Consider the following 55,993-nt stretch of genomic DNA (forward strand, 5'->3'; position numbering starts at 1 on the left):
TCAGCAAGCACATCAGCTTCTGAGTCAGCATCAACAAGTGCGTCAGAGTCAGCAAGTACATCAGCATCTGAGTCAGCCTCAACAAGTGCGTCAGAATCAGCAAGTACATCCGCTTCTGAATCGGCATCAACAAGTGCGTCAGAGTCAGCAAGTACATCAGCATCTGAGTCAGCGTCAACAAGCGCGTCAGAGTCAGCAAGTACATCAGCATCTGAGTCAGCATCAACAAGTGCATCAGAATCAGCAAGTACATCCGCTTCTGAGTCCGCATCAACAAGTGCATCAGAATCAGCAAGCACATCTGCATCTGAATCGGCATCAACAAGTGCGTCAGAATCAGCAAGTACATCAGCATCTGAGTCAGCATCAACAAGTGCATCAGAATCAGCAAGTACATCAGCTTCTGAATCAGCATCAACAAGTGCCTCAGAGTCAGCAAGTACATCAGCTTCAGAGTCAGCGTCAACAAGTGCATCAGAATCAGCAAGTACATCAGCTTCTGAGTCAGCATCAACAAGTGCATCAGAATCAGCAAGTACATCAGCATCTGAATCAGCATCAACGTCTGCGTCAGAATCAGCAAGCACAAGTGCTTCAGAGTCAGCAAGCACCTCAGCATCAGAATCAGCATCAACAAGTGCATCTGAGTCAGCCTCAACGTCTGCTTCTGAATCGGCCTCAACAAGTGCATCAGAGTCAGCAAGTACATCAGCATCAGAATCAGCATCAACAAGCGCTTCTGAATCAGCCTCAACGTCTGCCTCAGAGTCAGCAAGCACAAGTGCGTCAGAATCAGCAAGCACATCGGCTTCTGAGTCAGCATCAACAAGCGCCTCTGAATCAGCGTCAACAAGCGCCTCAGAGTCAGCAAGCACAAGCGCATCAACATCAGCGTCTGAATCAGCAAGCACATCTGTTGTTACAAGTAAGGGAATGCCAGAGAGCTTATCACTTGATAGTTTAGATATCGATAGTGTGATTACATCGGATTCAATTAGCACATCAGTATCGCAATCACTATCATTATCAGTAAGCGTAAGCCAGTCAGTGATTCATTCGACTAGTCAAGCTCCTCAAACTGATACCACTAAGACACGTAAGCAACTTCCAAATACTGGAACAGCAACTTCGGCTACAAATCTGCTCCTAGGAGCTGTAGCAGGTCTAACAGGATTAGGATTAGTAGCTAAACGTCGTAAGCGTGATGATGAAGAATAAGCTTTCTAACTAATCAGTAATTTGATTATTCTGATCAAAAAATCTGAAAGTTCAGATTGAAGACAAAGGAGTCTGGGATAATAGTCCGTATCTCCTAAAAAAAGCAACGGTTTTTGCCGTTGCTTTTTTACATGTTTACGATAGTTTTGGTATAGTGGAGTGAACCTAGAATAGTACGCTACGAATTCTAAAACATTTTTAGAAATTATGGTAGATTGAATCTAGAGTAGTACGCTACAACTGCTAAAAATATTTTTAGAGATTTATTTGACTTTCCTAACCTCTCTATTCATATCTTATTTCAATCCACTATATTTAACTTAAATCAACATTTTTAAATTAAAACTGACAAGTAGCTATATAAAAATTAGAGTATTATGAATAGAATAAATCTTTTCTACTTTTGTTTCCAGACATCCTAGACTCTGATAAACTTTTTTAAACTATGTGTTTATTCAAAATTTAAACAAGATAATCTTTAGATTTCCTTTTTCTTCCTTTTAGTCTTATAGTCTTTATTTTATTGAATGTCTATCTTGATTTTTTGAGTATCCTAAAAGGTTATGCTATACTAGAAATATGTTAGATTTGGAGAAATATGGTGTGACCATGTGGGAAGAGGACAAGATTCTCTCTTTCCGTCAAAAATTATTAGCCTGGTATGACAAAAACAAGCGGGATTTACCTTGGAGACGAAGCAAGAATCCTTATCATATCTGGGTATCTGAAATTATGTTGCAGCAGACTCGAGTTGATACCGTCATTCCCTATTATGAACGTTTTTTAGACTGGTTTCCGACCGTAGAAAGCTTAGCAAATGCTCCTGAGGAGCGCTTATTAAAAGCCTGGGAAGGACTTGGCTATTATTCTCGTGTCCGCAATATGCAAACAGCCGCTCAACAGATTATAAATGAATTTGAAGGCAAGTTCCCGTCTACTTATGAAGGTATTTCAAGCTTGAAAGGGATAGGTCCTTATACAGCTGGTGCAATCTCTAGTATTGCCTTTAACCTTCCACAGCCTGCAGTAGACGGCAATGTCATGCGCGTTTTGGCACGTTTATTTGAAGTCAATCATGATATTGGAAATCCTAGCAATCGAAAAATATTTCAAGCTATGATGGAGGTTTTGATAGATCCTGATCGTCCAGGTGATTTCAATCAGGCTTTGATGGATTTAGGTTCAGATATTGAGGCTCCTGTTAATCCAAGACCTGAGGAGAGTCCTGTTAAGGAGTTCAGTGCTGCTTACCAACATGGGACCATGGATCGCTATCCAATTAAGGCTCCAAAGAAAAAGCCAATCCCTATTTATCTAAAGGCTCTTGTAGTGCAAAATAGTCAGGGTCAGTTTCTATTAGAAAAGAATGAAAGTGAGAAGTTACTTGCTGGATTTTGGCATTTTCCCTTGATTGAAGTTGATGAATTCTCAGACCAGACTCAGGACTTGGACCTTTTTAGTCAAGTAGCGGAGCCGATTCTAGAACTGGGACCATCTCCACAGGAGAGTTTTGAACAGGACTATGATTTAAAAGTTGAGTGGCAAGATCTACGTTTTGAAGAGGTCAAGCACATTTTTAGCCATCGTAAATGGCATATCCAGATAATTGCAGGCCGAGTTGCTGAGACACAGGAATATACAGATAGAGAAGTCCTTTGGTTAAGTCCAGAAGAATTTAGCAATTATCCCCTAGCTAAACCTCAGCAAAAGATTTGGCAAGCCTACTTGAAAAGAAGCCACTAGCATCGGTCTTTCGTGTCTTCTTTACATTTTTTTGGTATAATGAGATAAGGAAAAAGGTGACTAAATGAAAAAAATACTAATTGTAGATGATGAAAAACCCATCTCAGATATTATAAAATTTAATATGACCAAGGAAGGTTATGAAGTTGTAACTGCTTTTAATGGTCGTGAAGCACTTGAACAATTTGAAGCTGAGCAACCAGATATTATTATCTTGGATTTGATGCTTCCAGAGATTGATGGACTTGAGGTCGCAAAAACTATTCGTAAGACAAGTAGTGTTCCTATTATCATGCTTTCAGCTAAAGACAGCGAGTTTGATAAGGTTATTGGGCTTGAACTTGGAGCAGATGACTATGTGACCAAGCCATTTTCAAATCGTGAACTACAGGCCCGTGTTAAAGCTCTTCTCCGTCGTACAGATCTTGTCTCAGTTGATAACCAAGAACCTGAAACGAAATTACAAAGTCTGCAGATTGGTGATTTGGAGATTTTACCAGATGCCTACGTGGCTAAGAAATATGGTGAAGAGTTAGACCTAACCCACCGTGAATTCGAACTCTTGCATCATTTAGCTTCTCATCTTGGTCAAGTTATTACCCGAGAACATCTTCTTGAAACTGTTTGGGGATATGACTATTTTGGAGATGTCCGTACAGTTGATGTAACCATTAGACGTTTGCGCGAGAAGATTGAAGATACACCAAGTAGACCTGAATACATCCTAACTCGTCGTGGAGTAGGATATTATATGAGAAATAATGATTGAAGTAATTAGACAAACAATTTTGACGAGCGACTTTATCTTTATCCTCATCTTAATTGGCTTTATTCTGTTAGTGTCTTTTCTCTTGCTTGAGAGTCGTCGTGATAATATTCGTTTGAGGCAGATCAATCAGAAAATAAAAGATTTGATTGATGGTGATTATTCTCAGGTTTTGGATATGCAAGGAAGCTCAGAGATAACTAATATCACTAACAATCTTAATGATTTGTCTGAAGTCATTCGTCTGACTCAAGAAAATCTGGAACAAGAGAGTAAAAGGTTGCATAGTATTCTGTCCTACATGACAGACGGAGTGCTTGCAACCAACCGTCGTGGGCAAATCATCATGATCAATGATATGGCCAAGAGACAACTTGGAGTTGAAAGGGATGATGCTCTTAATCAAAATATCTTAGAGTTACTCAAGATTGAAGAAGAGTATGAGCTGAGAGAACTTATTACTCAGAGTCCTGAGCTGATGATTTATTCGCAGAATCTTAATGGTGAATATATCAGTTTGCGTGTGCGCTTTGCCTTGATTCGGAGAGAGTCTGGCTTTATCTCTGGTCTAGTAGCTGTCTTACATGATACGACTGAACAAGAGAAAGAAGAGCGTGAGAGAAGGCTTTTTGTTTCGAACGTTAGTCATGAATTGCGTACACCTTTGACAAGTGTAAAATCCTACCTTGAAGCCTTGGATGAGGGAGCCCTAACAGAACCAGTTGCTCCAGATTTTATCAAGGTTTCTTTGGATGAAACCAACCGCATGATGCGGATGGTGACGGATCTCTTGCACCTTTCACGGATTGACAATGAGTCCAGTCACTTGGATGTTGAGTTGATTAACTTTACTGCCTTTATCACTTTTATACTCAATCGTTTTGATAAGATGAGAAGTCAAGATGAGGAGAAGAAGTACGAGTTGGTGAGAGATTATCCGATTAACTCTGTTTGGATTGAAATTGATACGGATAAGATGACTCAGGTGATTGATAATATCCTAAATAACGCCATCAAATATTCACCAGATGGTGGAAAAATCACTGTAAGTATGAAAACTACAGATGATCAGATGATTTTATCTATCTCCGACCAAGGTTTAGGGATTCCAAAGCAAGATTTGCCGAAGATTTTTGACCGTTTCTATCGAGTTGACAGAGCAAGAAGTCGTGCTCAGGGTGGAACAGGATTAGGATTGGCTATCGCCAAGGAAATCATCAAGCAACATAAGGGCTTTATCTGGGCCAAGAGTGAATATGGCAAGGGCTCTACTTTTACCATCGTACTTCCATACGATAAAGATGCCGTGAAAGAAGAGATTTGGGAGGATGAAGTAGAAGACTAGAATGAGTGATATCGGTTTTAAATACAGTATTTTAGCATCGGGTTCCAGTGGAAATTCTTTCTACTTGGAAACACCAAAAAAGAAAATTTTAGTAGATGCGGGACTATCTGGCAAAAAAATTACAAGCCTTTTGAGTGAAATCAATCGTAAACCAGAGGATTTGGATGCTATCTTGATAACGCATGAGCATTCAGACCATATCCACGGTGTAGGCGTCCTTGCTCGCAAGTACGGCATGGATCTTTATGCCAATGAGAAAACTTGGCAGGCTATGGAAAATAGTAAGTATCTCGGTAAGGTTGACTCGTCGCAAAAGCATATTTTTGAGATGGGAAAAACCAAAACCTTTGGCGATATCGATATTGAGAGCTTTGGTGTGAGTCATGATGCAGTTGCGCCCCAGTTTTATCGTTTTATGAAGGACGATAAGAGCTTTGTCATGCTGACGGATACAGGCTATGTTAGTGACCGTATGGCTGGCATTGTCGAGAATGCCGATGGCTACTTGATTGAGTCTAATCATGATGTTGAAATCCTGCGAGCAGGATCTTACGCATGGCGACTCAAACAACGGATCCTGTCTGACCTTGGCCACCTCTCAAATGAGGATGGAGCAGATGCTATGATTCGGACACTAGGTAATCGTACCAAGAAGATTTACCTAGGCCATTTGTCTAAGGAAAATAATATCAAGGAGCTAGCCCACATGACTATGGTCAATCAGTTAGCTCAAGCAGACCTAGGAGTAGGAGTAGATTTTCAGGTTTACGACACTTCACCAGACACCGCAACACCACTGACTGATATATAAAAAAGAAGGCATTGACCTTCTTTTTTATATCTCTTTTACAATCCTGCAAATTCTTTGATTTCTTGTGCTGACATTGAAGAGTCACAACGGACATTGATTTGTCCATCTGCAATGTGAACAAACCCTGGTACAGTTGGGATTTCGTAGCGTGAGCGGAAGTCTTGTAAAGCTTCAAGTTGACTTGGTTCTTCGCTATTGATGAAGTAGATGTGCGCTTTGGTTTCAGCCACCACACCAGCCAATGTACCAGCAAATTTACGGCAGTAAGGGCAAGTTTTGCGACCGATAAAGAAGGTTGCAGTTTCTTTCTTATCAAGAGCTTCTTGCGCACGCGCTACAGTTGTAACTTCAAGATCTTTGATGTTTTCTAAAAATTGTTCCATGAGATTACCTCGCTTTCATTGATATGTCTAGTATGCCATAAAGTTTCTAAAATTGCTTAGATTTGATACGAAAAAAAGATGAGATTGGTTGGTCTCATCTTTTATAGGATTTTATTTTACAAAGGCATTGATTTCAGCTTCGATGTTAGCAATCTTAGCTTGTGAATCTTCGTTACTTTCACCAACAACTGCAATGTAGAACTTGATTTTTGGTTCAGTACCTGAAGGGCGAACTGCAATCCATGATCCATCTGCAAGTGTGTATTTCAACACATCACTTGGAGGAGTAGTTAAAGCTGTAACTGTTCCATCAGCGGCAGTAGATGTTTGTGCTTTAAAGTCTTCAACGACAGTGATAGTTGTTGCATTCCATTCTTTTGGTGCATTGTTGCGGAATTTAGCCATAATTGCTTTGATTTGCTCAGCACCGTCAACACCAGAGAGGGTAACAGAGATTGTCTTTTCAGCATAGTAGCCGTACTCTTTGTAGATTTCTTCGATACCATCAGCAAGTGTCAAACCACGAGAGCGGTAGTAGGCAGCAAGTTCAGCAACGACAAGAACTGCTTGGATTGCATCTTTATCGCGAACGAATGGTTTAATCAAGTAACCGAAGCTTTCTTCAAACCCCATCATGTAAGTGTGATTGTGTTTTTCTTCGAATTCTTGGATTTTTTCAGCGATAAATTTGAAACCAGTCAAAACGTTGAACATGGTTGCGCCGTAGCTTTCAGCAATCTTAGTTACCAAGTCAGTTGATACGATAGATTTGCAAAGAGCTGCGTTTTCTGGAAGTGTCCCAGCATTTTTGTGGGCTTCCAAGATGTACTTAGCCATGATAGCACCGATTTGGTTACCAGAAAGGTTAAGGTAGCTACCGTCTTTTTGAAGGACTTCAACACCGACACGGTCAGCATCAGGGTCGGTTGCAACAAGAACATCAGCGCCTACTTGGCGACCAAGCTCTTCAGCAAGTGCAAAGGCTGCTTGGCTTTCTGGGTTTGGAGATTTAACAGTTGAGAAGTCTGGGTCTGGAGTTGCTTGAGCTTCAACGACTTGTACTGAGTCAAATCCTGCTTGAGCTAGAGCACGACGAGCCAACATTTCACCAGTACCATGAAGTGGTGTGTAGACAATCTTCATGTCTTTACCATATTCTTCAATCAAGGCAGGGTTGATGTTAACGTCTTTTACTTCTTTGAGGTACTCAGTGTCAATAGCGTCTCCAATAACTTCAATCAAACCAGATGCTTTTTCAGCTTCTACATCAGCAACTTCAACAGCAAATGGATTTTCGATCGCACGGATGTAAGTTGTCAAAGCGTCCGCATCGTGTGGAGGCATTTGTCCACCATCTTCACCATAAACCTTATAACCGTTAAATGGTGCAGGGTTGTGGCTGGCAGTAATCATGATACCTGCAAAGCAGTTGAGGTAACGAACGGCAAACGAAAGCTCTGGAGTTGGACGGAGACTTTCAAAAACATAAGATTTAATACCGTGTTTAGCAAGAACTGCTGCAGATTCAAAGGCAAATTCTGGAGAGAAGTGACGGCTATCATAAGCGATGGCAACACCACGTTCCTTTTCATTTCCACCTTTTGATTCAATCAAACGAGCCAAACCTTCAGTTGCTTGACGGACTACAAAAATGTTAATACGGTTGGTACCGGCACCAATCAATCCACGCATACCTGCAGTACCAAACTCAAGATTTGTATAGAATGCGTCTTCCTTAGTTTTTTCGTCCATATTTTCCAAATCATGACGAAGATAGTCTGGAAGTTTTGCGAAATCAACCCATTTCTGGTAATTTTCTTGGTAAGACATAGGAAATCTCCTTTAATATATAATCTAATCGCATACATTATACCACGATTTGAAGTTTTAGTAAAACGTTAGCATAAGTTTCTGAAAAAGTTATGAAATATACCTAAACCACAAGTCTTGAACGGCTTAGAGAAACATGCTATACTAACTGTATGATTATTTTACAAGCTAATAAAATTGAACGTTCTTTTGCAGGAGAGGTTCTTTTTGATAATATAAACCTACAAGTAGATGAAAGAGACCGTATTGCCCTCGTTGGGAAAAATGGTGCTGGAAAGTCTACTTTGCTCAAGATATTGGTTGGAGAAGAGGAGCCAACCACGGGTGAAATCAATAAGAAAAAAGATATTTCTCTCTCATATCTAGCACAGGATAGCCGTTTTGAGTCTGAGAATACTATTTACGATGAAATGCTACATGTATTTGATGACTTGCGTCGTACTGAAAGACAACTTCGCCAGATGGAGTTGGAGATGGGGGAAAAGACTGGAGCAGAACTTGATAAACTCATGTCAGACTATGATCGCCTATCAGAAAATTTTCGTCAGGCTGGAGGATTTACATACGAAGCTGATATCCGTGCTATCTTAAATGGTTTCAAGTTTGACGAGTCTATGTGGCAGATGAAAATAGCAGAGTTATCTGGTGGTCAAAATACTCGTCTAGCGCTAGCCAAAATGCTCCTTGAAAAGCCTAATCTCTTGGTCTTGGACGAGCCGACTAACCACCTAGATATTGAAACGATTGCCTGGTTAGAAAACTATCTAGTTAATTATAGCGGTGCTTTAATTATCGTCAGCCACGACCGTTATTTCCTCGATAAGGTTGCGACCATAACACTCGACTTAACCAAACATTCTTTGGACAGATATGTAGGAAACTACTCAAGCTTTGTTGAGCAGAAGGAGCAGAAGCTCGCAACTGAAGCTAAAAACTACGAAAAGCAGCAGAAGGAAATTGCTGCCTTAGAAGACTTTGTTAACCGAAATCTTGTTCGAGCATCAACAACCAAACGTGCTCAATCTCGACGCAAGCAACTGGAGAAAATGGAGCGTTTGGACAAGCCTGAAGCTGGTAAGAAATCAGCTAATATGACCTTTCATTCTGATAGAGTATCTGGTAATGTCGTTTTGACAGTTGAAAATGCTGCTATTGGCTATGATGGTGAAATCTTATCAGAACCCATCAACCTTGATCTTCGTAAGATGAACGCTATTGCCATTGTTGGTCCTAACGGTATTGGTAAGTCAACCTTTATTAAATCCATTGTGGACCAAATTCCCTTTATCAAGGGTGAGAAGCGCTTTGGTGCTAATGTTGAGGTTGGTTACTATGACCAGACTCAGAGCAAACTGACACCGAGCAATACAGTCTTAGACGAACTCTGGAATGATTTTAAATTGACACCTGAACTTGAAATCCGTAATCGCCTAGGTGCCTTCCTTTTTTCTGGTGACGATGTTAAGAAATCAGTTGGCATGCTTTCAGGTGGAGAGAAAGCTCGCTTGCTCCTGGCTAAACTTTCCATGGAAAACAATAACTTCTTGATCCTCGACGAGCCGACCAACCACTTGGACATTGATAGCAAGGAAGTTCTGGAAAATGCATTGATCGACTTTGATGGAACTCTTCTCTTTGTCAGCCATGACCGTTATTTCATCAACCGTGTTGCCACTCATGTGCTGGAATTATCTGAGAATGGATCAACACTTTATCTTGGTGATTATGACTATTATGTTGATAAAAAAGCAGAGCTAGCAGCTAGCCAAGCAGAAGAAGCGGCAGCTGTTGACCAAGAAAAAGAAGTTTCACCAGTTAATGACTACCAAGCTCAAAAGGAAAGTCAAAAAGAACTGCGTAAATTGATGAGACAAATTGAGAACTTGGAGACAGAAATAGAAGAATTGGAAACGCAAGCCCAAGCTATCTCTGAACAAATGCATACAACCAATGATGCAGATGAACTCATGCAATTACAAGCAGAACTTGATGAGATCACCCAGCGTCAAGAAGAAGCTATGTTAGAGTGGGAAGAATTATCAGAGCAGGTGTAAAGATGGAACATCTTGGAAAAGTCTTTCGTGAATTTCGAATCAGTAAAAATTACTCTCTAAAAGAAGCTGCAGGAGAGGCCTGTTCGACCTCCCAATTATCTCGCTTTGAATTGGGAGAGTCTGATCTGGCTGCTTCACGTTTCTTTGAAATATTAGATAATATTCACGTGACGATTGAAAATTTTATGGATAAGGCCAGAAATTTTCAACATCATGAGCATGTCAGCTTGATGGCTCAGATTATTCCACTTTACTACTCAAATGATATTGCAGGTTTTCAAAAACTTCAAGAAGAACAACTTGAAAAAGCTAAGAGTTCAACAAATCCCCTCTATTTTGAGCTGAACTGGATTTTGTTACAAGGTCTGATTTGTCAAAGAGATGCTAGCTTCACTATGAAGCAAGGTGATCTGGATAAGGTGGCAGATTATCTTTTCCAAACGGAAGAATGGACCATGTATGAGTTGATTCTTTTCGGTAACCTCTATAGTTTTTACGATGTGGACTATGTCACTCGACTTGGTAGAGAAGTGATGGAGAGGGAAGAATTTTACCAAGAGATTGGTCGCCATCGAAAACTGGTCTTGATTTTAGCCCTTAATTGTTACCAGCATTGTTTAGAGCATCTTTCTTTTGAAAATGCAAGCTATTTTGAGACTTATACAGAGAAGATTATTGGTAAAGGGATCAAACTATATGAGCGTAATATTTTCCATTATCTAAAAGGCTTTTCCTTGTACCAAAAAGGACAGTGTAAAGAAGGCTGTAAGCAGATGAAAGAGGCCATGAGTATTTTTGACCTACTAGGTCTTCCAGAGCAGGTAGCTTACTATCAGGAACACTACGAGAAATTTGTCAAAGATTAATTTTCCCAAATATGGGAAAAATGAGAAACTCCTCCAAGTTTTGATACAATAGTTTCAAAATTTGAGAGGAGTTTTTATGAATCGATATGCAGTACAGTTGATTAGTCGCGGAGCTATTAACAAATTAGGAAATATGCTCTATGATTATGGAAATAGTGTTTGGTTGGCATCGATGGGAACGATTGGGCAAACCGTTCTAGGGATTTATCAGATCTCTGAACTCGTTACATCCATACTAGTTAATCCCTTTGGAGGCGTGATTTCAGACCGTTTTTCCCGTCGCAAGATTTTGATGACAACAGACTTGGTTTGTGGGATTCTCTGTCTAGTTATTTCTTTTATAAGAAATGATAGCTTGATGATTGGCGCTTTGATTTTTGCTAATATTGTTCAGGCAGTTGCCTTTGCATTTTCTCGCACTGCCAATAAAGCTATCATAACGGAAGTTGTAGCAAAGGACGAGATAGTGACCTATAACTCTCGCTTGGAGTTAGTTTTACAGGTTGTAGGAGTCAGTTCTCCGGTGCTTTCTTTCCTTGTTTTACAATTTGCAAGTCTCCATCTGACGCTCTTATTAGATGCACTGACTTTTTTCATTGCTTTTGCCCTAGTTGCTTTACTTCCAAAAGAAGAACCAAAGGTTCAAGAGCAGAAACATTTTACTGGGAAAGATATTTTTGCGGATATCAAAGATGGTTTGCACTATATCTGGCATCAAAAAGAAATTTTCTTTCTCTTGTTAGTGGCTTCCAGTGTGAATTTCTTTTTTGCAGCTTTTGAGTTTTTGCTCCCTTTTTCAAATAAACTTTATGGTGTAGAAGGAGCCTATGCAACTATCTTAACCATGGGTGCAATTGGCTCAATCATCGGAGCATTGATTGCAAATAAATTTAAATCCAGTATGAATACACTTTTGTTCTTATTGATCCTCACAGGAGTGGGAGTTTTCATGATGGGCTTGCCACTGCCAAATTTTCTAACTTTTTCAGGAAACCTTGTTTGTGAACTATTTATGACGATTTTTAATATTCACTTCTTTACGCAGGTACAGACCAAGGTTGACGGAGACTATCTGGGGAGGGTATTGAGTACCATTTTTACACTGGCAATTCTCTTTATGCCGATTGCGAAAGGTGTGATGACATTTTTACCAAGTGTGCACTTAGCTTCCTTTTTGATTATCGGACTTGGAGTTATTTTTCTTTCGTTGGTATCGATAGTCTATATTAAAAGACAGAAGAAGGATTCGAGTGAGCAAAATCAAAATTGAAGATAAAATTAAGTAAATCTGCCCATTATAAAACGTATCGTATCAGTTCATTGAAGTCTTGATATTATACGTTTTTTTAATTTTAAAGACTTTTTAACTATTTTCTACGATTTGTTAAACTTATCAAGGTAAAAAAATGCTACAAGACAGTAGACATCCTGAAGTTTCTATCTTATTTTTAATACTAATTGAGTTATAAAAGGGCATGCTCAAATAACACCTCATCTGTATACAATAAAATGGACTAGGTAATCATTTTAGGGAATTGACCGATTACAATAGTATATATCCGTGAATGCCATCTGCTTCAGTCTTTTTTCTGTTAATGTAGTATAATAAAAGGTGTAGGGATTCTATTTTTTAAAAGGATTTTTCTAAGAACGAAACTCCAATTAGAAAGAGGAGAAGCATGAAGCAATCACTTGAATTTTTAAGAGAAAAAATCACCGATAAGATGCCCTTAGAGGATATGGTAGCTATCTTTGAAGACTTGTGTCGTGAGCCTATTGATGATGAGATGATTTTATTTGAATCAGGGACGTTTACAAGTATATCTGATAATCCCTTGTTTCAACTATCGTTGGTAAGGCAAGCTCCAAATGAAGATGAAGAGTTTTATCAAGTTCACCTTGATATTTTCTATGAAGCTAGTCAAGACAATCAAATCTTTAGTGAATCAACCTGGGATGAAGATTTAGAGGAAAATATTTTTGACTACATTAGAGCTTCAGAGGTGTTTGCCTATGCTAAAGAGCAGGAATACAAAGCGGTCAAGATTTATCTGGAAGAAACTTAAGAAGGGGAGTTAAATGTTTCATTTTTTTAGAAAGAAAAAAGCTAAGGTCCTTTCTATGAATTTCCACGGAAATTCTATCGATGTTCCAGAAACAAGCTTGCATTTTCCTTTATCATTAAAGGATATAGAAACTGTTTTTGGAAAACCTGACCGATTATTCAAAAAAGAAGGGCAGGTTATCAAATATATTTATGATGAACTTGGTTTCGTATTTGTGCATTCCTTTGAAGTTAAACAACACTTAAAGAGTTGTGACGTCTATATTGATAAGGAGCATTTAATTACTTCGCTTTATTTATATTTTGGAGAGAAGGTTAGCCCCATGTGGAACGAGGAAGAATTACCTCTCAATCCTTGCAAGACCCTGATAACTTGTAATGGAAAAAGCCCTTATTTTATTTCTGATAGACAGAGAGTAGGGGATTTTAACTTGATTTTATGGACTCCTTACGGAACTAATTTTAATGGAATTCCAGAGACCATTACAGATACACTATCAATTTCCTACTTCCCAGAGGTCAAACATGAACGGGAAAGCTACAAGTTAAAAGAAACTGACGAAGAACTGCTACATTTTGACAATATAAATTTTAAACTAACTATTATCCAAGTTTTGATGTACGATTTACGAGTACTGAAACCCTACTTTGACATCCATGATTTTGCGGAAGAATTTAGTGAACTGGAAATCGATACAGAAAGTATGGAGATTATTCAGCCAGCCCTTGATTATATGATAGATCTTCCTATACCTAAGAAATATGCCGAACAAGTCCAAGAAATCTACATGGATGGCGGAAATGAAATTTATCTGAATCTGATACCTCAGTGGGATGGAGAAGATGATGGTTTCGATCTAAATGAAGTTAGTCTTAAAGAACTGCAACAGTTTCCAAATCTGAAGCAAGCGACTATCATAAGCAGTAATTTTGAACATGTCAAAGAAATGTTCGACAAGCAAGGGGTTCAAGTGAAGGTATTATAATTGTTGCATTTATCTTAATAAATCATAAATGGATGGGATAAGTTCTTTAAGGAAAAGGGCTAAAAAAGGAAAGAAATCTGGTGTTGGAAAATGAACATTCTTGATCTTAATTCTAATCAGAAAGAGACGATATTGTTAATTCACCCTATGTTATCTTCTGCTCAAGGGATGAAGTCCCTCATTGCAGATCAGATGGGGCAAGGGTTTAGATATATTATTCCGGATTTGTCGGCGCATGGGCAATCAGCTTCGCTCATCTACGAATCGGCTCTTAAGGAAAGCCAGATGATTTATAATTATCTAAAGGCTCATCATATAAAAGACTTGAGTTTAGCCTTTGGAGCGTCCTTAGGTGGAGTTGTGTTGCTGCAATTATTGAATCATAAGGATATCAGGTTTGGGAAACTTGTTTTTGAAGGAGTTAGTTTATGGATAAATGCGCCCTTGCTTGATGTATTTACTAGGTATTTATTGTTAATAAAGCATAGAAAAGCTCTGCAAAATAGAGATCTTGCTGTTCGTAAGATGGTTGCACTTTATGGAGAAAAAGGAGAGATGATGGCGGATTCTTTCATTGCTATGGATGAAGAAAGCATCAAACATATTTCCCATGATTGTGCCTTCGTAGCTTTGCCTAACCTTACGCCAGAGGAACAACAAAGCTGTGTTTTCTTTTATGGTTCAAAAGAATTCGACTTGATAGCTGCTAAAAAAGTTCTTCCAAAAAAGTATCCTCACGCCACATTTCACATTTGGCAAGGATATGACCACTGTTGCAAGATCACTGAAAATTCGGCAGTTTACTGTAAATTATTAAAAGAAATGATTGTAAAGAAAAATACCAGTTTTAATGAGGTAACACATGACAAGCAAAAAATCTGATCTTGAACATTATAGAAATATGTTAAAACAACCTTGGGGAAAGATACAATATGAAATAACCTTTGCCCAACTCGTTCATTTGGAAGGTAAGAAAATTCTTGATTTTGGATCTGGATTTGGCTTGGTCAGTGAATTTCTTTCTCGCAAGAATCAAGTTATTTCTGTTGAACCTAATGAGGAAATGCTCTATGCCAACTCTTCCACATCCTATGAAAAATTGTGGGGAAGTATTGACCAACTCGCTCGTTTTACGGATAAATCCTTTGATCTTGTCCTTTGCCATAATGTTTTAGAATATATAGATCCTAATGATCGAAAAGACTATCTTCTGGAGTTCAAAAGAATTTTAAAAGATGATGGCTTAATTTCAATTATCAAGCATAATCAAGTTGGAAAAGTTCTACAAAGTGTTGTTTTTGCTAATGAGATCAATCAAGCATTTAGCTTACTCAATGGTGAAAATTTTGAGAGTCCATCTTTTGCAAGTGGTTCTACTTATACGATAGAGGAATTATTAGCTTTGTCTGGTCTTAAATTAGAAAACTATTTGGGGATCCGAACATTTTACAGTCTACAACCAAATGAATTTAAGAGTAAAGAAAACTGGTTAGAAGAAATGACAAAGATTGAACTTGCAGTATGTGATTTAAAACCCTATAAAGATATTAGTTTTTTACAACATTTGTGGCTAAAAAAATAATAGAAGCATAGATTTTGTTTTAAAGTAAAATAAAAACTGATGTATATGAAGAAAGAGTGAACGAGATGATTTCTTCAGTTCGTAACTTGATAAAATTTTTACCACAAATCTATTTTTCCAATTTTGAAAGAAAAATTCTTAGACAGTTCAGGATTGTATCTATTTTAGTTTACTACTTTCAATTTTTGTTTTTAGAAATTTCATTATATAATAAAGTATATCAAAAAAGATATATTGATAGCCTAAAGATGTAAATAGATATTGAGGGGAAAATGAATGCAAAAAATAATGTTGATTATCAATCCAACATCTGGTGGAGAAAAGGCTTTAGATTATAAGGAAAAGTTAGAAAATAAGGCTAAAAAATACTTCGAGCAAGTCGATACCAGAATTACACAAAAAGCGCAAGATGCAACACATTTTGCTGAAGAAGCCTCAAAAGAAAAATATGAGGCAGTTCTCGTATTCGGTGGAGATGGGACAGTCAATGAAGTGATCTCAGGTATCGCTGAAAGAGACTGTATTCCTAAACTAGCGATTATTCCAGGAGGAACTGGAAATCTTATTACAAAGTTATTAGAAATCAATCAAGATATAAATGGTGCTATTGACGAGCTTGATTTTAATTCTACAAATAAGATTGATATCGGAAAATCCAATGGCCACTATTTCGGCTACATTTTTAGTATTGGTTCACTACCAGAAGCCATTCATAACGTTGGAATTGAAGATAAAACAAAGTTTGGTATGCTAGCCTATGCGGTTAATACTGTAAAGTCTGTCGTGACAGATCAAGCATTTAACATTCAAGTCGAAACAGAAAATGGAAATTACATTGGCTCAGCAAGTCACGTTTTAGTTCTCCTCACCAATTATTTTGCTGACAAAAAAATTTTTGAAGAAGATAAGAACGGATATGTCAACGTTCTGATTCTTAAAGATGCATCTATTCTTACTAAATTGTCAGTTATCCCTGATTTATTAAAAGGGGATGTCGTCGTAAATGATAATATCGAGTATATGAAAGCTCGTCATATAAAAATCTCTTCAGATGTTGAGTTGGAAACGGATGTTGATGGAGATAAATCTGATAATCTACCAGTGGAAATTAAGGTACTAGGGCAGCATATCGAAGTCTATTCACAACCGAAAGCATAATCTTATTTACCTTTAACAACAATTTTTTTAAACAAAGGAAAGCCTATGAAATTTAAAAGATTAGCGACTATTGGTCTTTGCTCAACACTCCTTTTGACCTTAGTGGCTTGTAGTCAAGTTCAAAAATCGAGTGATGGAACTACTGATACTTCAATCACTCAAGCACAGTCTAATCAGGTTTCTTGGAAAGCTACTTATAGCAATATGAACAGTAAGCCCAGTGAAGAAGAAGTTCGAAAAGTCTTGGCTGCATATTTGGATGAAGACAGTGTGGATGCATTTTTCAATCTTGTCAATGACTACAATGAAACTGTTGGTTCAGTTGGTTTAACTGGAGATTTTTCTACATTTACCAAAAACGAGTATGACGTAGAAAAGATTAGCAATCTTTGGACACCGAAAAAAGGTGATTTTGTAGGTACCAACTGTCGTATCAACAGTTATTGTTTATTGAGAAATTCCATCGAAATTCCTAAGTTAGAGAAAGATGATTCCCTCTTATTTGTCGATAATGATGCTATTGATAAGGGAAAAGTCTTTGGTGCAGAAGACAAGGATGCCTTTGATATTCTATTCTCAAGAGTCAAGACCGAAGCAATAACTGATGTCAAGGTTCATGCTGCAAAGATGGAGCAGTTCCTTTCTCAATTTAAGTTTAGTGAAAATGCAAGAATGCTATCCGTAGTCGTCCATGATGATCTGGATGGGCAATCCCTCTTTATCGGCCATGTCGGCATACTTGTGCCAAGCGAGGACGGTTATCTCTTTGTCGAAAAGATAACCTTTGAGGAGCCTTATCAAGCTATCAAATTTGCAACCAAGGAAGATTGTTACAAATATCTAGATACAAAATACGAAAACTATACAGGTGAAGGTCTAGCGAAGCCCTTTATTATGGATAATGATAAGTGGGTTCAACTCTAAAAGGATGATTTGCTTAAAGAGTGGGATAAGAAGTTACCAATCGAATGATAGCTAAATTGATATGATTAGAGGACAGCAAGCATGGATGAACATACATTAAGAGTTGTAAAAATTGATAAGGAAGCTATTTTTGAGTTGATCTACGAAACTTTTATAGCGCAAGAGCAAGAACTGCTGGACCTGTCTCCAGTAAATGTTATCAATGATTTTGCTATGGATTGGGAAAAGGGAGAGTTTATCTTTGCAGCACATCTTCAGGAAAATAGTCTGGGAGAATTGAATCCTCTTCCTAATGATATTGATATCCAAGATTTGCTGAAAAAACTACCTGTTACAATAGATTCCGTTCTTGGCAAAGAAGTGATTTATAGAGACTTTTCATTCGACCAATTAAAAAAATAGTATAATAGTAGTGAATAAAATAGTCATAAGGAGACACAATGGATATTAAAGATTTTACAGAAAAAGAACAAGAAATGATTAAAAAGGGACTAACTTTCTCTAAGCTGACCGATAAGGAAACTGCCGATAAAATTATCGCTTTAATTCCTCAAGATATGATTAAACGAATTCCATTTTTTGTTAGAAAACATGCCATTACACGTACTGTTAAGAGAATCTCGCTCGAGTATCCAGAGTTGTATGCTGTAGCTGAACAAGAAGGCCAACTTCCTGAAAAGGAAGGTCAAGAATTGCGACAAATTCTTACAGATATTTTCCAAGAGAAAATGAACAAGCATAAGATTAAGTAGTTTTTAATTAATTACTAAATCTTATACTTGTTCGTATTGAAATGATAGTATTTTATTCCCACATACTGTGTTGGGCTCTGACACCATAGCTATCTAGGGAGCCATCTCTATTAAACTTGGCTTCAATCCGGTATCTTTTCCAGAGGTCGTAATCTGCTGTTTGAATGGTTAGGATAAAGTTGGCATCGGTATCAGAGACATTATAATCAGCAGGATTGACTTCAAAGATATCGATTAATTTTCGTGTTTGAAAATCTTGGAGTTTGAGATTGGCTAGCTTGACATGATTGATGGAAATTTTTTCTAGTTGTTTGCTATCCTTAGGTGTTCTGTAATAGGTGACGACGCAGTTTTTGAGTTGATCAGTATCTCTTCCTATAGGAGTAAGGCTCATAAAGCCATAGGACTGATCATCACGCTTGACTTCGAGAAGCTGATCGTAGTAAAAGTGGTCGTTTTTGGGATTGGTGATGGAAGTCTCTGGACTTTTATCTTCGAAGCTAAAGCCTTTGTCCAAAAGCTCGGAAGCCTTGGTCTCACCGATAATGACAGTAGTATCTTGAATGGTTACTGGAACAGGTTGAGCTGGAAGGCCACTCATCATCATGCAAAACATAAAAACATAACTCGTTAAAAAAGCTGTCCCAATAACAGCGTTTGTTGATGCATAGGCATGACTGTTATGAAAGTTTTTTCTTATAGCTAGTACAACAAATTTTCCAAGACTTTTTAAAATCATACTAACAAGTACGATGAAAAATTGTTTTTTCAAACATTCATAAACTGCTTGCGGGAAGCTATTATCATGATAGTAGAAGCCAGCCAATACGAGTAGATTTACGATTAAATAGATCAGCAAGAACCAATGAATCTCTTTAAGGGCATTAGCATCAGTGATTTCTTCATAGTCAACGTGAATTCTTCCTTGAACAGCATGGCCAAGTTTATAAATCCATTTGGGAATGTCTTTGCCTTTTTTAACCGCAACTACAAGTCTAATATAGAGATAGATGGTAAAGGATAAGGATAGAAAGAAAAGAGCATAAAAACCTAAAATAATAGTAGTGAACATGACTACTTCCCCCGTTTTTCAATTGCTAGAGACCAATTTTGTTAGCTCCATTATAGCATTTTCTAGGGAAATAGAGCTAGAAACATCCGTATGATACTAACAGATTCAAAGGAGAAAAATCATGGGAATGATTGCCAATTATCAATATTTACCAGACGATAAATTAAAACAAATAAAGCTACTTTCTAATGAGGAAGATGACTTGCTGGACCTAGCGGAAGATTATGCAGAAGAATATGAAATTTTTCTGGATATCGATAAAATGTGGGATGCCTTGGTCTTTGTCTTGACAGGATTTAGTAGTTCAGAATTTTTGGACGACAATCCCTTGAGAGAAGCGGTTTTAGGGGTGACTCCTCTAGAGGATGTATCTGAATATATCGCCTATACTGAAAAAAACAAGATATCCAAGATTGTAGAAGCTTTAGAAAGTTTTGACATGGATAGGGCTATGACTGACTTTAGTATGGAAGCCTGTAAGAAAGCGGATTTGTATCCTGATATTTGGGATTATCTTGAGGAAGAGGAAGAAATCAAGGATGACATTTTAGCCTGCTTTGTCAAAATGAAAGACTTTTACAAGGAAATCTTAAACCACAAGGGAAATGTCCTAGTCACTATTTGTTAAGATTTTATGTCATCCATTAGAAAGGTAGTTCCATGAATCCATTTCTAGAAAAATATATTACATTAAAAAAGCAATACCTGGACCAAGATGGAAAGCCTTCAAGTGTTACGGCTCTCTATGATTTGGCTGATGAATTAGCTAAGTCTGATGATTTAGAAGCGAAGAAAGTCTTAGTTGACCTCTATGAGCAATTGGGTCTCTACACTAGCGCCTATAGCTTATTTACTGAAATCTTAGACAAACCTGATCGAAAACAGATAAAGAAACTGAGCCGTTTACAAGAAATGAGTCAGAGTCATGGCGATCGTTTTGCCCTTCCTCGTCCCCTAAGAAAAGAAGAGAAGAAGCAGAGGCAGGACCTGTTAAAAGACTTACCCCATTTTCTTTATCATCCAGATCCCTTAGCTACAGGTTCATTTGTTGAAGGAGAAGCCAAGGTTTGTCCATCTTGTGGGAAAGAAAGCAATGTTTATTATGCCCTTATACCTTATAGTATCGAGGATATAGAATACCTTTGCCCAATGTGCATTGCAAACGGTCAAGCGGCTAAGAAATTCGATGCGGAATTTATCCAAGATGCCGAGTGGCAGGGTGAATTGGATCCAGAAAAGAATCAGCTGCTTTTTTGTCAGACCCCAGGCTACTTTAGTTGGCAGGGAGAATATTGGCTTTCTTGTTGCCAAGATTATTGTGCTTACTTGGGTACAGTTGGAACTAGAGAATTGAAGGCCATGGGAATCGCTGAGCAAGTCTTGGCAGACTATGAAGCGCGTGAAGAATATCAAGAGGTAGAAGACTACTTGGTCAAAGACGGACCTATCTGTGGTTACCTTTTCAGATGTCTCCATTGTCAAAAATACCAGATCTGGGTTGATGCAGATTAAATCGGATTGTGATTCACTATGAAAATTAAAGAGAAGACTATGGAAGAACTAGAAGTATTCGAAGCTGCCTCCAAAGATTTATTAGATACTATGCAGGGATTTAAAGACAATCTATCTGCTCAATTTCCCCTATTAGATAGTGATAACTGGCAGTATGATAAGGGATCGATAAAAGTTTGTAGGGCTGATGAGTCAGGATTCAAAAAAAGATGTAGGGTCGGAATCAGCTACAACTTGAAAGTCTCCCTATTAAACGAAGATGCCGAGCAAATCTGGTTACTGTTCAAAGACTGGTTCAATGCTAGCAGATTGGGTCAAGTTGAAAGAAATCCTAATAATGAGAATTTGGGAAGATATGCCTTTTCAGCAAGTTCCCCTCTAGGTGATCAGGTAGATTGTTCGATTTATTTGCCCAATGAGTGGAATATCCCTCAGATTAGCTTTTCGGGCTATCTAACAGCTCGCTATAGGGCTTGTGATCTTGATAAATCGCAAGAATAAGACGGAGGTTTTTAGAAATGAGAAAGATTGATTGGGACAAGATAAAGACTCGCTTAGATGCCTTGCTGGTTATTGATGAGTATCTGACCGATCCGAGTGAAGATTGGCTCAGACTCGTGATTAAGACTGAGGAAGACTATGGACTCCGCTACCTTATTGACAATGGCTCTGGTGATTCTTTGGATGTGATTTTGACTGATAAAATGATCCTTATAAAAGGCTTTGATCATGAGAGTAGTTTAAACCAGTTTGCTGCTGACGAGTGGGATCAAGACGTCATTGATGGTTTTTATGAAGGACTGGATGAAAAGGATCTCTTACTTTATTCAGAAGACCAAAAAGATGAAACAACCTTCTTTATCTGGTATGACGGTCATGCGCATCAATACACTTACCAAGATCAGGATGGCGGAGAATGGTTGCTCTCTTACCTTTTTGATAGCTTTGAGAGATTTCATGAGTTTGTGACAGACTATTATGAAATTACAGTTGATAAAGATTTACTTGAGAAACTCTACATGGAAGGACAACTTTCAGACCTAGAATTAAACCAATTAATCCAGAAAAATTAAGAGGTTTATCATGAGAGTAAACTATAAAAATACCCCTGAAAACTATCGAGCTATGGTGGAAATAATCATCCCACCCTTGCTTAATTTACTCAAAAGTTTAACCTTGTTAGAAGAGGAAATTTTTGAGCGTAACAGAGCACTGGATAAGGAAAAAGAAGGACTTGGCATCCCAGCAAATCAGCTTCATCCCAAGTGGAATGAACTTATGGATGACTATTTTCAGAGACAAATGCAGCTTCTAACTGGACGAGTGACTCAAAAATGCTTGGAAGGAGGAGTTCGAAATTCTTATGGATCCCCAAGTGAGTATAACTATGTTCAAACGAATGATTTTTCTGTAGATTTTATCATGACAAAAGCTGAAGAAGCAAGAGTCATCACCCATTATCAAGAAGCTTTAGAAATGAAGCATCAGTTTGTACTTAGATTGGTAGATGGAAATTGGCTACTTGATGAGAAATTCTACGGTTTTGATGATGAGGAAACTTGGTATCTCGACTCACTTTGACCAAGATAGCTTTGCTTCCCAACTGATATGAAATAAAGGAGAAGTCCTATGAATTTTTTAAAAAATCTATTTACTAGTAAGAAAGAAAAATCAGAGAAGAAAAAACAACTGATCTTGTCCATGCCCCTCTTCAAAGGCAATCAAGCCTATTCTTTAGACCAAGTTATTCAGGAATTGAAATCTCATTGGGGGCTTCAAGTTTCCGAAATTTCTGGGGATGATTCTAGTGCAACCTTTGAGATTGATGGTGCTCTCGTTGCGCTGGCTTTAATGGATTTGCCTATCCCAAGTCAAGAATTTGAAGAATTGTATGCCTATTCTTACCTCTGGCAGGATGTTGAGAAGGAAACACAGGAGCACACACAACACGCCATTGTTTCTATTTTGTCTGACAATCTTTCGCCAGTAGAAACTTATTCCTTATTAACTAAAGTCAATGCCTCTATCCTAAAAACTAGTCAATCAGCTATTGGTATTTATCAGGGGTCTGCCACCTTGCTCTTATCCAAAGATCTTTATCTAGACCTGGCTGACCTTTTGAAAGAAGAAATGCTTCCCCTTCAACTTTGGATTTATATGGGCATTATCAACCAGGGAGATAAAACTAGTATTTACACTTATGGTTTGAAAGAGTTTGGAAAAACTGAGATTGAAATTATCGAGTCTTCTATGAATAGCGATGACTTATATTATTTCCTCTTGTCTATTCTTCAGTATGTTTTAGGCAGTGATGTCACCTTAAAGGACGGTGAAACCATTGGCTTTTCAGAAGATCAAAAAATAAAAATCACTGAGTCAAAAGCAGTCTTTTTGGAAGGAAATTCCTTGAAATTAGATGTTTAAACCATGATTTATATTTGAATATCCTTCTTAGATTGGGGATTTTATGAAGCGTGATATAAAAAAGTATTATCTCTACCGATTTCTGGCCTATAGATTTGAAAAACTCTCTTGTAAGAATCCAAGTCTCAAGGAAATAAAACCAGAGAAGAGAGAAAAAATCGTTCTAGAGGCTACTCGAACTAGTCAAAAGATTATTCTAGTCTTAGGAATTCTTTATGTTTTTCTAAATTCTGCTTTGTTCATTTACCTTAAGACCAGTGATTTCCAAAATCCTTTGTTTATGATGTATACTGACTATATCGACTATTTGGGTCAGCTGATAAACGGAGAATGGGGCGGTAGTTGGCGTCAAAAGAAAGCTAGTTTTTTGATGATCGCTATACTGGCTTTACCGATTGTACTGATAGAAGGTGGCCCCTTCTTCTTGCTGGTTTTATTAGTTGGGAATTGGACATTAAAGAGAAAGATAAGATTTGAGAGAGAACATAAAGGAGTAGAGAGCCATGGCTAGAACGGCGATAATAGGTACTTTAATAGTTTTTGCAATCTTTAATCTGCTACTTGGTCTGGGGTTTTATCTCTTTCTAAAAAAGAGGAAAGAGAATGGGCAGTCATTGTACGAAACGCCTGTAAACCAACAAACTCGAACAGAAAAACTGGGTCTAGGTGAGATTTTAGTCTACCTGTCCCTGATTGCAATCGCCGGGATCTTTGCTTTTCAGACCTTAAATAGAGGTGGTGTTGGGAATTCTATTTTAGCCAAAATGATCCTTCTACCTGCTCTAATGGCCCTTTTCAATGCAAGAAAAAGGACTGGAAAGTCTTTACTTGCCCTCCTTATAACCTTTATGGTCTTTCTGGTAGGAGTCATGTTTAATCTCACGATTGGTTTGCCACCTCAAGCACCAATTTTGCAAATTAATGAAAGTAAAATCATTTTAGCAGAAACTAAAGCCAGTGAGCTGATGAATGCTGGATTTGACATCTATATAAGACAGGGCGATGGTGCTAGCGACTACGAAGAGCTCTTGACAGAGGGAAGTTTCCAAAAGTATCCAGGCGATAAATCAGTTACTATCGAAAAAGGCTTCAGACTTGATAGCAATGCTGTTCCTTACGCTCCCTATCTCCTGGCAAAAGATGGAATAGTACTGGGCAGTATTTCCTTTTACGGTGCTGAGGACCAGGATGTGGCTTTAGAAGATTCTAAGATTATTCAGGTTCGATTTAACAAGGAAAGTATTGAGGCAGCTAAAAAACATTCTATCACTCTCAAATTAGATGAACTTGACTTGACTACTCGACTGGATGTTTCTCTTGTTCAAGAAACTTTTAAAAAGCATCTATGGTCAATTCCCCCATCACATACAAGTGATGTCACTCAATTGTGGTATGGATTAAAGTGGTCCAGCAACAGTGACTCTCTATTTTGGAATGAGTATTATAGTCTCATCCGTCTAGATGAAAATTACTTGATGACTGATTTTGAGCTAGCTGTTCAAGTAGCACGAGATGAGTAGATAGGGTTTTGAATAGTTGATTATGCTTATGATTCATTAAAAGAAACTAATCTGTTTAGTTTCTTTTTTTGTTTTTTGATTTAAATTTAAAACGATTTCTATTTTGAAACTAAAGCAATTTCACGAACAAAATGTCAAATTGTTTTAAAAAAGTTCTAAAAATACTTTACAAGCCTCTGAAAACATGTTATAGTAATAAAGCTTAGAAAATGAGATGATGTTTTCTAGCAAATATAAACCCGAGTAAAAAATGCCTACGGACAGGCAGGGTTGAATGCCGAAGCGTGGTTGAAAAGCCACATTATTGATAGGGTTAAAAGCCTACTTTTATAAGTTGATGTTAGAACACTTGTCCTAATTCGTATAGATTTGTTAGTGTGGTGAAAGCACACGTCATCTTGTGAAACGGTCAATAAAGTACGTAATATTTGCTACTAGAGAGTTAGGAAACATCAGGAACAGACATACTCAAAAGAAACAAACATAAACACGTCAGTAGATTGTAGAGCAGGTGCCAACCTGCTCTTTTTTCATAAGTATCCTTGGCGCCTAAGTTAAATTAAGGTGTGAAAAATACAGTAAAGGAGTATGTCTTTATAATGTTAAATCAGAACCAAGCTCCCATTTATGAGGGGTTAGTTAAGTTACGAAAAAAAAGGATTGTACCTTTTGATGTGCCAGGTCATAAGCGTGGCCGTGGGAATCCAGAGTTAGTTGAACTTTTAGGGGAAAAATGCGTTGGTATTGATGTCAATTCTATGAAGCCCTTGGACAATCTTGGGCATCCTATTTCGATTATCAGAGATGCAGAAGAGCTAGCAGCAGAGGCTTTTGGAGCTGCCCATGCCTTTTTAATGATTGGCGGGACAACCTCATCCGTGCAAACCATGATTCTTTCCACCTGTAAAGCAGGGGATAAAATCATCCTACCACGAAATGTCCATAAATCAGCCATCAATGCACTCGTTTTATGTGGAGCTATTCCCATCTATATCGAGATGAGTGTGGATCCCAAAATCGGTATTGCTTTGGGGCTTGAAAATGATCGTGTGGCACAAGCTATTAAGGACCATCCGGATGCCAAGGCTATCCTAATCAACAATCCTACCTACTATGGTATTTGTTCAGATCTTAAGGGGCTAACAGAGATGGCCCACGCTGCAGGAATGAAAGTCTTAGTAGACGAGGCTCACGGTGCTCATCTCCACTTTACAGATAAACTTCCTTTATCTGCTATGGATGCAGGAGCAGATATGTCAGCAGTGTCTATGCATAAGTCTGGTGGTAGCTTGACACAAAGTTCACTTCTTTTAGTTGGGGATCAGATGAATCCTGAGTATGTGCGTCAAATCATTAACCTGACCCAATCAACATCAGCATCCTATTTGTTAATGTCTAGTTTGGATATTTCACGCCGCAATCTAGCCCTTCGTGGTAAAGAGTCATTTGAGAAGGTCATTGAGCTATCTGAGTATGCTCGTCGTGAAATCAATGCCATCGGTGGCTACTATGCCTACTCAAAAGAGTTAGTAGATGGCGTGACCGTTTGTGATTTTGACGTGACCAAGCTTTCAGTCTACACTCAGGGAATTGGTTTAACAGGTATTGAAGTTTATGACCTCTTACGGGATGAATATGACATTCAGATTGAGTTTGGTGATATTGGCAATATCTTGGCCTACATTTCGATTGGGGACCGTATCCAAGATATTGAGCGCTTGGTTGGTGCTCTGGCTGACATCAAGAGACTCTACTCAAGAGATGGGAAGGACTTGATTGCTGGAGAATATATCCAACCTGAGTTAGTGCTGTCTCCTCAGGAAGCCTTCTATTCAGAGAGAAGAAGTTTAACCCTGGACGAGTCCGTTGGGCAAGTCTGTGGGGAATTTGTCATGTGTTACCCTCCAGGAATTCCAATCCTAGCGCCCGGTGAACGCATTACACAAGGTCTTGTCGATTATATTCAATTTGCCAAAGAACGTGGTTGTTCTCTCCAAGGAACGGAAGATCCAGAGGTCAACCACATTAATGTCATTGAGAGAAAGGAGAACTAAATGGATTTATGGTTTTCTGAAGTTCATACTCCAGATGTGAAATTGTCTTTGAGAACAGCTAAGCAACTTTACGCAGGTAAAAGTGAATGGCAGGATATTGAAGTTTTAGATACGCCAGCTTTTGGAAAGATTTTGATTTTAAATGGGCACGTCTTGTTCTCAGATGCAGATGACTTTGTCTACAACGAAATGACAGTTCACGTTCCTATGGCCGTCCATCCCAATCCAAAGAAAGTCTTGGTTATTGGGGGTGGTGACGGTGGTGTTGCCCAAGTATTAACTCTCTACCCAGAATTGGAACAAATCGATATTGTAGAACCAGATGAGATGCTGGTTGAGGTTTGTCGAGAATACTTCCCAGAATTTGCTGCTGGTCTAGATGATCCTCGTGTTACCATCTACTACCAAAATGGGCTTCGCTTTTTACGAAACTGCGAAGATGATTACGATATCATTATCAATGATGCGACTGATCCATTTGGCCATACGGAAGGGCTCTTTACTAAGGAATTTTACGGCAATAGTTATAGGGCTCTTAAAGAGGACGGAATCATGATCTATCAGCATGGTAGTCCCTTCTTTGACGAAGATGAGTCAGCTTGTCGAAGCATGCACCGTAAGGTTAATCAAGCCTTTCCAATCAGTCGAGTTTATCAGGCACATATCCCTACCAGTCCTGCAGGCTATTGGTTATTTGGGTTTGCTTCGAAAAAATACCACCCTGTCAAAGATTTTGACAAGGAAGGTTGGAAAAAACGCCAGCTTTTCACAGAATACTACACTGCAAACCTACATATTGGTGCCTTTATGTTGCCTAAGTATGTAGAAGACATTTTAGAAGAAGAGGAAGGAAGAAAATGAGTCGTTTATTAGTTATCGGATGTGGGGGCGTTGCCCAGGTTGCTATTTCAAAGATTTGTCAAGACAGAGAAACTTTTAAAGAGATTATGATTGCTAGCCGTACCAAGTCAAAATGCGATGACTTGAAGGCTAAATTAGAAGGTAAAACAAATACTAAAATTGAGACAGCTGCTCTTGATGCTGACAAGGTAGAAGAAGTGATTGCCTTGATCGAAAGCTACAAACCAGAAGCTGTTTTGAACGTAGCACTACCATACCAAGACTTGGCCATCATGGATGCTTGTTTGGCAACAGGAGTCCACTATATCGATACTGCCAACTATGAGGCTGAGGATACAGAAGACCCTGAATGGCGAGCTATTTATGAGAAACGTTGTAAGGAACTTGGTTTTACAGCCTACTTTGACTACTCATGGCAATGGGCTTACCAAGAAAAATTCAAAGAAGCAGGCTTGACTGCTCTACTTGGTTCTGGTTTTGACCCAGGGGTAACCAGCGTCTTTTCAGCGTACGCCCTCAAGCACTATTTTGATGAAATCCACTATATCGACATTTTAGACTGTAATGGTGGGGACCACGGTTATCCATTTGCGACAAACTTTAACCCAGAAATCAATCTACGTGAAGTTTCTGCACCAGGTTCTTACTGGGAAGATGGAAAATGGGTAGAAGTCGAAGCTATGTCTATCAAACGTGAGTATGATTTCCCTCAAGTTGGGCAAAAAGACATGTATCTTCTTCACCACGAAGAAATTGAATCTTTGGCCAAAAACATTCCCGGAGTTAAACGCATTCGCTTCTTTATGACTTTTGGCCAATCTTATCTAACTCACATGAAATGCTTGGAAAACGTTGGGCTCCTTCGTACAGATGCTATTAATTTTAACGGACAAGAAATCGTACCAATCCAATTCTTGAAAGCCTTGCTTCCAGATCCTGCAAGCCTTGGCCCACGTACTGTTGGTAAAACTAATATTGGATGTATCTTTTCAGGTGTCAAAGATGGCGTTGAAAAGACAATCTACATTTACAATGTTTGCGACCATCAGGAGTGCTATGCAGAGGTTGGTTCACAAGCCATTTCTTATACAACAGGTGTTCCTGCTATGATTGGGACAAAATTAGTGATGGATGGTACATGGAAACAGCCTGGAGTTTATAACCTTGAAGAGTTGGATCCAGACCCATTCATGGAAGCTTTGAATAAATACGGTTTGCCATGGGTTGTGGTAGAAAACCCACAAATGGTGGACTAATGAAGTTAGATCAAGTACCAACGCCAGCCTATGTCATTGATTTAGCAAAACTAGAAGAAAATTGTAGCATTCTGCAAGAGGTTCAGGAAAAGGCAGGTTGTAAGGTTTTGCTAGCTCAAAAGGCTTATTCTCTCTATAAAACCTATCCTTTAATTAGCCAGTATCTATCAGGTACGACGGCTAGTGGACTCTATGAGGCTAAGTTAGCTAGAGAAGAGTTTCCGGGGGAAGTCCATGTATTTGCGCCTGCTTTCAAGGAATCAGATATGGAAGAGTTACTGCAAATATCTGATCATATTGTTTTTAACTCAGAGAGACAACTACGAAAATATGGTCAACGTTGTCGTGAGGCTGGTATCAGTGTGGGTCTTCGCATCAATCCTCAATGTTCAACGCAGGGTGACCACGCGCTTTATGATCCTTGTGCTCCTGGCTCTCGTTTTGGAGTGACTTCAGACAAGATACCAAGTGATTTATTGGAGTTGGTTGACGGACTTCATTTTCATACCCTCTGTGAGCAAGGGGCAGATGATTTACAAACGACTTTGAAAGCAGTAGAAGACCAGTTTGGTGCCTATTTGCACCAAGTTAAATGGCTCAATATGGGTGGTGGTCATCATATTACGAGAGATGACTATGATGTGGACTTACTGATTTCTGAGATTAAACGAATTCGAGAAACTTATAACCTTGATGTCTATATCGAACCAGGTGAAGCTATTGCCCTTAATGCGGGCTGTCTAGCGACAGAAGTCTTAGATATTGTTGAAAACGGGATTGAGACCTTGGTGTTAGATGCTTCAGCAAGTTGTCATATGCCAGATGTCCTTGAGATGCCTTATCGCCCCCCATTGAGAGATGGATTTGAAGCGCAAGAAAAACCTTATACTTATAGACTCTCTTCAAATACTTGCCTGACAGGGGATATCATTGGGGATTACAGCTTTGAAAAACCGATTGAAATCGGTGATCGCCTCTATTTTGAAGACATGGCTATTTACTCCTTTGTCAAAAATAATACCTTTAACGGCATTGGACTTCCAAGTTTGTATCTCATGGATAAAGAGGGTGAGTGCAGTCTAGTCAAAGCATTTGGCTACCAAGACTTTAAGGAGAGATTATCATGATGGACAGCCCAAAGAAATTAGGTTATCGTATGCCTGCAGAGTATGAACCCCATCATGGGACTCTCATGATATGGCCTACTCGACCAGGTTCTTGGCCATTTGAAGGCAAGGCCGCTAAAGCAGCTTTTAGCCGGATTATCAAAACCATTGCTCAAGGGGAAACAGTCTACCTTTTGGTGGAACAAGACTATCTATCTGAAGCACAATCTTATCTTGGAGACAAGGTTGTTTATCTAGATATTCAGACAAATGATGCCTGGGCTCGTGATACTGGTCCGACAATTCTCCTCGATGATCAAAGGGAAAAGTTGGCGGTAGATTGGTCTTTCAATGCCTGGGGTGGTGCTGTTGACGGTCTCTACCAAGACTATGAAGCAGATGACCAAGTAGCTAGTCGTTTTGCTGAGGAGTTGGAAATACCTGTTTACGATGCCAAACCATTTGTACTGGAAGGCGGAGCTATTCATAGTGACGGTCAAGGAACCATTCTTGTCACAGAAAGCTGTTTGCTCAGTCCTGGTCGTAATCCTCACCTGACTAAAGAGGAGATTGAAGAGACCTTACTAGAGAGTCTTGGTGCTGAAAAAGTTATCTGGTTGCCTTACGGTATTTATCAAGACGAAACAAATGAACACGTCGACAATGTTGCTGCCTTTGTAGGTCCTGCAGAGCTTGTTTTAGCTTGGACGGACGACCAAGAAGATCCTCAGTATGCCATGTCTGCAGCAGATCTAGCTCTTTTAGAGAAGGAAACTGATGCAAAAGGCCGGAATTTCACTATTCATAAACTTCCAATCCCAGCTATTCATCAAGTAGTTACAGAGGAGGATTTGCCGGGCTATACTTATGAAGAAGGCGAAGAGGAGCGTTATGCAGGTGAAAGACTAGCAGCTTCCTATGTGAATTTTTACATTGCTAATAAGTCTGTCTTGGTTCCACAATTTCAGGATGAAAACGACCAAGTTGCCTTGAATATTCTGAGCCAGTGTTTCCCAGACCGTGATGTTGTCGGAATTCCTGCAAGAGATATTCTATTAGGTGGTGGAAATATCCACTGTATTACCCAACAAATTCCAGAATAGGAGAAAAAGATGAGAAATGTAACGGTTGCAGCCATTCAGATGCAATGCGCTAAGGATGTGGAAACCAATATCCAAACAGCTGAACGTTTAGTCCGTCAAGCTGCTGAGCAAGGAGCCCAAATTATTCTCTTGCCTGAATTATTTGAACGTCCCTATTTCTGTCAAGAGCGTCAGTATGACTACTACCAGTATGCCCAGTCGGTAACAGAAAATACGGCTATTCAGCATTTTAAAGGAATTGCCAAGGAGCTTAAAGTCATTTTACCCATTAGTTTCTATGAAAAAGATGGTAATGTCTTATACAATTCTATTGCTGTCATTGATGCAGATGGAGAAGTGCTGGGCGTTTATCGGAAGACTCATATCCCAGATGACCATTATTATCAGGAGAAATTCTTTTTCACACCTGGAAATACTGGTTTCAAGGTCTGGGACACTCGCTACGCCAAGATTGGAATTGGGATCTGTTGGGATCAATGGTTCCCTGAAACAGCCCGTTGTCTTGCACTAAATGGAGCAGAATTACTCTTTTATCCGACAGCTATTGGATCCGAGCCTATTTTAGATACAGATAGTTGTGGTCATTGGCAACGTACCATGCAAGGGCATGCAGCAGCAAATATTGTGCCAGTTATTGCTGCTAATCGTTATGGTTTGGAAGAAGTCTCTCCTTGTGAGGAAAATGGGGGGCAAAGTTCTAGTCTTAATTTCTACGGTTCATCCTTTATGACTGATGAAACAGGAGCTATTTTAAGTCAAGCAGAACGACAAGGCGAAGCTATCTTGTTAACTACTTATGACCTTGACAAGGGAGCAAATGAGCGCCTGAATTGGGGTCTCTTTAGAGACAGAAGACCAGACATGTATAAAGATATTGTCAGATGAAAAAAGCCTATTGTAGGCTTTTTTCTGTACATACTATAATAATTTTTTGATAATGTCCTAGGATTCTGATAAAATGGGGTATAAGAAATTAATAAGAAAGAGAAGCACCATGCAAACACAAGAAGAAATGAATATTCTGGTACCTGAAAAACTAGCGGAAATTGAACGTGATTATGATGTTACCGTATTGTGGGCAATTGAGTCTGGCAGTCGCGCTTGGGGCTTTGAGTCTCCGGATAGTGACTTTGATGTGCGTTTCATTTACAAGCATAAGCAAGATTTTTATCTTAGTTTGAACGATCATCGCGATGTCATAGAACTACCAATTGACGATACCTGGGATGTGAGTGGCTGGGATTTGGACAAGGCTTTAAAGTTGCTTTATAAGTCAAATCCAACTCTCTTTGAGTGGTTACAGTCGCCAATCGTTTACCAGCAAGACGAAGGCTTTATTGACCGTATTCGTCCGCTTGTTAGTCAGTATTTTTCAGAGAAAAAGATGCTCCACCATTACTTGAATACTGCTAGAACTCAAATGAATAAGTATCTTTCAGGAGACAAGGTCAAACCTAAAAAGTACTTCTATGCTCTGCGTCCAATTTTAGCCTGTCGTTGGATAGAAAAATATCATTCTGTTCCACCGATTTTATTTGATGATTTAGTGAAAGAATTGCTTCCTGATGAAATGAAAGAGCATGTGTCTAGATTGCTTGATATCAAGATAAATGGACCTGAAGGTATGGAAATTGAGCCGATTAAGCCCATCCAGGACTACATCACCAAAAATATACAAGAACTAGACGATTACATCCAAAGTGTTACCGAGGAGAAGAAAGACTGGGAAGCTCTCAATCATTTTTTCCTTGAAGAATTAAGTCGTGACTGAGGTTAGATATGGGAAAATGGACATGTAGATGTGGTCAAACAATGAACGACCACCAAGCGTTCAATCTAAATATTTATTCGGTTTATTCGGATGAGTTGCTTGAGGATATTTTTAACAATACTGATGAACATGATAGAATTTCCTATGAAGACATTTCGGAGGCTTCCTTCTATATGTGGAAATGCCCAAATTGTGGTAGTTTTATGGTCTTTGGTGAAGAGGATAATAAAGATTGTTTCACTTTTTATGAGCGCCAGACCAGTGCAAAAGCTGAACCACTTTTCGATCCTGATCAGGAGTTAAATATCGTTGTCGTTGAGTTTCAAGAAGGTGGAAATGGTTATACTTATATCTGTGACGACCCAACTATTCATGTCGGGCATGGTGTGATTGTTCCAACCGGGAAGGAAAATACTGAAAAAACTGCTTTAGTTGTCCAGAAGTATCATGCCCTACCAAAGGATATCACTTTTCCCGTTGAAAAGTTAAAAAGGGTTATCCGTAGGTATTCTATTTTTGATCCTGAGACTTCAAAAATAGTTTGTAAAAATATACTTGAGCATGGAAGAATTTTAAATGCTTGCTCGAAAAAAGTAAAAATAGAGTCTAAACAAATTTACCATGCAATCAAAACTCCTCTAGGCTATTTTTGGTTGGAGTTAAATAGAGTTCCAATTCCGATGAAAATCACACAAATTCAAGTACAAGATAAAAAGTATCAGGTTGATGGAGCCTTTTATATAAAGCCTGCCAAGGTAAACTACAGAAAATTGTTAGAACTTGAATTATGTGCAGATTTTGATATTGACGCCTCTCGTTGGATTGACGTTCTATCAGATGAAAATGTTTGGGGAAATACTTGGGAATTAAATGACCTTCAATTTGGAATTACTGCAGGAGAGTCCACAGAATTTGAAGATGAAGTTGTTGCAAGAAAATTTAGCCGTATCCCACTTTATTATGACTGGCATCCAGAATTTGAAGATTATTATGGCTTCAGTATAGCCTGGAAAAAATACGAGTCTGATAGTGATTTGTCGATTAATTTCTATACAACATAAGCTAGAGGAGAATAAGCATGAATCAAGCCTGGGAATTATTGTTTGAAGAGAAGATTGATGAGGCCAAGAAATTAGTCTCAGAAACCTTCTTGTTAGAAACTTGTAAGGATTATAGCCTTCTCAATTTAATGGGGTATATTAAGCTCTTTGAAAAAGATTACAAAGAAGCTTTGCTGATTTATCAAAACTATCTAGATGTGGCAATTTCAAGTCAGGATAAAGAAAACGAACATATCGGCTATCACCAGTTAGCCATGGTTTATCGTGAAATGAATGACTATCAAACGGCTCTTAGCTATATAGAAAAAGAGCGAGAAGTTATTGAAGATTCTTTTTCAGAGGATGCACTCAAATCTTCTGTCAATAATTATGAGCAAGGTTATTTACGATTAAAACTAGGGGAAATAGCAAAAGCAATCATGTATATGGAACAGTCCTTAAAGCAAGCATTACAAACAGATGATCTGATAGCTCAAGCCTGTTCCTATAGAGGTTTAGGTGAGATTTATTCTGCTGAAAATTCAGAAAAATTGCAAGAGAATTTTTTACAAGCTATTGAACTTTTTGAAAAAGCAGGAGATCAGGTCGGAGCCCGAGAAGTTAAAAACTTACTAAACAAGAAAAAGTAGCCCACTCAGGCTACTTTTTTAAAATTCTTTATAAACATAAGGATTCTCTGGTTTATCGACCTTGATGAAAGACTGGACTTCAAGGGTTGGGAGGACTTGGTTAAGTTCCTTGTGATAGTGATTGCTAATCTTACCTTTGACTCTCACCCAGGTGTTATTCTCATAATGATTGGTATTTCCTGTGGTTAAGAGACCAAAAACTCCTGAATCAGCGATACAGTGCATGATACCAAAGCGAAAGACAAATTGACTATCGGTATGATTAGGATCGTTATAGACAAAGCCAATAAACTCGATTTCCTTGCCTTCAAATTCATTTGGATAATCATAGATAGCTTCCATGACTTCCAAGTAATTCTCATCGGTGATGACAATACTAGATTGAGCTAAGTATTTATCAGCAATTTTACGAACAGTGTCTACATAAGCTGTGTGTGAATAAAACCTACTGGTATCCGGTTTAAGATACTGACTGCTCGTACCTTCGCTTGCTTGGATTGCCTTGTCCGTTCCTTCTGACAGAGGAAAATAATATCCTTTTGCCGATACTGTTTGCGAATCTAGCTCGACAGTTGGAAATGTAAACCCAACTAACAAAGGTAAACTTAGGAGGACAGAACTAGCAAGCTTGGCAGAAAACTTATGTAAGTGACTGTGTTCTTTCAAACGCTTGAAGCAAATATAGGCTTGAACAATGGCTAGTAACAAAGATAGAACCATTGTTATATAAGCCAGATAAGAGTAGTGGAGGTTTAGATATTGATTGAGCTTACCAGATAGGTGTAGATAAAGGGTTAAGAAAAAATAACTAATCAAAATAAGAAATCGTATCATATCATCACCCCGACTAGATAAGAATAGACAAGAACAACAAGAGTCACAATGGTCATGAACTGCCAAATAAAGCGAGTTTTGAGATAATTTTTCATCATGAGTAAGTTCTTAACATCAAACATAGGACCTATAACTAGAAAGGCAAGAACTGGAGCAAAACCAAAACTGGAGAGAAGAGAAGAGCCAATAAAGGCATCTGCCTCACTACAAAGCGATAGTAAGAAAGATAAGAGCATTAAAAGAACAATAGCGAGTAGTGGTGTTGCACTAATAGATGTCAGAATACGAGTTGGTACATAAACCTGGACTATGCTAGCAAACAGACAACCGAAAACCAAATAACGTCCCATATCAAAGAATTCATCGATAGCTTGGATAAAGACCTGAAGAAGTTTCTGACCTGAAGTCAAGTGAGAAAAATCATGCTCATGACAAGCCAACCTATTTTCCTTCTGAATGGGTTCTTCCCAGAAAAATCCAAGGAAAATACCCAATATAGTAGCAACAAGAATCGAACCCAAAGCGCGGAGTAAGACCATTTTAAATGAATTACCAAAGGCCGAATAGGTCGCAAAGAGTACGATGGGATTGATGATAGGAGCTGTTACTAGAAAGGGAACAGCTGTATAGCTTGGAACCTTCTTCTCCAAGAAACGGTTGATGATCGGAACAATTCCACACTCACAAGAGGGGAAGAGAAACCCTATAAATGTACCAAAAAAGATCCTCCCCAAACGATTTTTAGGGAGAAATCTATATACTTTTTCAGGAGTCACATAGACTTCAATAGCACCAGAGATAATACTACCAATCAAAACGAAGGGTAGGGCTTCAATGATGATTGATAGAAAAATAGCACCAGCTTGTAAAATACTAGAAGGTAGGCTTTGAAAGAAATCCATCTATTTTTTCTTTTCTGCCTTTTCTTTCTTTTCTTTGTCATCTGGAAATGTCACTTGCTTTAAATCAGGTAGTTTAGCGAACTCTTCGAACATCTTATCTAAGTCATCAGTTTTTGTAAATTTAACAGCCATTGGGCATACCTCAATTCTTATTGTTTCCTCTATTATACTATTATTTCAGCCAAAAGGTTTAATTTTAAATTGTTAAGACCAATGAATTTTTATCTTCAACAAATACCAAGCTAACTGTGACATTAATGAAAACAAGCTTTCTTCCTTATGGTATAATAGTCTCATGGATAAAAAATATGAAAAAATTTCCCAAGATTTGGGTGTAACCTTAAAGCAAATTGATACGGTCTTGTCTTTGACAGCAGAAGGAGCAACCATTCCCTTTATCGCTCGTTATCGGAAAGACATGACTGGTAGTTTAGATGAAGTAGCTATCAAAGCTATTATCGACCTTGATAAAAGTCTTACCAACCTCAATGACCGTAAGGAAGCTGTTTTGGCAAAAATCAAAGAGCAAGGTAAGTTGACCAAAGAGTTAGAAGAAGCCATCTTAGCTGCTGAAAAACTCGCAGACGTTGAAGAGCTCTATCTTCCCTATAAGGAAAAACGTCGCACCAAGGCAACGATTGCGCGTGAGGCGGGACTCTTCCCACTTGCTCGTCTAATCCTACAGAATGTTTCTGACCTAGAAAAAGAAGCAGAAACATTTGTCTGTGAAGGTTTTGAGACTCCACAAGATGCTTTAGCGGGTGCAGTTGATATTTTGGTCGAAGCTCTCTCTGAGGATGTCAACTTACGTTCAATGACTTATCAAGAGGTCCTTAGACATTCTAAGATTACATCCCAAGTCAAAGACGAGAGTCTTGATGAAAAGCAAGTCTTTCAGATTTATTACGATTTCTCAGAGACGGTTGCTAACATGCAGGGATATCGTACTCTTGCCCTTAATCGTGGTGAGAAGTTAGGCATCTTGAAGATTGGTTTTGAGCATGCAGTTGATCGTATCCAAGCCTTCTTTGCTTCTCGTTTTAAGGTTAAAAATGCCTATATTGAAGAAGTTATTCAGCAATCTGTTAAGAAGAAGGTACTGCCAGCTATCGAGCGTCGTATCCGTACAGAGTTAACAGAGAAGGCAGAAGAAGGAGCTATTCAACTATTTTCTGACAATCTGCGTAATCTTCTTCTGGTAGGACCTCTTAAAGGGCGCGTGGTTCTTGGATTTGACCCTGCCTTTCGTACAGGTGCCAAACTTGCGGTCGTTGATGCGACTGGTAAGATGCTGACAACGCAAGTCATTTATCCAGTCAAACCAGCTTCAGCTCGTCAGATTGAAGAAGCCAAGCGTGATTTGGCTGATTTGATTGGCCAATACGGTGTTGAAATCATCGCTATCGGAAATGGAACTGCCAGTCGTGAGAGTGAAGCTTTTGTCGCCGAAGTGCTCAAGGATTTTCCAGAAATTAGCTATGTCATTGTCAATGAGAGCGGTGCATCTGTCTACTCAGCTAGTGAACTTGCTCGTCAAGAGTTCCCTGACTTAACCGTTGAGAAACGTTCTGCTATTTCTATTGCACGTCGCTTGCAAGACCCACTTGCTGAGTTGGTTAAAATTGATCCCAAATCCATCGGTGTCGGTCAATATCAGCACGATGTTAGTCAAAAGAAACTATCTGAAAGTCTAGACTTTGTTGTTGATACAGTAGTTAACCAAGTCGGTGTCAATGTCAATACAGCTAGTCCAGCCTTACTTTCGCATGTAGCTGGGCTTAACAAAACAATCTCTGAAAATATTGTTAAGTATCGTGAAGAAGAAGGAAAAATCACCTCACGAGCTCAAATCAAGAAAGTTCCCCGTTTAGGTGCTAAAGCGTTTGAACAGTCTGCAGGATTCCTCCGTATCCCTGAAAGTAGCAATATCCTTGACAATACTGGTGTTCACCCAGAAAACTATGTTGCTGTTAAGGAACTCTTCAAACGTTTGGACATTAAAGACCTAAATGAAGAAGCGCAAGCCAAACTCAAATCTGTTTCAATCAAGGAAATGGCTCAAGAGCTAGACCTCGGTCAAGAAACACTTAAAGATATTATCGCAGACCTTCTCAAACCAGGTCGTGATTTCCGTGATTCTTTTGACGCTCCAGTTCTTCGCCAGGATGTCTTGGATATCAAAGACTTACAAGTTGGGCAAAAGCTTGAAGGAGTTGTGCGCAACGTCGTTGACTTCGGTGCCTTTGTTGATATCGGTATCCATGAGGATGGCCTGATTCATATCTCTCACATGAGCAAGAAATTCATCAAGCATCCGAGTCAGGTAGTATCGGTCGGTGATTTGGTAACCGTTTGGGTGAAAAAAATCGATGCTGACCGCGAAAAAGTGAATCTGTCGCTTCTTGCACCTAATGAATCTAACTGATTACGTTAAACAGGTTTCTATAGAAGACTTTGGAAAACCTTTCAAACACCAAGCTCAATGGAATACTCGTCTACGGTCGACAGGTGGACGATTTTTTCCTAAGGATGGTCATTTGGATTTCAATCCCAAAGTATATCAAGAACTTGGTTTAGAGGTTTTTCGTAAAATTGTTCGTCATGAGCTCTGCCATTATCATCTTTACTTTGAAGGCAAGGGCTATCAGCATAAGGATTTAGCCTTTAAGCAACTTCTAAAAGAGGTCGATGGTCTCCGCTTTGTTCCTCCCTTATCAAGTGCCAATCAAAAGCCAAGCTTAGTCTATACTTGTCAGACTTGTCACCAAATCTATCAAAGAAAGCGAAAAATCGATACCAAACGCTATCGTTGTGGTCTCTGTCGTGGAAAGCTCCTCTTGTTAAATCGGCCTAAGGACTGATGTAGACAGTTTAGCTTAGTGCTATACTAATATTAAGAAAACCGAAAGAGGAATAAATTATGAATACAAAATTTTATAAAATGAGAAGAAATCGCATGATATCAGGTGTTCTTGCAGGTCTATCTGATAAGTGGAATCTTGATGTAACCCTAGTTCGTTTCCTTTTTGCAATCTTTACAATCGCAAACTTTGGACTCGGGATTATTATCTACATTATCCTCGCTTCGATCCTACCAACAAAAGAAGATATCGAAGCTGAAATGTATGGAACAGGCCCACGCAAGATCAAAGATGCCCAGCCTATCAATGATGACGAAGGTTGGTTTTGGTGATTTTTATTAACTGTTTATATTTTGATAGCAAAAAAGATACCGCGCGGTATCTTTTTTAAATACTAAACAATTGTCCAAATAGATAGGTCACTCCCATGGTTAAAAGACCAATACAAAGGTTACGAATCATAGCTGTTTTGGTTGGTGCTTTTCCAAGTTTAGCACTGGTGTAGCCGGTAACTAATAGAGAAATTGCTACAATAACAACAGTAGCAGGGATTCGGTAGTCACTTGGAAAGATTGTAACCGAAAGCATTGGTGGTAAACTACCAAGAACAAAAGCGATGAAGCTAGATGTTGCAGCATGCCAAGGATTAGTAAATTCTTCGTACTCGATTCCGTATTTTTCCTCAACCAAAGCCTTGAGAGGATTTTTTAGAAAAGCTTTATTGACTAAAAGTTGAGCTGAAGTTTCACACTCACCATTTTGAAGATAAGCAGCATAGAGGGATTTTTTTGCAGCTTCGAGATCCTTATCCAAAAGTAATTGTTCACGCGCTACAGCGGCTTCCTCAGTGTCTTTTTGAGTAGATACAGAGACATACTCGCCTCCAGCCATTGAGAAGGCACCTGCTAAGATTGCTGCTAAACCTGAGAGAAAGATAATCCAGATATTGCTGGTTGCACTGGCAACCCCTATAACAACACCTGCAATGGAAATAATCCCGTCATTAGCTCCAAGAACACCAGCACGTAGGATATTTAAACGACCAGCAAAGTTTGTATCTATTTCATGTTTATTTTCTGACATAGTATTCTCCTTTATATCTAGTATAAAGGATAGGAGAAGTGAAAACAAACATTTTTAACTATCTGAAAAAAGTTCTACAATTCTAATAAAAGATTGCTATTTTTCTCTATCAGGCATAGCCATAGCTATTGCTTATGCCAAGATATAACAAAGTTGTATTTGTAACCTAGTGAAATAGGTGATACAATGAACCTAATGAAATCTTTGGAGGTCTGATGATGACTCGTGAATTTAAATTTGAAACCCTACAATTGCATGCAGGACAAGTTGTAGATGCTACTACCAAATCTCGTGCTGTACCCATTTACCAAACAACATCTTTTGTATTTGAAGATACACAAGAAGGAGCAGAACTTTTTGCACTTCAGAAAGCTGGGAATATCTATACTCGTATTACTAACCCAACAACTTCATCCTTTGAAGAGCGTATTGCAGCTCTTGAAGGTGGTGTTGGTGCTCTTGCCACAGCATCTGGGATGGCAGCTCTTACTTATACTATTCTTGGACTTGCTCACGCAGGTGACCATGTTGTTGCAGCTTCAACTATCTACGGTGGTACTTTTAACCTATTGAAAGAAACCCTTCCTCGTTACGGAATCACCACAACTTTTGTTGATATCGATAATCTAGAAGAGGTAGAAGCAGCGATTAAAGACAATACCAAACTTGTTTTGATTGAAACCTTGGGAAATCCAGTCATCAACATTCCTGATATCGAAAAAATTGCTGAAATTGCTCATAAACATCAGATTCCTTTGGTTGCAGACAATACCTTTGCAACACCATATCTGATCAATGTCTTTTCTCACGGTGTAGATATCGCAGTCCACTCGGCTACTAAGTTTATCGGTGGTCATGGTACAACAATCGGTGGTGTTATCGTTGATAGTGGGAAGTTTGACTGGACTGCTTCAGGGAAATTCCCTCAATTAGTCGAAGAAGATCCAAGCTACCACAATATCAGCTATACTCGTGATGTTGGTGCTGCAGCTTTTATCGTTGCTGCTCGTGTTCAACTGCTTCGCGATATGGGAGCTGCCCTTTCACCATTTAACTCATTCTTGCTCTTGCAAGGCCTTGAAACACTTTCTCTCCGTGTAGAACGCCATGTTCAAAACGCTGAGAAAATCGTTGATTTCCTTGTGAACCATCCAAAGGTTGAAAAAGTTAATTATCCAAAATTAGCTGATAGCCCTTACCATACCTTAGCAGAGAAATATTTACCAAAAGGTGTTGGTTCAATCTTTACCTTCCATGTTAAAGGTGGAGAAGCAGAAGCACGTAAGGTGATTGACAACTTGGAAATCTTTTCAAACCTAGCCAATGTGGCAGATGCAAAATCATTGGTCGTTCATCCAGCAACTACAACTCATGCCCAGTTGTCTGACTCAGATTTAGAAGCAGCAGGGGTAACTAAAAATCAAATTCGTCTATCAATTGGTCTTGAAAATGTTGATGATTTGATTGAAGATTTGCGTCTTGCTCTTGAAAATATTTAAAAATATATAAAATTTATCTGGTTTAAGATCCTTCTCACGAATAATAAAGTGAGGAGGATTTTTATGTATAGTATTTCATTTCAAGAAGATTCACTCTTGCCAAGAGAACGGCTGGTGACAGAAGGAGTGGGAGCTCTGAGCAATCAGGAATTACTAGCTATTTTACTCAGAACAGGAACTCGTCAATCGACTGTTTTTGAAATCGCTCAAAAAGTATTGAATCAATTAAGTTGCTTAACTGATTTGAAAAAAATGACCCTACAAGAACTACAGGGATTATCAGGTATTGGTAGAGTGAAAGCTATTGAGTTGCAAGCCATGATTGAACTGGGCCATCGTATTCATAAGCAAGAAACCATGGAGGCAGAGAGTATTCTCAGTAGTCAAAGGTTGGCTAAAAAGATGCAAGCTGAACTGGGAGATAAAAAACAAGAGCACCTGGTGGCGCTCTATCTTAATACTCAAAATCAAATCATTCATCAGCAAACCATTTTTATCGGCTCAGCTACTAGAAGTATTGCTGAACCACGGGAAATTCTCCACTATGCTTTAAAGCATATGGCAACATCTGTGATACTGGTTCACAATCACCCTTCTGGTGCTGTCATGCCAAGTAGAAATGATGACCATGTTACGAAGCTTGTCAAAGAAGCCTGTGAATTAATGGGGTTGGTCTTATTGGATCATCTTATCGTCTCACACTCCGATTATTTTAGTTACCGTGAGAAGACGGATCTGGTGTAAAAAACCTGTATATGATACAGGTTTTACAATTCATTGACGACATAGTCGAAAAGTGTTTTATCTTTGGGGCGATTTTCAAAGAGAAATTCAGGATGCCATTGAACACCGAGGTAAGGGAAACCATCCGTTGTTGTAACAGCCTCGATAATTCCATCTTTAGGATCATGAGCTACAACCTTGAGATTTGGAGCTAGGTCCTTAATACTCTGATGGTGGAAAGAGTTGATATGAGAGATTTCTCCATAGATTTCTCGAAGAATAGTATCAGGCTCGGTGACTAAACGTTGAGTTGTATACTCGGCTGAAGTATCCTGCCAATGGTCTTCAATATCTTGATAAAGAGTTCCTCCCATAGCCACATTAAAGAGCTGGGTGCCTCGACAAACAGAAAAAATTGGTTTCTTTTGTTTGATTGCTTCTTCAATGAGTGCCAACTCAAAAAAATCGCGTTGAAGGTGGTAGTCATCGCTATCGATCGTTTTAGATTCACCATAGAACTTTGGATCGACATTTTGTCCACCAGTTAAAATGAGTTTATCAATCAAGCTAATGTAGTAACTGGCCATTTCTTGATCACCAATTGGTAGGATAATGGGAATTCCCCCAGCTTCCTTGACTCCTTCAACAAAGCCCTTCGCAGCATAGCTCATCATCAGCTCATCATCAGGATGAGCTTTTTCGTTTCCTGTAATCCCAATAACTGGTTTTTTCATAAATGCTTACGCTTTCTAATCCTCTTTTCTCATGAAATAGAGGAGAGTTTGCAATTCACTAGTTAAATCCACATACTGAGCTACCACATCTTTTGGTAGTTGGAGATGAACGGGTGAAAAGCTTAAAATTCCTTTAATACCTGCTTCAACAAGAAGATTAGCTACTTCTTGTGATTTGACACTCGGAACAGTTAAGATTGCAGTTTTAACATCTGCATTTTTTATTTTCTCCTTGATTTGGGAAATTCCATAAATTGGGATTCCATCGGGAGTTTTTGTCCCAACCTCAGGATGATCATCCAAATCAAAAGCCATAATGATTTTCATTTTGTTTCGTTCGTGGAAACGGTAGTGAAGGAGAGCGTGCCCCATATTACCAATACCCACCAACATAACATTTGTAATAGAATTATCATTTAGAAGATCAGCAAAAAACGTCATTAGTTTTTTGACATCGTAGCCAAATCCACGGCGACCAAGTTCACCAAAGTAGGAAAAATCTCGTCTAACGGTAGCAGAATCAATACCAATGGCCTCGGCAATTTGTTTTGAGTTGGCTCTTTCAATCTTTTCTGCATGAAATCTTTTAAAGATACGATAATAAAGAGAAAGTCTCTTTGCTGTTGCTTTTGGAATAGCAGACTGTTTTTCTTTCACAAAATCACAACCTTTCTAAATACTATTTTATAGAAAGATTGTGAAAAAATCAACAAAAATAAGAAAAAACTAAGAAAAATCTTAGCTTATCTTCGTAAAATCATAGTGAGATAGAAAACGATAGAGATTTCCCAGAAGCCCCTGATAGATTTCTTTTCCATTATAGGTCAGAGAAGTAATGACAGTAGTATCTGGAAGAGTCACACAGCCTGAAAGTGATAGCATGAGTGCTTCATAATCTTCGTATTCTAAAACGCGATCGACTTGATAGGTGTCTTTGTAAGTTAATCGAAACATGATTGCCTTCTATCTTTCGCTTTTAGTAAAGACATCACGTTCAACAAGACTATCCATCAAGAAGTAAAATTTCTCTTGGTGGATATGAGTTTTTTCTGACTTAAAGATATCGACTAAACGTAGACCAAATTTATCAGTGATGTTGATTTTTGCACCTGTTAAGTCTTTGTTGATGATAATCTTAAGTTGGAAACCTTCCCCACTATTTGGAACTTTTTCAAGAAGACGTGTTAGTTCATAGTTACCAACCTTAGTTTCAAAAAAAGTGTTATCTTTTAGAGTGAACTTTTTGACGGTTGGGCTAAGTGTGTAATTATAACGGCAATTTTTAAGACTAATGGTTTTTTCGAATGCCATTGAGTTAACCTCCAATGATTTCTTTTAGAGTTTGTGCGAGAGTGATTATTTCTTGCTCTGTATTTTGAGGTGAAATGCTGACGCGAACGGATTCGTGTAAGCGAGGAGAGTCTTCACCGTAGAAAGCCTGAAGAACATGACTAACTTGAACGACACCTGCAGTACAAGCAGAGCCAGTTGAAATAGAAATACCTTCAAGATCTAGACGAAGGAGTAGTAGATCATTACGTTGACCTGGGAATCCAATATTAAGGACATAAGGTAGCTGGTCATTTCCTTGATTGAGGTAATAGTCTGTGTCAGCCATTTCCTTTAAGAATGTTTCTTTTAGTTTTTGAACCTTTTCAAAGTTTTGTGCTTGGTTTTCAAGATCATCCTTTAGAGCTGCTACCATTCCCACAATGGCAGGAAGATTTTCTGTTCCTGCTCTTTTTTTCTGCTCTTGATCGCCACCATGAAGGTAGGAGTCAAAATCTGTAGATGCAGCATAGAGAAAACCAACTCCTTTTGGACCATAAAATTTGTGTGCAGAAGCGCTAAGAAAATCAATTCCCAATTTTTCGGGAAGAATCTCTAATTTACCAACTGCCTGAACCGCATCGACATGATAGACGGCTGGATGATTTTTTAGAACTTCCCCAATTTCAGCAATAGGTAAAAGTGTACCAGTTTCATTGTTTGCAAACATAGTAGAAACAAGAATGGTATCTTCACGCAGTGCATTTTTGACCTGGTCTGCAGTAATTTCTTGATTTTCAGGCTGTAAAATAGTCACTTCAAAACCGAAATTTTCAACCAAGTATTTGATGGGTTCTAGAACAGCATGGTGCTCAATCGCAGTAGTGATAATGTGCTTTCCACGATTTTGATGGCGAAGGCAGTAGCCGATGATAGCAGTATTATTGCTTTCAGTACCACCAGTGGTAAAGAATATATGTTGTGGCTTTGTTCCTAGTAAACTTGCTAGTTCTTGACGAGCTTCTCGTAATAGTTTACCTGCTTGGCGCCCATGTCCATGAATACTAGAAGGGTTGCCATAAGTTTCCTGCATGACTTGAGTCATTGCTGAGATAGCAACTGCTGACATAGGAGTCGTAGCAGCATTATCCAAATAAATCAAAAGCTCACCTGATTTCTATTTAAATAGTGGACTAACTGGTTTTCTTTCGTGAATACGAACCATAGCATCACCAATCAATTCGCTAGCAGTGATGTATTGTACGTTTTTAGGTGTTTTCCCTTTAGTTGCAACAGAGTCTGTTACCAAGATTTCCTTGATATTTGCTGCATCTAACAATTCTGCAGCACCTTCAACAAAAAGTCCGTGACTTGAAACAGCATAGATTTCAGTTGCGCCTTCGCGTTCCACGATTTTAGATGCTTCAGAGAAAGTACGTCCAGTGTTAAGAATATCATCGATTAAGATTGCTTTTTTACCTTCAACATCACCAATGATATAGCCTTGGTTGCGTTCAGAATCATCTTGCGCATAGTCGATAATCGCAATTGGAGCATCAAGATATTCAGCAAGGCTACGAGCACGTTTTACACCAGAGTTCTTAGGGCTAACGACAACCACATCTGAACCAACGAGTCCTTTATCACAATAGTGTTTTGCAAAAAGTGGAATTGTGTAGAGGTTATCAACTGGAATGTCAAAGAAACCTTGAACCTGAACGGCATGGAGGTCTAGAGTCAATACGCGACTAACTCCAGCTTTGACCAACATATTTGCAACAAGCTTGGCAGTAAGTGGTTCGCGAGAAGAAGCGATACGGTCTTGACGCGCGTAGCCAAAGTAAGGAAGGACAACGTTAATCGTATTTGCACTAGCGCGAACACAGGCATCAACCATAATCAAGAGTTCCATCAAGTGATTGTTGACAGGGTAGCTGGTTGATTGGATGATATAGACGTCATAACCACGGACACTTTCTTCGATGTTGACTTGGATTTCACCGTCTGAAAATTGACGGGAAGACAACTTCCCAAGTGGTACACCAGCTGCATCAGCAATTTTTTGAGCAATTTCCTGATTGGAATTGAGAGCGAAAAGCTTCATGTTTTTTGTATCTGACATTGATAAACCGTCCTCTATAAACTATGTGAAGCTGTGTAGTAAACTATTTTTCTTAAAAATCCTTGTCTCTTAGTCTGAGAAAAGCTTATTTGAAGAAAGTATTTGCGACACAGATTCTATTATTTTTTATCCCTTCTATTCTATCAAAAAAAGAAGATTATTTCAGTATTTTTTCATATTTTCTATAAAACGAACTAATTTTGAGGGTGCTTTTTGATAATCGATGCCATTTGCCTCTAAAAAGTCCTTAAAATCAAGCTTTCCTTGGTCGCCATTTTCCACTTCTAACTCCAGTTCGTAGTCAACAATATCGAAGTAATGGCTTTGATCAAGTGCCATAAGACCTATAGAAGTTTCCTTTTCGTAACGAATGGTCGTCAAACAACCTAAAACAGTCCAATCTCTTGGTAAAATACCGCGGGAGAGGAGTTCATCAAGAATCATTCCTTGAGGGAGTTTTCCTGATTCAAGGCATTTGGTGGTTTCTTCTAAGCTTAAAGCTTGATTATATTCCATATTTCCTATGGTTTGTGGGATTTTAATAGTCAATTCAGCACTATCCTCAAAAGTACGAATGCGCATGGCGATTTTATTCTGACGGAGATAAAAATCTGGCGTGTCTAGGTAATAGTTTTTCTGTGTTATCGGTAAAATTTCCGAAAAATTTGCCTGTAATTGGTGGTACTCTTCCTCGGTTAAAAGAGTTTTCATTTCAATTTCCAAATGTTTCATTTTTTTAACCTTTTCCTTATCTATGAAAGCGATTATATGGTATAATAAGCATTGTATTTATTGTATATGATTTTTTCTATAAAATCAAAGACTAGATAAATCTAAAGTGTATAGAGAATTGGACACAAAAAATATATGATTACAGAATGGGAAGAGTTTTTAGATCCTTACATTCAGGCTGTTGGAGAGTTGAAGATTAAACTTCGTGGTATTCGCAAACAATACCGTAAGCAAAATAAACATTCTCCAATCGAGTTTGTAACTGGTCGCGTTAAACCGATTGAAAGTATAAAGGAAAAAATGGTGCGTCGTGGAATCGGCTATGATACACTTGAGCAAGACTTGCAAGATATTGCAGGTTTGCGTGTTATGGTTCAGTTTGTAGATGACGTGCAAGAAGTTGTCTCTATCCTTCATAAAAGACAGGATATGAGAGTCGTCCAAGAACGAGACTATATTAAGCATCGTAAGGCTTCTGGCTATCGTTCGTATCACTTGATTATCGAGTACACTGTTGACACGATTAAGGGTGCTAAAACGATTTTAGTTGAGATTCAGATTCGAACTTTGGCTATGAATTTTTGGGCAACAATCGAACATTCGCTCAACTATAAATATCAGGGAGATTTCCCAGAGGAAATCAAGGAAAGACTTGCCATTACAGCGAGGATTTCTCACCAGTTAGACGAAGAAATGAGCAAAATTCGTGATGATATTCAAGAAGCACAAGCTCTCTTTGATCCCTTACATAGAAAGTTAAATGACGGGGTAGGAAACAGTGACGATACCGATGAAGAATACAGGTAAACGAATTGATCTAATCGCTAACCGCAAGCCTCAAAGTCAAAGAGTCCTATATGAGTTAAAAGATCGACTCAGGAAAAATAACTTTATATTAAACGACAAAAATCCAGATATTGTGATTTCCATTGGTGGAGATGGCATGCTCTTGTCTGCCTTTCACAAGTATGAAGACCAGCTGGATAAGGTTCGCTTTGTGGGAGTTCATACGGGACACCTGGGATTTTATACGGACTATCGTGATTTCGAACTAGATCAACTGGTTACTAATTTGCTCTTAGACAGTGGAGCTCGAGTATCATACCCGCTTTTAAATGTAAAGATTTTTCTGGAAAATGGTGAAGTGAAAATTTTCCGTGCCTTGAACGAAGCAAGCATTCGGAGAACTGACAGAACCATGGTAGCGGATGTTGTCATCAATCATGTACCGTTTGAACGCTTTCGGGGAGATGGTTTGACTGTCTCGACACCAACTGGAAGTACCGCCTATAATAAATCTCTCGGTGGGGCTGTATTGCATCACACTATCGAAGCTCTACAATTAACGGAGATTGCCAGTTTGAACAATCGTGTTTACCGAACCCTCGGTTCGTCAATCATTGTACCTAAGAAGGATAAGATCGAGTTGATACCGACTCGCAATGACTATCATACGATATCAGTTGACAATAGTGTTTATTCCTTCCGTAATATTGAGCGAATAGAGTACCAGATTGATCACCACAAGATCCACTTTGTCGCAACTCCAAGTCATACCAGTTTTTGGAATCGTGTCAAGGATGCCTTTATTGGTGAGGTGGATGAATGAGATTTGAGTTCATTGCTGACGAACACGTCAAGGTAAAGACCTTTTTAAAAAAGCATGAAGTCTCTAAAGGTTTGCTAGCCAAAATCAAGTTTCGAGGTGGAGATATTCGCGTAAACGGTCATCCACAAAATGCAACCTATCTCTTGGATATAGGAGATGTGGTTGTCATCGACATTCCTCCTGAGGAAGGTTTCGAGACACTGGAAGCCATTGATTATCCACTGGATATTCTGTTTGAGGATGATCATTTCTTGATTTTAAACAAACCCTTTGGTGTGGCATCAATTCCGAGCGTCAATCATTCTAATACCATAGCTAACTTTATCAAGGGCTACTATGTGAAACAGAACTATGAAAATCAGCAGGTTCACATTGTAACCAGACTAGATCGAGATACTTCGGGTTTGATGCTTTTTGCGAAACATGGTTATGCTCATGCTAGACTAGACAAACAGTTGCAAAAGAAAGCCATTGAAAAGCGCTATTTTGCTCTGGTTAAAGGAGATGGTTTTCTGGAACCTCAAGGTGAGATTATTGCACCGATTGCCCGTGACGAAGATTCAATCATTACTAGACGAGTTGCAAAAGGTGGTAAGTATGCCCATACTTCCTATCGTATAGTGGAGTCTTATGGCAATATTTATCTAGTTGATATTCGACTGCATACAGGAAGGACACACCAGATTCGTGTCCATTTCTCCCATATCGGTTTCCCTTTGCTTGGTGATGACCTCTATGGTGGTAGTCTTGAACATGGCATAGAGCGTCAAGCTCTGCATTGCCATTACTTATCGTTTTATCATCCTTTTCTTGAAGAGCAGTTGGAGATGGAAAGTCCACTGCCGGATGATTTCAATACTCTTATAACTCAGTTATCAAATAATAATTTATCTTAAAAGGAGTCAAAACTCATGGAAGTTTTTGAAAATTTAAAAGCCAACCTAGTTGGTAAAAATGCACGTATTGTCTTGCCTGAAGGTGAAGAACCACGCATTCTTCAAGCAACAAAACGCATCGTAAAAGAAACAGAAGTTATTCCTGTCCTACTTGGAAATCCTGATAAAATTAAAATCTATCTTGAAATCGAAGGAATCATGGATGGTTATGAAGTAATCGATCCTGCACATTATCCTCAATTTGAAGACATGGTAGCATCACTTGTAGAACGTCGTAAAGGAAAAATGACTGAAGAAGAAGCTCGAGAAATCTTGGTTAAAGACGTGAACTATTTTGGTGTTATGTTGGTATACATGGGCTTGGTAGATGGAATGGTTTCGGGAGCTATTCACTCTACTGCGGCAACTGTTCGTCCAGCCCTTCAAATCATTAAAACACGTCCAAATGTTAGTCGTACTTCAGGTGCCTTCCTTATGGTTCGTGGCACTGAGCGTTACCTATTTGGTGACTGTGCCATCAATATCAATCCTGATGCTGAAGCTTTGGCAGAAATTGCGATTAACTCTGCTATCACAGCTAAGATGTTCGGTATCGAACCAAAAATTGCAATGCTAAGCTATTCAACTAAAGGTTCTGGTTTTGGTGAAAGCGTAGATAAAGTTGTTGAAGCAACTAAGATTGCTCATGATCTTCGTCCTGACCTTGAAATTGATGGGGAATTGCAATTCGATGCTGCCTTTGTTCCAGAAACAGCTGCTCTTAAAGCACCAGGAAGTAAGGTTGCTGGACAAGCAAACGTCTTTATCTTCCCAGGTATCGAAGCAGGGAATATTGGCTACAAGATGGCAGAACGTCTCGGTGGCTTTGCAGCGGTTGGTCCAGTATTGCAAGGTTTGAACAAACCAGTTAATGACCTTTCACGTGGATGTAATTCAGACGACGTCTTCAAACTTACTCTTATCACAGCAGCCCAAGCTGTACACCAATAAAATACAAGATAGCTCCTTTTCTGTTAAAGGAGCTTTTCAAGTAGGGAGTAATTGAAGAAGGCCTTTTGTTTTTTACTAGACTTTGGGGCAAGTTATACTCATAATCAATTATTTTCAAAAAGCAACCTAGTCCATTGTCTGCTGACAGTGGACTTTAAAACGGTTTTTTCCAGTCCTTGAATAACTTCTTGAAGCTTATCAATGACGGCTTCTAATGTTTGGAAAGCCTTATTTTTAAAGCCTCGTTTTCGAATTTCTTTCCAGACTTGTTCAATAGGGTTCATTTCTGGTGCATAAGGTGGAATTAGAGGGGATTGCTTTGGGCAGTTCCTTTTTAATGTAAAAGGAGTAGAATCATAGCGTTTCTAAATTGTTAATCATTCAAAACAGATTGTGATGGGACTATTCTAGCTTTAGAATTCTTCAAAAATTAACATTTAAGGTAATCAATTACTTAGAAGAGTACAAAAACATTTAATTTATAGGGATTCTAAGTCTAGAATTGCATGGATATTTATGAAAACAGAATATTCGATAGATAGGATTGTTCTATTCTGAAAGATTTGAGCTGTCAATTGTGTAGGATAGTATTATTCTATGTTAGATTCCAGTAAAAATGATTGGATAAATGATATTAAAGAAAAATCAAAATCATAATTTTGTTTAATATGGTATAATATTTCTAATAATTTAAACATAATGAGGTAGTAATTTATGGATGAAGTTTTATTTTTTGGAGAAGATGACTTCGATATTCTTGATATTGATGGTTATGAACTAAAACCCTCATCGTTTTTTAATAAGTTACCAGAAATAGCCAAACCTTTAGTCAAAAATGCAAATAAAATCTTATCTGAAGTAGAAAAAATGTTATATTCTGCTCCAGCCTTTATCAATGTTGTCCAATCTAGTATACCTGAAGAGGTTTTTCAGGCAATTCTTTCTCCAGAACAACGGGAACAAATTGCTCAAGGAGTGTTAAAATTAATGACAAAGAAAGATGGCTCTCTCTTGGCTGTATTAGTAAACACTAATACTAATAAAGTCATTGGAAATGTACCATTGAAATCTGTTAAGTTGACACCAGAATTAAATAAAGCGTTAGCCGATTATTCGTCACAAATTCAAATGGCTCAGATTGCAGAGGAGATTCAGAATGTACAATATGCTATTGAGGACGTCAGAAAAGGACAGGAGTCAGATAGACTTGCAATAGCCTATAGTTGTCAACAGAAACTCTTGCAAGCTAGAGAAATATCAGATTCAAACATTAGAACAATGATGTTACTGCAAGTTATTTCAGATGCAGAAGATAGTAGAAATCTCTTAATGCTTAGTCAAAAATCAAATGTAAATTTTATCAAAGAACAACCAGATTCTACTTGGGGTAAGTTATTAAAAGGGGATAAACCAGATAAAATTGAAGCTCGTATGAATGAGATTAGAGATGGATTAGCAGCTGTAAATATTGTTTCACTATCAGCAGCAATAGCTTATAATGAGTTGGGCGAGAAAAAAGCTGCTCAAAAAAGTTTGGATTACTTTGGGAAATTTATTAACGAAACTTATCTCAGTTCTCAGGAATTAGTAGAGAGACTCGATCTACTTGATCCTTCTCCTACAAATTACTGGACAAAAGAATTGCCAAAAATTGAAACTTCTATAATGAAATTGCCAAATAAACCAGATTCTATTGAGACAGAGGTGTTAGAATGAAAAAAATAAAAAAATGCAAGACATGTACTAGGGATTTACCATCAAGTTATAAGCACAATAAGTGCGAATCATGTAGAAACAAAAAAATAGATGAAGCAAAAAAGATACTTAAAGTTGTTGGACAAGTTGGAAGTGTGGTTACTCCAGTTGTAGTTGGTATGTTGATGAATAAAACTAAGAATAAGAAGAAATAAACTAATCTATTAAGTACCTAGAAAGGAAACTCTCAAATTGTCCTACAAATTTCTACTCTTCGACCTCGATCACACCTTACTCGATTTTGATGCTGCTGAGGATATAGCTCTGACGCAACTCTTAGAAGAAGAAGGAGTAGAGGATATCCAAAATTACAAAGATTATTATGTGCCCATGAACAAAGCCCTTTGGAAGGATTTGGAACAGAAAAAAATTACAAAGGATGCGTTAATTAACACTCGTTTTGAAAAATTGTTTGCTCATTTTGGTATTGAAAAAGATGGGTCCTACTTAGCAGAGCGCTACCAGTTTTTCCTTTCCAAACAGGGGCAGACTTACCTAGGTGTGGAAGATTTATTAAAAAATTTGATAAAACAAGACTATGAGCTCTATGCTGCGACAAATGGCATTACTGGCATTCAGACGGGACGTTTGGCTCAATCGGGTCTGGCACCTTATTTCAATCAAGTTTTTATCTCTGAACAGCTGCAAACACAAAAACCGGATGCTCTCTTTTATGAAAAAATTGGTCAGCAGATTGAAGGTTTTAGCAAAGAAAAGACGCTGATGATTGGAGATTCCCTAACCGCCGACATTCAAGGTGGCAATAATGCTGGAATTGACACGATTTGGTACAACCCTCATCACCTAGAAAATTACACACAAGCCCAGCCGACTTACGAAATCCATTCTTATCAAGACTTGCTGGATTGTTTAGATAAACTGTAAAAAGTGGTTTAGATAGCCACTTTTTGCTATAATAGAGGCAGTAAAAACGAAGGAGTTGGCTATGGAACACTCGTCTTGGCATGCTTTGATTAAGGAGCAATTACCCAAAGGTTATTTCGGTAAAATCAATCAGTTTATGAACCAGGTCTATGCTCAGGGAACCGTTTATCCACCTAAGGAGAAGGTTTTTCAAGCTCTCTTGACAACACCGCTTGAAGAAGTTAAAGTGGTGATTCTAGGGCAAGACCCCTATCATGGGCCAGGTCAGGCGCAAGGCTTGAGTTTTTCTGTTCCTAACTCTATCCCGGCTCCGCCATCCCTGCAAAATATCTTGAAAGAATTGTCAGATGATATCGGAGTTAAGAAATCACATGATTTGACAGCTTGGGCTGAGCAAGGAGTCTTGCTTCTTAATGCTTGCTTGACTGTTCCTGCTGGTCAGGCCAATGGTCATGCTGGTCAGATATGGGAGCCATTTACAGATGCTGTGATTCAGGTGGTCAATCATCTAGATAGGCCAGTCGTTTTTGTACTCTGGGGAGCCTATGCACGCAAGAAGAAGGCCTTAGTTACCAATCATCAGCACTTGATTATCGAATCAGCCCATCCCAGTCCGTTGTCGGTTTATAGAGGATTTTGGGGTTCCAAGCCTTTTTCCAAGGCTAATGCATTCTTAACAGAAACAGGACAAGAGCCAATCGATTGGCTTAGATAAGGAGAGAATATGCCTCAGCTAGCGACAATTTGCTACATTGATAATGGAAAAGAATTGCTCATGCTTCATCGCAATAAAAAGCCTAATGATGTCCATGAAGGAAAATGGATCGGTGTAGGTGGAAAGTTAGAGCGTGGAGAAACTCCACAAGAATGTGCTGCTCGTGAGATTTTAGAAGAAACTGGTCTAAAAGCAAAACCAGTATTAAAAGGAGTTATCACCTTTCCAGAGTTTACACCGGACTTGGACTGGTACACCTACGTCTTTAAGGTGACAGAATTCGAGGGAGAATTGATTGACTGTAATGAAGGAACATTAGAATGGGTTCCTTACGATGAAGTTTTAAGCAAACCGACCTGGGAAGGTGACCATACCTTTGTCGAGTGGCTTTTAGAAGATAAGCCCTTCTTTTCAGCTAAGTTTGTCTATGATGGTGATAAATTATTGGACACTCAAGTTGATTTCTACGAATAAAGGAGAAAGCAGATGCTAGTAATCAAAAATGGTCGTGTCATGGATCCAAAGTCTGGTTTGGATCAAGTTTGTGATGTTTTGGTTGATGAAGGGAAAATTGTTCAAATTGCTCCTGAAATCCAGGAAGAAGGTGCTCAAGTAATAGATGCTACTGGTCTTGTAGTTGCGCCTGGTTTGGTGGATATCCATGTTCATTTCCGTGAACCAGGTCAAACACATAAAGAAGACATTCATACAGGAGCACTAGCAGCAGCTGCAGGTGGTTTTACGACAGTCGTAATGATGGCTAATACCAATCCAACTATCTCAGATGTTGAGACTTTAGAGGAAGTTCTTCAATCAGCAGCAAAGGAAAAGATTAACGTTAAGTCTGTCGCAACGATTACCAAAAACTTTAATGGCCAAGATTTGACAGATTTTAAGGCGCTTTTAGAAGCTGGTGCTGTTGGTTTTTCTGATGACGGGATTCCTCTTGAAAGTAGTAAAGTTGTCAAGGAATCCATGGAAGAAGCGAAAAAACTAAATACTTTTATTAGTCTTCATGAAGAAGATCCTGGCTTAAATGGTACGCTTGGTTTTAACGAAAATATCGCTAAAGAACACTTCCATATCTGTGGGGCAACAGGAGTAGCTGAGTATGCTATGATTGCTCGCGATGTTATGATTGCCTATGCAACAAAAGCTCATGTCCATATTCAGCATTTATCTAAAGAAGAAAGCGTTAAAGTAGTGGAGTTTGCTCAGGGGCTAGGTGCGCAAGTCACAGCAGAAGTAGCGCCACAGCATTTCTCTAAAACAGAAGCACTCCTTTTGACACAAGGTAGCAATGCTAAGATGAATCCTCCACTTCGTTTGGAATCAGATCGTCGTGCCGTGATTGAAGGTCTCAAGTCGGGTGTCATCACAGTTATTGCGACAGACCACGCGCCTCATCATGCAGATGAAAAAAATGTTGAGGATATTACCAAAGCGCCATCTGGTATGACAGGTTTGGAAACATCTCTTGCTCTCGGTTTGACTTATTTGGTCGAAGCTGGTGAGTTAAGTTTGATGGAATT

General features: G+C 38.6%; 62 protein-coding genes and 2 pseudogenes (1 of these 64 cut by a window edge). 48 read left to right on the top strand and 16 right to left on the bottom strand.

All coding sequences use genetic code 11. The features are described 5' to 3' along the window. Positions 1–911, bottom strand: a pseudogene (locus QEZ38_RS09830) (adhesive domain-containing protein); the annotation flags it as partial. A 22-nt stretch (positions 912–933) separates the two neighbouring features. Here QEZ38_RS09830 and QEZ38_RS09835 point away from each other — a divergent pair. The 5 genes from QEZ38_RS09835 (at position 934) to QEZ38_RS07985 (ending at position 5,883) form a co-directional block, all read left to right on the top strand. Further along, positions 934–1,218, top strand: coding sequence for an LPXTG cell wall anchor domain-containing protein (locus QEZ38_RS09835; protein ID WP_425445018.1), 285 nt, complete (start codon positions 934–936; stop codon positions 1,216–1,218). 579 nt (positions 1,219–1,797) lie between these two features. Next, positions 1,798–2,961, top strand: a complete 1,164-nt coding sequence (gene mutY / locus QEZ38_RS07970) for an A/G-specific adenine glycosylase (protein WP_281335561.1) — start codon at positions 1,798–1,800, stop codon at positions 2,959–2,961. Positions 2,962–3,025: 64 nt separating this feature from the next. Continuing rightward, entirely contained in the window at positions 3,026–3,730 is a 705-nt protein-coding gene (yycF, locus tag QEZ38_RS07975; RefSeq protein WP_049508493.1) for a response regulator YycF, read from the top strand. After that, the gene (vicK, locus tag QEZ38_RS07980) at positions 3,723–5,072 is read left to right on the top strand and encodes a cell wall metabolism sensor histidine kinase VicK (RefSeq protein ID WP_281335562.1); all 1,350 of its coding nucleotides are present in this window, start codon (positions 3,723–3,725) and stop codon (positions 5,070–5,072) included. Before yycF ends, vicK begins: the two co-directional genes overlap by 8 nt. Position 5,073: 1 nt before the next feature. Continuing rightward, complete coding sequence (locus QEZ38_RS07985; protein ID WP_001279898.1) at positions 5,074–5,883, top strand: MBL fold metallo-hydrolase; 810 nt, start codon at positions 5,074–5,076, stop codon at positions 5,881–5,883. A 35-nt stretch (positions 5,884–5,918) separates the two neighbouring features. Here QEZ38_RS07985 and QEZ38_RS07990 read toward each other — a convergent pair whose 3' ends face one another. Both QEZ38_RS07990 and QEZ38_RS07995 read right to left on the bottom strand, forming a co-directional pair. Beyond that, positions 5,919–6,266, bottom strand: a complete 348-nt coding sequence (locus tag QEZ38_RS07990; RefSeq protein WP_281335563.1) for a DUF6568 family protein — start codon at positions 6,264–6,266, stop codon at positions 5,919–5,921. Positions 6,267–6,377: 111 nt separating this feature from the next. After that, the gene (locus tag QEZ38_RS07995; RefSeq protein ID WP_281335564.1) at positions 6,378–8,096 is read right to left on the bottom strand and encodes a phospho-sugar mutase; all 1,719 of its coding nucleotides are present in this window, start codon (positions 8,094–8,096) and stop codon (positions 6,378–6,380) included. 152 nt (positions 8,097–8,248) lie between these two features. Here QEZ38_RS07995 and QEZ38_RS08000 point away from each other — a divergent pair, with 152 nt between their 5' ends. The 11 genes from QEZ38_RS08000 to QEZ38_RS08050 all read left to right on the top strand — a co-directional run bounded on the left by QEZ38_RS08000 (position 8,249) and on the right by QEZ38_RS08050 (position 18,483). Continuing rightward, positions 8,249–10,150: an ABC-F family ATP-binding cassette domain-containing protein gene (locus tag QEZ38_RS08000; protein WP_281335565.1), complete on the top strand. Its 1,902-nt coding sequence runs from the start codon at positions 8,249–8,251 to the stop codon at positions 10,148–10,150. 2 nt (positions 10,151–10,152) lie between these two features. Further along, complete coding sequence (locus QEZ38_RS08005; protein WP_281335566.1) at positions 10,153–11,016, top strand: XRE/MutR family transcriptional regulator; 864 nt, start codon at positions 10,153–10,155, stop codon at positions 11,014–11,016. Positions 11,017–11,092: 76 nt separating this feature from the next. After that, the gene (locus QEZ38_RS08010) at positions 11,093–12,286 is read left to right on the top strand and encodes an MFS transporter (RefSeq protein ID WP_281335567.1); all 1,194 of its coding nucleotides are present in this window, start codon (positions 11,093–11,095) and stop codon (positions 12,284–12,286) included. A gap of 409 nt (positions 12,287–12,695) precedes the next feature. Continuing rightward, positions 12,696–13,082 (top strand): hypothetical protein, encoded by a 387-nt coding sequence (locus QEZ38_RS08015; RefSeq protein ID WP_281335568.1) that lies wholly within the window; start codon positions 12,696–12,698, stop codon positions 13,080–13,082. A gap of 13 nt (positions 13,083–13,095) precedes the next feature. Beyond that, positions 13,096–14,067, top strand: a complete 972-nt coding sequence (locus QEZ38_RS08020) for a DUF6892 domain-containing protein (RefSeq protein ID WP_281335569.1) — start codon at positions 13,096–13,098, stop codon at positions 14,065–14,067. A 90-nt stretch (positions 14,068–14,157) separates the two neighbouring features. Further along, positions 14,158–14,949, top strand: coding sequence for an alpha/beta fold hydrolase (locus QEZ38_RS08025; RefSeq protein ID WP_281335570.1), 792 nt, complete (start codon positions 14,158–14,160; stop codon positions 14,947–14,949). Next, positions 14,930–15,649 carry a class I SAM-dependent methyltransferase gene (locus QEZ38_RS08030; protein WP_281335571.1) on the top strand — a complete coding sequence of 240 codons (720 nt, stop codon included), beginning with the start codon at positions 14,930–14,932 and terminating at the stop codon, positions 15,647–15,649. The genes QEZ38_RS08025 and QEZ38_RS08030 overlap by 20 nt, the downstream gene beginning before the upstream one ends. A 276-nt stretch (positions 15,650–15,925) precedes the next feature. Beyond that, complete coding sequence (locus QEZ38_RS08035) at positions 15,926–16,807, top strand: diacylglycerol/lipid kinase family protein (RefSeq protein ID WP_281335572.1); 882 nt, start codon at positions 15,926–15,928, stop codon at positions 16,805–16,807. Positions 16,808–16,852: 45 nt separating this feature from the next. Then, entirely contained in the window at positions 16,853–17,731 is an 879-nt protein-coding gene (locus QEZ38_RS08040; RefSeq protein WP_281335573.1) for a DUF4300 family protein, read from the top strand. A gap of 81 nt (positions 17,732–17,812) precedes the next feature. Continuing rightward, positions 17,813–18,133: a hypothetical protein gene (locus QEZ38_RS08045; protein ID WP_281335574.1), complete on the top strand. Its 321-nt coding sequence runs from the start codon at positions 17,813–17,815 to the stop codon at positions 18,131–18,133. 38 nt (positions 18,134–18,171) lie between these two features. Then, positions 18,172–18,483, top strand: coding sequence for a hypothetical protein (locus QEZ38_RS08050; RefSeq protein ID WP_281335575.1), 312 nt, complete (start codon positions 18,172–18,174; stop codon positions 18,481–18,483). 52 nt (positions 18,484–18,535) lie between these two features. Here QEZ38_RS08050 and QEZ38_RS08055 read toward each other — a convergent pair whose 3' ends face one another. Continuing rightward, positions 18,536–19,555 carry a hypothetical protein gene (locus tag QEZ38_RS08055; protein ID WP_281335576.1) on the bottom strand — a complete coding sequence of 340 codons (1,020 nt, stop codon included), beginning with the start codon at positions 19,553–19,555 and terminating at the stop codon, positions 18,536–18,538. A gap of 121 nt (positions 19,556–19,676) precedes the next feature. Here QEZ38_RS08055 and QEZ38_RS08060 point away from each other — a divergent pair, with 121 nt between their 5' ends. The 17 genes from QEZ38_RS08060 (at position 19,677) to QEZ38_RS08140 (ending at position 34,852) form a co-directional block, all read left to right on the top strand. After that, positions 19,677–20,183, top strand: a complete 507-nt coding sequence (locus tag QEZ38_RS08060) for a YfbM family protein (RefSeq protein ID WP_281335577.1) — start codon at positions 19,677–19,679, stop codon at positions 20,181–20,183. Between the two features lie 32 nt (positions 20,184–20,215). Further along, positions 20,216–21,067, top strand: coding sequence for a CbrC family protein (locus tag QEZ38_RS08065; RefSeq protein WP_281335578.1), 852 nt, complete (start codon positions 20,216–20,218; stop codon positions 21,065–21,067). Positions 21,068–21,085: 18 nt separating this feature from the next. Next, a complete protein-coding gene (locus QEZ38_RS08070) occupies positions 21,086–21,568 on the top strand; it encodes a hypothetical protein (RefSeq protein WP_281335579.1) in 483 nt (160 codons plus the stop codon). 17 nt (positions 21,569–21,585) lie between these two features. Continuing rightward, positions 21,586–22,140 carry a hypothetical protein gene (locus QEZ38_RS08075; RefSeq protein WP_281335580.1) on the top strand — a complete coding sequence of 185 codons (555 nt, stop codon included), beginning with the start codon at positions 21,586–21,588 and terminating at the stop codon, positions 22,138–22,140. A 10-nt stretch (positions 22,141–22,150) separates the two neighbouring features. After that, positions 22,151–22,648, top strand: a complete 498-nt coding sequence (locus QEZ38_RS08080; protein WP_281335581.1) for a hypothetical protein — start codon at positions 22,151–22,153, stop codon at positions 22,646–22,648. 48 nt (positions 22,649–22,696) lie between these two features. Beyond that, positions 22,697–23,491 carry a DUF4261 domain-containing protein gene (locus tag QEZ38_RS08085; protein ID WP_281335582.1) on the top strand — a complete coding sequence of 265 codons (795 nt, stop codon included), beginning with the start codon at positions 22,697–22,699 and terminating at the stop codon, positions 23,489–23,491. A 43-nt stretch (positions 23,492–23,534) separates the two neighbouring features. Further along, complete coding sequence (locus QEZ38_RS08090) at positions 23,535–24,002, top strand: hypothetical protein (protein ID WP_281335583.1); 468 nt, start codon at positions 23,535–23,537, stop codon at positions 24,000–24,002. Further along, on the top strand, positions 23,995–25,011 hold the full coding sequence (locus QEZ38_RS08095; protein WP_281335584.1) for a hypothetical protein: 1,017 nt from the start codon (positions 23,995–23,997) through the stop codon (positions 25,009–25,011). The genes QEZ38_RS08090 and QEZ38_RS08095 overlap by 8 nt, the downstream gene beginning before the upstream one ends. A gap of 599 nt (positions 25,012–25,610) precedes the next feature. Beyond that, positions 25,611–27,065 (top strand): aminotransferase class I/II-fold pyridoxal phosphate-dependent enzyme, encoded by a 1,455-nt coding sequence (locus tag QEZ38_RS08100; protein ID WP_281335585.1) that lies wholly within the window; start codon positions 25,611–25,613, stop codon positions 27,063–27,065. Continuing rightward, a complete protein-coding gene (gene speE / locus QEZ38_RS08105) occupies positions 27,066–27,926 on the top strand; it encodes a polyamine aminopropyltransferase (protein ID WP_195563095.1) in 861 nt (286 codons plus the stop codon). It begins immediately after the preceding gene. Then, positions 27,923–29,182 carry a saccharopine dehydrogenase family protein gene (locus QEZ38_RS08110; RefSeq protein WP_281335586.1) on the top strand — a complete coding sequence of 420 codons (1,260 nt, stop codon included), beginning with the start codon at positions 27,923–27,925 and terminating at the stop codon, positions 29,180–29,182. Before speE ends, QEZ38_RS08110 begins: the two co-directional genes overlap by 4 nt. After that, on the top strand, positions 29,182–30,309 hold the full coding sequence (nspC, locus tag QEZ38_RS08115) for a carboxynorspermidine decarboxylase (protein WP_281335587.1): 1,128 nt from the start codon (positions 29,182–29,184) through the stop codon (positions 30,307–30,309). The genes QEZ38_RS08110 and nspC overlap by 1 nt, the downstream gene beginning before the upstream one ends. Beyond that, positions 30,306–31,391, top strand: coding sequence for an agmatine deiminase (aguA, locus tag QEZ38_RS08120; RefSeq protein ID WP_281335588.1), 1,086 nt, complete (start codon positions 30,306–30,308; stop codon positions 31,389–31,391). The genes nspC and aguA overlap by 4 nt, the downstream gene beginning before the upstream one ends. A 9-nt stretch (positions 31,392–31,400) precedes the next feature. After that, positions 31,401–32,276, top strand: coding sequence for an N-carbamoylputrescine amidase (gene aguB / locus QEZ38_RS08125; protein ID WP_281335589.1), 876 nt, complete (start codon positions 31,401–31,403; stop codon positions 32,274–32,276). A 109-nt stretch (positions 32,277–32,385) separates the two neighbouring features. Further along, positions 32,386–33,162 carry a nucleotidyltransferase domain-containing protein gene (locus tag QEZ38_RS08130; RefSeq protein ID WP_281335590.1) on the top strand — a complete coding sequence of 259 codons (777 nt, stop codon included), beginning with the start codon at positions 32,386–32,388 and terminating at the stop codon, positions 33,160–33,162. An 8-nt stretch (positions 33,163–33,170) separates the two neighbouring features. Then, positions 33,171–34,223: a hypothetical protein gene (locus tag QEZ38_RS08135; protein WP_281335591.1), complete on the top strand. Its 1,053-nt coding sequence runs from the start codon at positions 33,171–33,173 to the stop codon at positions 34,221–34,223. A gap of 17 nt (positions 34,224–34,240) precedes the next feature. Further along, complete coding sequence (locus tag QEZ38_RS08140) at positions 34,241–34,852, top strand: tetratricopeptide repeat protein (protein WP_281335592.1); 612 nt, start codon at positions 34,241–34,243, stop codon at positions 34,850–34,852. A gap of 18 nt (positions 34,853–34,870) precedes the next feature. On the opposite strand, the gene QEZ38_RS08145 is transcribed toward QEZ38_RS08140, so the two are convergent. The 3 genes from QEZ38_RS08145 to QEZ38_RS08155 are packed head-to-tail and all read right to left on the bottom strand — an operon-like array spanning position 34,871 to position 36,720. Continuing rightward, positions 34,871–35,686: a TIGR03943 family putative permease subunit gene (locus tag QEZ38_RS08145; protein WP_281335593.1), complete on the bottom strand. Its 816-nt coding sequence runs from the start codon at positions 35,684–35,686 to the stop codon at positions 34,871–34,873. Next, positions 35,683–36,588 (bottom strand): permease, encoded by a 906-nt coding sequence (locus tag QEZ38_RS08150; RefSeq protein ID WP_281335594.1) that lies wholly within the window; start codon positions 36,586–36,588, stop codon positions 35,683–35,685. The genes QEZ38_RS08145 and QEZ38_RS08150 overlap by 4 nt, the downstream gene beginning before the upstream one ends. Beyond that, the gene (locus QEZ38_RS08155; RefSeq protein WP_148131582.1) at positions 36,589–36,720 is read right to left on the bottom strand and encodes an SPJ_0845 family protein; all 132 of its coding nucleotides are present in this window, start codon (positions 36,718–36,720) and stop codon (positions 36,589–36,591) included. A gap of 163 nt (positions 36,721–36,883) precedes the next feature. On the opposite strand from QEZ38_RS08155, the gene QEZ38_RS08160 reads away from it, so the two are divergent. Genes QEZ38_RS08160 through QEZ38_RS08170 form a run of 3 tightly spaced genes read left to right on the top strand, consistent with a single transcriptional unit; the run spans position 36,884 to position 39,781 of the window. After that, entirely contained in the window at positions 36,884–39,013 is a 2,130-nt protein-coding gene (locus QEZ38_RS08160; RefSeq protein ID WP_075231369.1) for a Tex family protein, read from the top strand. Next, positions 39,000–39,449 (top strand): SprT family protein, encoded by a 450-nt coding sequence (locus QEZ38_RS08165; protein ID WP_281335595.1) that lies wholly within the window; start codon positions 39,000–39,002, stop codon positions 39,447–39,449. Before QEZ38_RS08160 ends, QEZ38_RS08165 begins: the two co-directional genes overlap by 14 nt. A 59-nt stretch (positions 39,450–39,508) precedes the next feature. After that, a complete protein-coding gene (locus QEZ38_RS08170; RefSeq protein WP_075231368.1) occupies positions 39,509–39,781 on the top strand; it encodes a PspC domain-containing protein in 273 nt (90 codons plus the stop codon). A 55-nt stretch (positions 39,782–39,836) separates the two neighbouring features. Here the strand turns inward: QEZ38_RS08170 and QEZ38_RS08175 are convergent, their stop codons facing one another. Beyond that, the gene (locus QEZ38_RS08175; protein ID WP_075231367.1) at positions 39,837–40,532 is read right to left on the bottom strand and encodes a VIT1/CCC1 transporter family protein; all 696 of its coding nucleotides are present in this window, start codon (positions 40,530–40,532) and stop codon (positions 39,837–39,839) included. A 218-nt stretch (positions 40,533–40,750) separates the two neighbouring features. Here QEZ38_RS08175 and QEZ38_RS08180 point away from each other — a divergent pair, with 218 nt between their 5' ends. After that, positions 40,751–42,031: an O-acetylhomoserine aminocarboxypropyltransferase/cysteine synthase family protein gene (locus QEZ38_RS08180; RefSeq protein ID WP_075231398.1), complete on the top strand. Its 1,281-nt coding sequence runs from the start codon at positions 40,751–40,753 to the stop codon at positions 42,029–42,031. A gap of 63 nt (positions 42,032–42,094) precedes the next feature. Then, the gene (radC, locus tag QEZ38_RS08185) at positions 42,095–42,775 is read left to right on the top strand and encodes a RadC family protein (RefSeq protein ID WP_075231366.1); all 681 of its coding nucleotides are present in this window, start codon (positions 42,095–42,097) and stop codon (positions 42,773–42,775) included. Between the two features lie 23 nt (positions 42,776–42,798). On the opposite strand, the gene QEZ38_RS08190 is transcribed toward radC, so the two are convergent. The 7 genes from QEZ38_RS08190 to QEZ38_RS08220 form a co-directional block, all read right to left on the bottom strand. Beyond that, the gene (locus QEZ38_RS08190) at positions 42,799–43,488 is read right to left on the bottom strand and encodes a gamma-glutamyl-gamma-aminobutyrate hydrolase family protein (protein ID WP_075231365.1); all 690 of its coding nucleotides are present in this window, start codon (positions 43,486–43,488) and stop codon (positions 42,799–42,801) included. 15 nt (positions 43,489–43,503) lie between these two features. Further along, entirely contained in the window at positions 43,504–44,145 is a 642-nt protein-coding gene (locus tag QEZ38_RS08195; protein WP_075231364.1) for a redox-sensing transcriptional repressor Rex, read from the bottom strand. An 81-nt stretch (positions 44,146–44,226) separates the two neighbouring features. Continuing rightward, positions 44,227–44,442, bottom strand: coding sequence for a DUF4649 family protein (locus tag QEZ38_RS08200; protein ID WP_070460469.1), 216 nt, complete (start codon positions 44,440–44,442; stop codon positions 44,227–44,229). A gap of 9 nt (positions 44,443–44,451) precedes the next feature. Continuing rightward, the gene (locus QEZ38_RS08205) at positions 44,452–44,799 is read right to left on the bottom strand and encodes a DUF1831 domain-containing protein (protein WP_248034256.1); all 348 of its coding nucleotides are present in this window, start codon (positions 44,797–44,799) and stop codon (positions 44,452–44,454) included. Between the two features lie 4 nt (positions 44,800–44,803). Beyond that, complete coding sequence (locus tag QEZ38_RS08210; protein ID WP_075231362.1) at positions 44,804–45,919, bottom strand: cysteine desulfurase family protein; 1,116 nt, start codon at positions 45,917–45,919, stop codon at positions 44,804–44,806. Positions 45,920–45,934: 15 nt separating this feature from the next. Next, on the bottom strand, positions 45,935–46,879 hold the full coding sequence (locus QEZ38_RS08215) for a ribose-phosphate diphosphokinase (protein ID WP_075231361.1): 945 nt from the start codon (positions 46,877–46,879) through the stop codon (positions 45,935–45,937). A 162-nt stretch (positions 46,880–47,041) separates the two neighbouring features. Then, entirely contained in the window at positions 47,042–47,611 is a 570-nt protein-coding gene (locus QEZ38_RS08220) for a CYTH domain-containing protein (protein WP_075231360.1), read from the bottom strand. A gap of 135 nt (positions 47,612–47,746) precedes the next feature. On the opposite strand from QEZ38_RS08220, the gene yjbM reads away from it, so the two are divergent. Genes yjbM through pta form a run of 4 tightly spaced genes read left to right on the top strand, consistent with a single transcriptional unit; the run spans position 47,747 to position 51,106 of the window. Continuing rightward, the gene (yjbM, locus tag QEZ38_RS08225; protein WP_075231359.1) at positions 47,747–48,418 is read left to right on the top strand and encodes a GTP diphosphokinase; all 672 of its coding nucleotides are present in this window, start codon (positions 47,747–47,749) and stop codon (positions 48,416–48,418) included. Continuing rightward, entirely contained in the window at positions 48,402–49,220 is an 819-nt protein-coding gene (locus QEZ38_RS08230) for an NAD kinase (protein ID WP_075230147.1), read from the top strand. The genes yjbM and QEZ38_RS08230 overlap by 17 nt, the downstream gene beginning before the upstream one ends. Then, on the top strand, positions 49,217–50,116 hold the full coding sequence (locus tag QEZ38_RS08235; protein ID WP_281335596.1) for an RluA family pseudouridine synthase: 900 nt from the start codon (positions 49,217–49,219) through the stop codon (positions 50,114–50,116). The genes QEZ38_RS08230 and QEZ38_RS08235 overlap by 4 nt, the downstream gene beginning before the upstream one ends. Positions 50,117–50,131: 15 nt before the next feature. Next, entirely contained in the window at positions 50,132–51,106 is a 975-nt protein-coding gene (gene pta / locus QEZ38_RS08240; RefSeq protein ID WP_049509200.1) for a phosphate acetyltransferase, read from the top strand. A 104-nt stretch (positions 51,107–51,210) separates the two neighbouring features. On the opposite strand, the pseudogene QEZ38_RS08245 reads toward pta, so the two are convergent. Then, positions 51,211–51,411, bottom strand: a pseudogene (locus QEZ38_RS08245) (transposase); the annotation flags it as partial. A gap of 409 nt (positions 51,412–51,820) precedes the next feature. Here QEZ38_RS08245 and QEZ38_RS08250 point away from each other — a divergent pair. The 6 genes from QEZ38_RS08250 to QEZ38_RS08275 form a co-directional block, all read left to right on the top strand. Then, positions 51,821–52,822, top strand: a complete 1,002-nt coding sequence (locus QEZ38_RS08250) for a hypothetical protein (protein WP_153225333.1) — start codon at positions 51,821–51,823, stop codon at positions 52,820–52,822. Beyond that, positions 52,819–53,016: a hypothetical protein gene (locus tag QEZ38_RS08255; protein WP_153225334.1), complete on the top strand. Its 198-nt coding sequence runs from the start codon at positions 52,819–52,821 to the stop codon at positions 53,014–53,016. Before QEZ38_RS08250 ends, QEZ38_RS08255 begins: the two co-directional genes overlap by 4 nt. Positions 53,017–53,053: 37 nt before the next feature. Beyond that, positions 53,054–53,746: a pyrimidine 5'-nucleotidase PynA gene (gene pynA, locus QEZ38_RS08260; RefSeq protein WP_153225335.1), complete on the top strand. Its 693-nt coding sequence runs from the start codon at positions 53,054–53,056 to the stop codon at positions 53,744–53,746. 61 nt (positions 53,747–53,807) lie between these two features. Then, positions 53,808–54,461 (top strand): uracil-DNA glycosylase, encoded by a 654-nt coding sequence (locus QEZ38_RS08265; RefSeq protein ID WP_153225336.1) that lies wholly within the window; start codon positions 53,808–53,810, stop codon positions 54,459–54,461. A gap of 9 nt (positions 54,462–54,470) precedes the next feature. Next, entirely contained in the window at positions 54,471–54,935 is a 465-nt protein-coding gene (locus QEZ38_RS08270; protein WP_001135775.1) for an NUDIX hydrolase, read from the top strand. A gap of 12 nt (positions 54,936–54,947) precedes the next feature. Next, positions 54,948–55,993, top strand: the 5' portion of a protein-coding gene (locus tag QEZ38_RS08275; RefSeq protein ID WP_281335597.1) for a dihydroorotase. The gene runs 226 nt beyond the window's last position; the window shows 1,046 of its 1,272 coding nt (coding positions 1–1,046); the start codon lies at positions 54,948–54,950; the stop codon falls past the right edge of the window.

Source organism: Streptococcus taonis, from assembly GCF_029948085.1.
GTDB lineage: Bacteria > Bacillota > Bacilli > Lactobacillales > Streptococcaceae > Streptococcus > Streptococcus taonis.

Excerpts from the sequence above, each read along its gene's own strand:
- QEZ38_RS08145 (WP_281335593.1), bottom strand. The coding sequence starts at position 35,686 with ATGATACGATTTCTTATTTTGATTAGTTATTTTTTCTTAACCCTTTAT.
- QEZ38_RS08100 (WP_281335585.1), top strand. The coding sequence starts at position 25,611 with ATGTTAAATCAGAACCAAGCTCCCATTTATGAGGGGTTAGTTAAGTTA.
- speE (WP_195563095.1), top strand. The coding sequence starts at position 27,066 with ATGGATTTATGGTTTTCTGAAGTTCATACTCCAGATGTGAAATTGTCT.
- mutY (WP_281335561.1), top strand. The coding sequence starts at position 1,798 with ATGTTAGATTTGGAGAAATATGGTGTGACCATGTGGGAAGAGGACAAG.
- QEZ38_RS08180 (WP_075231398.1), top strand. The coding sequence starts at position 40,751 with ATGACTCGTGAATTTAAATTTGAAACCCTACAATTGCATGCAGGACAA.
- QEZ38_RS08155 (WP_148131582.1), bottom strand. The coding sequence starts at position 36,720 with ATGGCTGTTAAATTTACAAAAACTGATGACTTAGATAAGATGTTCGAA.
- QEZ38_RS08035 (WP_281335572.1), top strand. The coding sequence starts at position 15,926 with ATGCAAAAAATAATGTTGATTATCAATCCAACATCTGGTGGAGAAAAG.
- QEZ38_RS08055 (WP_281335576.1), bottom strand. The coding sequence starts at position 19,555 with ATGTTCACTACTATTATTTTAGGTTTTTATGCTCTTTTCTTTCTATCC.
- QEZ38_RS07985 (WP_001279898.1), top strand. The coding sequence starts at position 5,074 with ATGAGTGATATCGGTTTTAAATACAGTATTTTAGCATCGGGTTCCAGT.
- QEZ38_RS08045 (WP_281335574.1), top strand. The coding sequence starts at position 17,813 with ATGGATGAACATACATTAAGAGTTGTAAAAATTGATAAGGAAGCTATT.
- QEZ38_RS07995 (WP_281335564.1), bottom strand. The coding sequence starts at position 8,096 with ATGTCTTACCAAGAAAATTACCAGAAATGGGTTGATTTCGCAAAACTT.
- QEZ38_RS08190 (WP_075231365.1), bottom strand. The coding sequence starts at position 43,488 with ATGAAAAAACCAGTTATTGGGATTACAGGAAACGAAAAAGCTCATCCT.
- QEZ38_RS08205 (WP_248034256.1), bottom strand. The coding sequence starts at position 44,799 with ATGGCATTCGAAAAAACCATTAGTCTTAAAAATTGCCGTTATAATTAC.
- QEZ38_RS08265 (WP_153225336.1), top strand. The coding sequence starts at position 53,808 with ATGGAACACTCGTCTTGGCATGCTTTGATTAAGGAGCAATTACCCAAA.
- QEZ38_RS08075 (WP_281335580.1), top strand. The coding sequence starts at position 21,586 with ATGAGAAAGATTGATTGGGACAAGATAAAGACTCGCTTAGATGCCTTG.
- QEZ38_RS08235 (WP_281335596.1), top strand. The coding sequence starts at position 49,217 with ATGAGATTTGAGTTCATTGCTGACGAACACGTCAAGGTAAAGACCTTT.
- QEZ38_RS08110 (WP_281335586.1), top strand. The coding sequence starts at position 27,923 with ATGAGTCGTTTATTAGTTATCGGATGTGGGGGCGTTGCCCAGGTTGCT.
- QEZ38_RS07990 (WP_281335563.1), bottom strand. The coding sequence starts at position 6,266 with ATGGAACAATTTTTAGAAAACATCAAAGATCTTGAAGTTACAACTGTA.
- QEZ38_RS08250 (WP_153225333.1), top strand. The coding sequence starts at position 51,821 with ATGGATGAAGTTTTATTTTTTGGAGAAGATGACTTCGATATTCTTGAT.
- QEZ38_RS08150 (WP_281335594.1), bottom strand. The coding sequence starts at position 36,588 with ATGGATTTCTTTCAAAGCCTACCTTCTAGTATTTTACAAGCTGGTGCT.
- QEZ38_RS08095 (WP_281335584.1), top strand. The coding sequence starts at position 23,995 with ATGGCTAGAACGGCGATAATAGGTACTTTAATAGTTTTTGCAATCTTT.
- QEZ38_RS08090 (WP_281335583.1), top strand. The coding sequence starts at position 23,535 with ATGAAGCGTGATATAAAAAAGTATTATCTCTACCGATTTCTGGCCTAT.
- QEZ38_RS08165 (WP_281335595.1), top strand. The coding sequence starts at position 39,000 with ATGAATCTAACTGATTACGTTAAACAGGTTTCTATAGAAGACTTTGGA.
- QEZ38_RS08200 (WP_070460469.1), bottom strand. The coding sequence starts at position 44,442 with ATGTTTCGATTAACTTACAAAGACACCTATCAAGTCGATCGCGTTTTA.
- QEZ38_RS08215 (WP_075231361.1), bottom strand. The coding sequence starts at position 46,879 with ATGTCAGATACAAAAAACATGAAGCTTTTCGCTCTCAATTCCAATCAG.
- QEZ38_RS08255 (WP_153225334.1), top strand. The coding sequence starts at position 52,819 with ATGAAAAAAATAAAAAAATGCAAGACATGTACTAGGGATTTACCATCA.
- QEZ38_RS08270 (WP_001135775.1), top strand. The coding sequence starts at position 54,471 with ATGCCTCAGCTAGCGACAATTTGCTACATTGATAATGGAAAAGAATTG.
- yjbM (WP_075231359.1), top strand. The coding sequence starts at position 47,747 with ATGATTACAGAATGGGAAGAGTTTTTAGATCCTTACATTCAGGCTGTT.
- nspC (WP_281335587.1), top strand. The coding sequence starts at position 29,182 with ATGAAGTTAGATCAAGTACCAACGCCAGCCTATGTCATTGATTTAGCA.
- QEZ38_RS08080 (WP_281335581.1), top strand. The coding sequence starts at position 22,151 with ATGAGAGTAAACTATAAAAATACCCCTGAAAACTATCGAGCTATGGTG.
- QEZ38_RS08000 (WP_281335565.1), top strand. The coding sequence starts at position 8,249 with ATGATTATTTTACAAGCTAATAAAATTGAACGTTCTTTTGCAGGAGAG.
- QEZ38_RS08030 (WP_281335571.1), top strand. The coding sequence starts at position 14,930 with ATGACAAGCAAAAAATCTGATCTTGAACATTATAGAAATATGTTAAAA.
- aguB (WP_281335589.1), top strand. The coding sequence starts at position 31,401 with ATGAGAAATGTAACGGTTGCAGCCATTCAGATGCAATGCGCTAAGGAT.
- QEZ38_RS08085 (WP_281335582.1), top strand. The coding sequence starts at position 22,697 with ATGAATTTTTTAAAAAATCTATTTACTAGTAAGAAAGAAAAATCAGAG.
- radC (WP_075231366.1), top strand. The coding sequence starts at position 42,095 with ATGTATAGTATTTCATTTCAAGAAGATTCACTCTTGCCAAGAGAACGG.
- QEZ38_RS08050 (WP_281335575.1), top strand. The coding sequence starts at position 18,172 with ATGGATATTAAAGATTTTACAGAAAAAGAACAAGAAATGATTAAAAAG.
- QEZ38_RS08130 (WP_281335590.1), top strand. The coding sequence starts at position 32,386 with ATGCAAACACAAGAAGAAATGAATATTCTGGTACCTGAAAAACTAGCG.
- aguA (WP_281335588.1), top strand. The coding sequence starts at position 30,306 with ATGATGGACAGCCCAAAGAAATTAGGTTATCGTATGCCTGCAGAGTAT.
- QEZ38_RS08135 (WP_281335591.1), top strand. The coding sequence starts at position 33,171 with ATGGGAAAATGGACATGTAGATGTGGTCAAACAATGAACGACCACCAA.
- QEZ38_RS09835 (WP_425445018.1), top strand. The coding sequence starts at position 934 with ATGCCAGAGAGCTTATCACTTGATAGTTTAGATATCGATAGTGTGATT.
- QEZ38_RS08060 (WP_281335577.1), top strand. The coding sequence starts at position 19,677 with ATGGGAATGATTGCCAATTATCAATATTTACCAGACGATAAATTAAAA.
- QEZ38_RS08170 (WP_075231368.1), top strand. The coding sequence starts at position 39,509 with ATGAATACAAAATTTTATAAAATGAGAAGAAATCGCATGATATCAGGT.
- QEZ38_RS08070 (WP_281335579.1), top strand. The coding sequence starts at position 21,086 with ATGAAAATTAAAGAGAAGACTATGGAAGAACTAGAAGTATTCGAAGCT.
- QEZ38_RS08140 (WP_281335592.1), top strand. The coding sequence starts at position 34,241 with ATGAATCAAGCCTGGGAATTATTGTTTGAAGAGAAGATTGATGAGGCC.
- QEZ38_RS08025 (WP_281335570.1), top strand. The coding sequence starts at position 14,158 with ATGAACATTCTTGATCTTAATTCTAATCAGAAAGAGACGATATTGTTA.
- yycF (WP_049508493.1), top strand. The coding sequence starts at position 3,026 with ATGAAAAAAATACTAATTGTAGATGATGAAAAACCCATCTCAGATATT.
- QEZ38_RS08015 (WP_281335568.1), top strand. The coding sequence starts at position 12,696 with ATGAAGCAATCACTTGAATTTTTAAGAGAAAAAATCACCGATAAGATG.
- vicK (WP_281335562.1), top strand. The coding sequence starts at position 3,723 with ATGATTGAAGTAATTAGACAAACAATTTTGACGAGCGACTTTATCTTT.
- QEZ38_RS08065 (WP_281335578.1), top strand. The coding sequence starts at position 20,216 with ATGAATCCATTTCTAGAAAAATATATTACATTAAAAAAGCAATACCTG.
- QEZ38_RS08230 (WP_075230147.1), top strand. The coding sequence starts at position 48,402 with ATGAAGAATACAGGTAAACGAATTGATCTAATCGCTAACCGCAAGCCT.
- QEZ38_RS08160 (WP_075231369.1), top strand. The coding sequence starts at position 36,884 with ATGGATAAAAAATATGAAAAAATTTCCCAAGATTTGGGTGTAACCTTA.
- QEZ38_RS08010 (WP_281335567.1), top strand. The coding sequence starts at position 11,093 with ATGAATCGATATGCAGTACAGTTGATTAGTCGCGGAGCTATTAACAAA.
- QEZ38_RS08040 (WP_281335573.1), top strand. The coding sequence starts at position 16,853 with ATGAAATTTAAAAGATTAGCGACTATTGGTCTTTGCTCAACACTCCTT.
- QEZ38_RS08005 (WP_281335566.1), top strand. The coding sequence starts at position 10,153 with ATGGAACATCTTGGAAAAGTCTTTCGTGAATTTCGAATCAGTAAAAAT.
- pta (WP_049509200.1), top strand. The coding sequence starts at position 50,132 with ATGGAAGTTTTTGAAAATTTAAAAGCCAACCTAGTTGGTAAAAATGCA.
- QEZ38_RS08220 (WP_075231360.1), bottom strand. The coding sequence starts at position 47,611 with ATGAAACATTTGGAAATTGAAATGAAAACTCTTTTAACCGAGGAAGAG.
- QEZ38_RS08020 (WP_281335569.1), top strand. The coding sequence starts at position 13,096 with ATGTTTCATTTTTTTAGAAAGAAAAAAGCTAAGGTCCTTTCTATGAAT.
- QEZ38_RS08175 (WP_075231367.1), bottom strand. The coding sequence starts at position 40,532 with ATGTCAGAAAATAAACATGAAATAGATACAAACTTTGCTGGTCGTTTA.